Source organism: Streptomyces sp. NPDC001339 (assembly GCF_042895955.1).
Lineage (GTDB): Bacteria > Actinomycetota > Actinomycetes > Streptomycetales > Streptomycetaceae > Streptomyces.
Map to the genome: position 1 here is coordinate 462643 of NZ_JBIAWT010000001.1, position 55945 is coordinate 518587.

The 55945-nt window shown below is 71.5% G+C and carries 53 protein-coding genes (2 of these 53 running past the window's edge); 32 read left to right on the forward strand and 21 right to left on the reverse strand.

All coding sequences use genetic code 11. The features are described 5' to 3' along the window. The 3 genes from ACFY12_RS01945 to ACFY12_RS01955 form a co-directional block, all read right to left on the reverse strand. Nucleotides 1–265 carry the 5' end (the start) of an MAB_1171c family putative transporter gene (locus ACFY12_RS01945; RefSeq protein ID WP_390713734.1) on the reverse strand. 941 nt of this gene lie to the left of the window's left edge, so 265 of the gene's 1206 nt are visible here — the first part of the coding sequence; its start codon is at nucleotides 263–265; its stop codon lies off the left edge, out of view. After that, the gene (locus ACFY12_RS01950) at nucleotides 262–771 is read right to left on the reverse strand and encodes a hypothetical protein (RefSeq protein WP_390713735.1); all 510 of its coding nucleotides are present in this window, start codon (nucleotides 769–771) and stop codon (nucleotides 262–264) included. Before ACFY12_RS01950 ends, ACFY12_RS01945 begins: the two co-directional genes overlap by 4 nt. A 339-nt stretch (nucleotides 772–1110) precedes the next feature. Then, entirely contained in the window at nucleotides 1111–1629 is a 519-nt protein-coding gene (locus tag ACFY12_RS01955; protein ID WP_390713736.1) for a hypothetical protein, read from the reverse strand. Between the two features lie 346 nt (nucleotides 1630–1975). Here ACFY12_RS01955 and ACFY12_RS01960 point away from each other — a divergent pair, with 346 nt between their 5' ends. The 13 genes from ACFY12_RS01960 (at nucleotide 1976) to ACFY12_RS02020 (ending at nucleotide 15325) form a co-directional block, all read left to right on the forward strand. Then, nucleotides 1976–3430 carry an alkaline phosphatase gene (locus ACFY12_RS01960; RefSeq protein ID WP_390713737.1) on the forward strand — a complete coding sequence of 485 codons (1455 nt, stop codon included), beginning with the start codon at nucleotides 1976–1978 and terminating at the stop codon, nucleotides 3428–3430. 124 nt (nucleotides 3431–3554) lie between these two features. Continuing rightward, nucleotides 3555–4799, forward strand: coding sequence for a DegT/DnrJ/EryC1/StrS family aminotransferase (locus tag ACFY12_RS01965; protein ID WP_390713738.1), 1245 nt, complete (start codon nucleotides 3555–3557; stop codon nucleotides 4797–4799). Nucleotides 4800–4886: 87 nt separating this feature from the next. Then, on the forward strand, nucleotides 4887–5705 hold the full coding sequence (locus tag ACFY12_RS01970; RefSeq protein ID WP_390713739.1) for a DNA-methyltransferase: 819 nt from the start codon (nucleotides 4887–4889) through the stop codon (nucleotides 5703–5705). A gap of 5 nt (nucleotides 5706–5710) precedes the next feature. After that, nucleotides 5711–6955, forward strand: coding sequence for an iron-containing alcohol dehydrogenase (locus ACFY12_RS01975; protein ID WP_390713740.1), 1245 nt, complete (start codon nucleotides 5711–5713; stop codon nucleotides 6953–6955). Beyond that, nucleotides 6948–7943, forward strand: coding sequence for a hypothetical protein (locus ACFY12_RS01980; RefSeq protein WP_390713741.1), 996 nt, complete (start codon nucleotides 6948–6950; stop codon nucleotides 7941–7943). The genes ACFY12_RS01975 and ACFY12_RS01980 overlap by 8 nt, the downstream gene beginning before the upstream one ends. After that, the gene (locus ACFY12_RS01985) at nucleotides 7940–8824 is read left to right on the forward strand and encodes a glycosyltransferase family 2 protein (protein ID WP_390713742.1); all 885 of its coding nucleotides are present in this window, start codon (nucleotides 7940–7942) and stop codon (nucleotides 8822–8824) included. The genes ACFY12_RS01980 and ACFY12_RS01985 overlap by 4 nt, the downstream gene beginning before the upstream one ends. Next, nucleotides 8821–9795, forward strand: coding sequence for a radical SAM protein (locus ACFY12_RS01990; protein ID WP_390713743.1), 975 nt, complete (start codon nucleotides 8821–8823; stop codon nucleotides 9793–9795). Before ACFY12_RS01985 ends, ACFY12_RS01990 begins: the two co-directional genes overlap by 4 nt. Continuing rightward, nucleotides 9795–10736, forward strand: coding sequence for an NAD-dependent epimerase/dehydratase family protein (locus ACFY12_RS01995; protein ID WP_390713744.1), 942 nt, complete (start codon nucleotides 9795–9797; stop codon nucleotides 10734–10736). Before ACFY12_RS01990 ends, ACFY12_RS01995 begins: the two co-directional genes overlap by 1 nt. Further along, nucleotides 10733–11863 (forward strand): DegT/DnrJ/EryC1/StrS family aminotransferase, encoded by a 1131-nt coding sequence (locus tag ACFY12_RS02000; protein WP_390713745.1) that lies wholly within the window; start codon nucleotides 10733–10735, stop codon nucleotides 11861–11863. Before ACFY12_RS01995 ends, ACFY12_RS02000 begins: the two co-directional genes overlap by 4 nt. Before the next feature lie 45 nt (nucleotides 11864–11908). After that, nucleotides 11909–12688: a phytanoyl-CoA dioxygenase family protein gene (locus ACFY12_RS02005; protein WP_390713746.1), complete on the forward strand. Its 780-nt coding sequence runs from the start codon at nucleotides 11909–11911 to the stop codon at nucleotides 12686–12688. 79 nt (nucleotides 12689–12767) lie between these two features. Then, nucleotides 12768–13418 (forward strand): SIS domain-containing protein, encoded by a 651-nt coding sequence (locus ACFY12_RS02010; protein ID WP_390713747.1) that lies wholly within the window; start codon nucleotides 12768–12770, stop codon nucleotides 13416–13418. Between the two features lie 10 nt (nucleotides 13419–13428). Then, nucleotides 13429–14445, forward strand: a complete 1017-nt coding sequence (locus ACFY12_RS02015; RefSeq protein WP_390713748.1) for a zinc-binding dehydrogenase — start codon at nucleotides 13429–13431, stop codon at nucleotides 14443–14445. After that, the gene (locus ACFY12_RS02020; protein WP_390713749.1) at nucleotides 14432–15325 is read left to right on the forward strand and encodes a hypothetical protein; all 894 of its coding nucleotides are present in this window, start codon (nucleotides 14432–14434) and stop codon (nucleotides 15323–15325) included. The genes ACFY12_RS02015 and ACFY12_RS02020 overlap by 14 nt, the downstream gene beginning before the upstream one ends. Nucleotides 15326–15396: 71 nt before the next feature. On the opposite strand, the gene ACFY12_RS02025 is transcribed toward ACFY12_RS02020, so the two are convergent. Beyond that, the gene (locus ACFY12_RS02025) at nucleotides 15397–16533 is read right to left on the reverse strand and encodes a glycosyltransferase family 4 protein (RefSeq protein ID WP_390713750.1); all 1137 of its coding nucleotides are present in this window, start codon (nucleotides 16531–16533) and stop codon (nucleotides 15397–15399) included. Between the two features lie 72 nt (nucleotides 16534–16605). Between ACFY12_RS02025 and ACFY12_RS02030 the strand changes: the two genes are divergently transcribed. Together ACFY12_RS02030 and galE are read left to right on the forward strand one after the other, a co-directional pair. Continuing rightward, on the forward strand, nucleotides 16606–17313 hold the full coding sequence (locus ACFY12_RS02030; RefSeq protein ID WP_390713751.1) for a D-glycero-alpha-D-manno-heptose-1,7-bisphosphate 7-phosphatase: 708 nt from the start codon (nucleotides 16606–16608) through the stop codon (nucleotides 17311–17313). Continuing rightward, nucleotides 17310–18272, forward strand: coding sequence for a UDP-glucose 4-epimerase GalE (gene galE / locus ACFY12_RS02035; RefSeq protein ID WP_390713752.1), 963 nt, complete (start codon nucleotides 17310–17312; stop codon nucleotides 18270–18272). The genes ACFY12_RS02030 and galE overlap by 4 nt, the downstream gene beginning before the upstream one ends. A gap of 32 nt (nucleotides 18273–18304) precedes the next feature. On the opposite strand, the gene ACFY12_RS02040 is transcribed toward galE, so the two are convergent. Further along, complete coding sequence (locus ACFY12_RS02040) at nucleotides 18305–19387, reverse strand: phosphotransferase family protein (protein WP_390713753.1); 1083 nt, start codon at nucleotides 19385–19387, stop codon at nucleotides 18305–18307. Nucleotide 19388: 1 nt separating this feature from the next. On the opposite strand from ACFY12_RS02040, the gene ACFY12_RS02045 reads away from it, so the two are divergent. Beyond that, on the forward strand, nucleotides 19389–21191 hold the full coding sequence (locus tag ACFY12_RS02045; RefSeq protein ID WP_390713754.1) for an ABC transporter ATP-binding protein: 1803 nt from the start codon (nucleotides 19389–19391) through the stop codon (nucleotides 21189–21191). Further along, on the forward strand, nucleotides 21188–23005 hold the full coding sequence (locus ACFY12_RS02050; protein ID WP_390713755.1) for an ABC transporter ATP-binding protein: 1818 nt from the start codon (nucleotides 21188–21190) through the stop codon (nucleotides 23003–23005). The genes ACFY12_RS02045 and ACFY12_RS02050 overlap by 4 nt, the downstream gene beginning before the upstream one ends. A gap of 70 nt (nucleotides 23006–23075) precedes the next feature. Here ACFY12_RS02050 and ACFY12_RS02055 read toward each other — a convergent pair whose 3' ends face one another. The 3 genes from ACFY12_RS02055 to ACFY12_RS02065 all read right to left on the reverse strand — a co-directional run bounded on the left by ACFY12_RS02055 (nucleotide 23076) and on the right by ACFY12_RS02065 (nucleotide 26055). Next, nucleotides 23076–24299, reverse strand: coding sequence for a beta-ketoacyl-[acyl-carrier-protein] synthase family protein (locus tag ACFY12_RS02055; protein WP_390713756.1), 1224 nt, complete (start codon nucleotides 24297–24299; stop codon nucleotides 23076–23078). Nucleotides 24300–24449: 150 nt separating this feature from the next. Further along, nucleotides 24450–25646, reverse strand: a complete 1197-nt coding sequence (locus ACFY12_RS02060; RefSeq protein WP_390713757.1) for an aminotransferase class I/II-fold pyridoxal phosphate-dependent enzyme — start codon at nucleotides 25644–25646, stop codon at nucleotides 24450–24452. Between the two features lie 166 nt (nucleotides 25647–25812). Beyond that, nucleotides 25813–26055, reverse strand: coding sequence for an acyl carrier protein (locus ACFY12_RS02065; protein WP_390713758.1), 243 nt, complete (start codon nucleotides 26053–26055; stop codon nucleotides 25813–25815). Between the two features lie 514 nt (nucleotides 26056–26569). Here ACFY12_RS02065 and ACFY12_RS02070 point away from each other — a divergent pair. Continuing rightward, nucleotides 26570–26998, forward strand: a complete 429-nt coding sequence (locus ACFY12_RS02070; protein ID WP_390713759.1) for a DUF4440 domain-containing protein — start codon at nucleotides 26570–26572, stop codon at nucleotides 26996–26998. 56 nt (nucleotides 26999–27054) lie between these two features. Here the strand turns inward: ACFY12_RS02070 and ACFY12_RS02075 are convergent, their stop codons facing one another. Next, entirely contained in the window at nucleotides 27055–27984 is a 930-nt protein-coding gene (locus ACFY12_RS02075; RefSeq protein ID WP_390714346.1) for a LysR family transcriptional regulator, read from the reverse strand. Between the two features lie 249 nt (nucleotides 27985–28233). On the opposite strand from ACFY12_RS02075, the gene snpA reads away from it, so the two are divergent. Then, nucleotides 28234–28899: a snapalysin gene (snpA, locus tag ACFY12_RS02080; RefSeq protein WP_390713760.1), complete on the forward strand. Its 666-nt coding sequence runs from the start codon at nucleotides 28234–28236 to the stop codon at nucleotides 28897–28899. Nucleotides 28900–29218: 319 nt separating this feature from the next. Here the strand turns inward: snpA and ACFY12_RS02085 are convergent, their stop codons facing one another. Further along, complete coding sequence (locus ACFY12_RS02085) at nucleotides 29219–29656, reverse strand: fluoride efflux transporter FluC (protein ID WP_390713761.1); 438 nt, start codon at nucleotides 29654–29656, stop codon at nucleotides 29219–29221. A gap of 212 nt (nucleotides 29657–29868) precedes the next feature. Between ACFY12_RS02085 and ACFY12_RS02090 the strand changes: the two genes are divergently transcribed. Next, nucleotides 29869–30612, forward strand: coding sequence for a FadR/GntR family transcriptional regulator (locus ACFY12_RS02090; protein WP_390713762.1), 744 nt, complete (start codon nucleotides 29869–29871; stop codon nucleotides 30610–30612). Further along, nucleotides 30609–31901 (forward strand): CynX/NimT family MFS transporter, encoded by a 1293-nt coding sequence (locus ACFY12_RS02095; protein ID WP_390713763.1) that lies wholly within the window; start codon nucleotides 30609–30611, stop codon nucleotides 31899–31901. Before ACFY12_RS02090 ends, ACFY12_RS02095 begins: the two co-directional genes overlap by 4 nt. Before the next feature lie 48 nt (nucleotides 31902–31949). On the opposite strand, the gene ACFY12_RS02100 is transcribed toward ACFY12_RS02095, so the two are convergent. Next, nucleotides 31950–33041 (reverse strand): magnesium and cobalt transport protein CorA, encoded by a 1092-nt coding sequence (locus ACFY12_RS02100; protein WP_390713764.1) that lies wholly within the window; start codon nucleotides 33039–33041, stop codon nucleotides 31950–31952. A gap of 123 nt (nucleotides 33042–33164) precedes the next feature. Beyond that, nucleotides 33165–34718, reverse strand: coding sequence for an MFS transporter (locus ACFY12_RS02105; protein ID WP_390713765.1), 1554 nt, complete (start codon nucleotides 34716–34718; stop codon nucleotides 33165–33167). 105 nt (nucleotides 34719–34823) lie between these two features. Here ACFY12_RS02105 and ACFY12_RS02110 point away from each other — a divergent pair, with 105 nt between their 5' ends. The 3 genes from ACFY12_RS02110 to ACFY12_RS02120 all read left to right on the forward strand — a co-directional run bounded on the left by ACFY12_RS02110 (nucleotide 34824) and on the right by ACFY12_RS02120 (nucleotide 39512). Continuing rightward, nucleotides 34824–35789: a helix-turn-helix transcriptional regulator gene (locus ACFY12_RS02110; protein WP_390713766.1), complete on the forward strand. Its 966-nt coding sequence runs from the start codon at nucleotides 34824–34826 to the stop codon at nucleotides 35787–35789. A 172-nt stretch (nucleotides 35790–35961) separates the two neighbouring features. Next, nucleotides 35962–38331, forward strand: a complete 2370-nt coding sequence (locus ACFY12_RS02115; RefSeq protein ID WP_390713767.1) for a heavy metal translocating P-type ATPase — start codon at nucleotides 35962–35964, stop codon at nucleotides 38329–38331. Nucleotides 38332–38564: 233 nt separating this feature from the next. Beyond that, entirely contained in the window at nucleotides 38565–39512 is a 948-nt protein-coding gene (locus tag ACFY12_RS02120) for a beta-ketoacyl-ACP synthase III (RefSeq protein ID WP_390713768.1), read from the forward strand. 145 nt (nucleotides 39513–39657) lie between these two features. Here the strand turns inward: ACFY12_RS02120 and ACFY12_RS02125 are convergent, their stop codons facing one another. After that, nucleotides 39658–39891, reverse strand: coding sequence for a hypothetical protein (locus ACFY12_RS02125; protein ID WP_390713769.1), 234 nt, complete (start codon nucleotides 39889–39891; stop codon nucleotides 39658–39660). 190 nt (nucleotides 39892–40081) lie between these two features. Continuing rightward, nucleotides 40082–41017 carry a glutaminase gene (locus ACFY12_RS02130; RefSeq protein ID WP_390713770.1) on the reverse strand — a complete coding sequence of 312 codons (936 nt, stop codon included), beginning with the start codon at nucleotides 41015–41017 and terminating at the stop codon, nucleotides 40082–40084. 278 nt (nucleotides 41018–41295) lie between these two features. Between ACFY12_RS02130 and ACFY12_RS02135 the strand changes: the two genes are divergently transcribed. From ACFY12_RS02135 to ACFY12_RS02150, 4 genes are all read left to right on the forward strand, one after another. Beyond that, entirely contained in the window at nucleotides 41296–41529 is a 234-nt protein-coding gene (locus ACFY12_RS02135; RefSeq protein ID WP_390713771.1) for a hypothetical protein, read from the forward strand. A 93-nt stretch (nucleotides 41530–41622) separates the two neighbouring features. Beyond that, on the forward strand, nucleotides 41623–42534 hold the full coding sequence (locus ACFY12_RS02140) for a 1-aminocyclopropane-1-carboxylate deaminase/D-cysteine desulfhydrase (RefSeq protein ID WP_390713772.1): 912 nt from the start codon (nucleotides 41623–41625) through the stop codon (nucleotides 42532–42534). A 644-nt stretch (nucleotides 42535–43178) separates the two neighbouring features. After that, nucleotides 43179–43592 carry an anti-sigma regulatory factor gene (locus ACFY12_RS02145; protein ID WP_030413515.1) on the forward strand — a complete coding sequence of 138 codons (414 nt, stop codon included), beginning with the start codon at nucleotides 43179–43181 and terminating at the stop codon, nucleotides 43590–43592. Between the two features lie 43 nt (nucleotides 43593–43635). Then, the gene (locus tag ACFY12_RS02150; RefSeq protein ID WP_390714347.1) at nucleotides 43636–44595 is read left to right on the forward strand and encodes an RNA polymerase sigma factor SigF; all 960 of its coding nucleotides are present in this window, start codon (nucleotides 43636–43638) and stop codon (nucleotides 44593–44595) included. 357 nt (nucleotides 44596–44952) lie between these two features. Here ACFY12_RS02150 and ACFY12_RS02155 read toward each other — a convergent pair whose 3' ends face one another. Continuing rightward, nucleotides 44953–45423, reverse strand: coding sequence for a hypothetical protein (locus ACFY12_RS02155; RefSeq protein ID WP_390713773.1), 471 nt, complete (start codon nucleotides 45421–45423; stop codon nucleotides 44953–44955). 97 nt (nucleotides 45424–45520) lie between these two features. Here ACFY12_RS02155 and ACFY12_RS02160 point away from each other — a divergent pair, with 97 nt between their 5' ends. Beyond that, on the forward strand, nucleotides 45521–46504 hold the full coding sequence (locus ACFY12_RS02160) for a diacylglycerol/lipid kinase family protein (protein ID WP_390713774.1): 984 nt from the start codon (nucleotides 45521–45523) through the stop codon (nucleotides 46502–46504). A 322-nt stretch (nucleotides 46505–46826) separates the two neighbouring features. Then, nucleotides 46827–47084, forward strand: coding sequence for a WhiB family transcriptional regulator (locus ACFY12_RS02165; RefSeq protein ID WP_003983230.1), 258 nt, complete (start codon nucleotides 46827–46829; stop codon nucleotides 47082–47084). 246 nt (nucleotides 47085–47330) lie between these two features. Here the strand turns inward: ACFY12_RS02165 and ACFY12_RS02170 are convergent, their stop codons facing one another. Together ACFY12_RS02170 and ACFY12_RS02175 are read right to left on the reverse strand one after the other, a co-directional pair. Next, nucleotides 47331–48803, reverse strand: coding sequence for a sensor histidine kinase (locus ACFY12_RS02170; protein WP_390713775.1), 1473 nt, complete (start codon nucleotides 48801–48803; stop codon nucleotides 47331–47333). A 404-nt stretch (nucleotides 48804–49207) separates the two neighbouring features. Further along, nucleotides 49208–49864: a TetR/AcrR family transcriptional regulator gene (locus tag ACFY12_RS02175; protein ID WP_390713776.1), complete on the reverse strand. Its 657-nt coding sequence runs from the start codon at nucleotides 49862–49864 to the stop codon at nucleotides 49208–49210. 138 nt (nucleotides 49865–50002) lie between these two features. Here ACFY12_RS02175 and ACFY12_RS02180 point away from each other — a divergent pair, with 138 nt between their 5' ends. Then, a complete protein-coding gene (locus ACFY12_RS02180) occupies nucleotides 50003–50776 on the forward strand; it encodes an SDR family oxidoreductase (protein ID WP_390713777.1) in 774 nt (257 codons plus the stop codon). A gap of 118 nt (nucleotides 50777–50894) precedes the next feature. Next, a complete protein-coding gene (nagB, locus tag ACFY12_RS02185; RefSeq protein WP_390713778.1) occupies nucleotides 50895–51677 on the forward strand; it encodes a glucosamine-6-phosphate deaminase in 783 nt (260 codons plus the stop codon). A 90-nt stretch (nucleotides 51678–51767) separates the two neighbouring features. Here the strand turns inward: nagB and ACFY12_RS02190 are convergent, their stop codons facing one another. The 4 genes in view from ACFY12_RS02190 to ACFY12_RS02205 are tightly spaced (at most 47 nt apart) and all read right to left on the reverse strand, a layout consistent with a single transcriptional unit that may run on beyond the window. Then, a complete protein-coding gene (locus ACFY12_RS02190; RefSeq protein WP_390713779.1) occupies nucleotides 51768–53324 on the reverse strand; it encodes a glycoside hydrolase family 3 protein in 1557 nt (518 codons plus the stop codon). Between the two features lie 8 nt (nucleotides 53325–53332). Further along, the gene (locus ACFY12_RS02195; protein ID WP_390713780.1) at nucleotides 53333–54163 is read right to left on the reverse strand and encodes a carbohydrate ABC transporter permease; all 831 of its coding nucleotides are present in this window, start codon (nucleotides 54161–54163) and stop codon (nucleotides 53333–53335) included. Continuing rightward, nucleotides 54160–55161 carry a carbohydrate ABC transporter permease gene (locus tag ACFY12_RS02200; RefSeq protein ID WP_390713781.1) on the reverse strand — a complete coding sequence of 334 codons (1002 nt, stop codon included), beginning with the start codon at nucleotides 55159–55161 and terminating at the stop codon, nucleotides 54160–54162. Before ACFY12_RS02200 ends, ACFY12_RS02195 begins: the two co-directional genes overlap by 4 nt. 47 nt (nucleotides 55162–55208) lie before the next feature. After that, on the reverse strand, nucleotides 55209–55945 hold the 3' portion of the coding sequence (locus tag ACFY12_RS02205; RefSeq protein WP_390713782.1) for an extracellular solute-binding protein. 532 nt of this gene lie beyond the right edge of the window; the window shows 737 of its 1269 coding nt (coding positions 533–1269); its start codon lies off the right edge, out of view; the stop codon is at nucleotides 55209–55211.

Sequence of the window (55945 nt, forward strand, 5' to 3'; positions counted from 1 at the left end):
GGAGCACCGCCCCGGCGGACAGCACTCCGAACAGGTCCTGGGCGAGCGGGGCGAGATGAGGGGTGTGGGTGAGCGCGACCACGAGCCGTACGGCGTAGGGATGGCCCATGGTCGTGGCCGCCGCGGCGGAGGTGACCGCGAGCCACAGCCCCCGCTGGTGGGGTGAGCGGATGACCGCGGGCAGCCGCACCAGGATGGTCGCCCACAGGGCGAGGGTGCCGACGGTGTGGGTGACGTTGCCGAAGGCGGTGAGGGCGGAGGTCATACGGGCCGTACCCCCAGCGCGGCCCGTATCCGGTCCAGCGCGTCGCGCGGCTGCTGTGCGTCGGCGTGGTGCTCGCCGGTGCGGATCATGCTCGCGAGCAGCTCGGCCTCCCGCTCCTGGCGGGAGGTGTAGTTGGTACGGGCCAGCAGCTGCCGGACGACACGGGGGTCCAGGTCGGGCAGGAGCGCGGCCGGTACCCCGCTGTCGGGGGCCAGCGCGTAGTGGTCGAAGAGCATATGGCCGATCTCGTGCAGCACGATGTGCTCCTGGTGCACGCGCGTGGTGCGCTGCTCGAAGAAGATGTGGTCGCCGGCGTCGGTGGCCAGCCACAGACCGCAGGCCCCGGCGACGGCGGCGGGCTGCGGAAGCGGGTGCAGGTGCAGTGGTCGCCCACGCCGCTCGGCCACTTGACGGCAGAACGAACTGAGCGAGAAGGGGTAGGGCGGGCTGATGTGCTCCAGTGCCTTGTGGCAGCGGCGTCGCAGGCTGGCGTTCCCTAACGGCATACGGCTCTCCCCCTCTGCCCGCGTACGGGCAGGCGGCGATGGGCGGTCTGGGTGCTGACCCCGGTCCTTCCCGGTGCGCGGACAGCGGTGGTCGGACGCGGTCCGCGGGAGCGATGGCCGGTCGCCGGCGCCGAGTGGTACGGGAATCCGGAGCGGGGCCGGCCGAGCTTCCTCAGCTACCGGAAGGGAGAACGGAGGGCGCGACGAGGCGGGGCGGACGGGGTGCGCCGGATGCCGGACGACGCCGCGAAGTGCCCTGTCCGGCTGGGGTGAATCGCATGAACGTACATCTCCTCTGGGTGGGTGTTGCCGTTCGTCCCCCGTGGTGGATGTGTGGTCCTAGGTTCCGTCCGCGATCCGGTCGTCGGCCGGGCCGGTGCCGGGCCCGGTGGCACCTCCCGGGTCGTCCGCGATTCCCGCCGGCGGCCGGCCGGAGACCTTGCGGGCTTCGTTGACCATCATGAGCAGGGCGTCCAGAGTCGCCGGGGAGAGCCCTTCGGCGCGCAGCGCGAGGTTGCGGACGCGGGTGTCGCGCAGCGCGCTCGCCAGGGCCAGCTGGGTGTTGACCCGGTCGGCCACCTCGTCGTTGAGGAAGTATTCGGCGGCGACCCCGAAGAACTCGGCGAGGACGTCGAGCTGTTCCAGGGTCACATTGCGTTTCTTTCCCGTGGCCAGCTCCCACAGATACGTGCCGGAGATGGCTCCGCCGGTCTTCTCCCGGATCTCCTTGGCGAGCCGGGCGTATCCGGGGCGCTTGCGCTCGTCGGGATACAGGGCGGCGATGAGGTCCCTCAGCCGCTGGTCGAACTTGCGCACCAACGGCCGCTCGGGACGGGGTGCTTGACTGCCGCTGGACATCCGCCATCCCCCGGTGCAGATCACCGTCGCGGGCGGGCACCCGCCGTTGTGTACGGAACTTTTGTCTATCTATACCGCCGTCCGCCCACGTTGACAAGGGAATCGGAAGGCGGGGACGGCCCGATGGTCTTGCATCCGCTGAAGCGGATGACCGAACCTGGGCCCAGGCCCACCGAACGCCCGGTCCGGACCCCGTCCGGGCCGCTGCCCGGCCCCTGCCCGGCTTCCCCTCGACTCCCCTCACCTCCCCCTCAACTCCCCATCAACTCCCCTTCGAATCCCTCCGATTCACCTTGTTTCCCCTCGATTCCCCAGCACGCTATGCACGATATGGAGGTACGGCGCAATGCGCCTCATACGCCCGGAAGAACCTTCCAGCCATCAGCAAACCCCCCGCAGGAAGGGCGCGTTGAGCCGACGCGGCCTCGCGGCAGGAGCCGCGGCGCTGCTGGCCGCCGGTCTCGTGGTCCCCGCCGCGGCGTCCGCTCCCACGGCGCCCGGGAACGCCGCGAAGGCGGCACCGCACAACGTCATCCTGCTCATCGGCGACGGCATGGGGGACTCGGAGATCACTCTGGCCCGCGACTACACCGTCGGCGCGGGCGGCCGCCTCGCCCTGGACGGACTGCCGAGCACCGGCACGTACACCACGTACTCCGTACGCCCCGACGGCTCCCCCGAGTACGTCACCGACTCGGCCGCGGCCGCCAGTTCCTGGGCCACCGGGGAGAAGACGGCGAACGGCCGGATATCCACGTCCCCCCGCACCCACGAAACGCTGCCCACCATCCTGGAACTGGCACACGCGCACGGCTACGCCACCGGCAGCGTCACCACCGCCGAGCTGACGGACGCCACTCCGGCGGCCCTGGTCGCCCATGTCGCGGACCGCGAGTGCCAGGGCCCGGCCGACATGGCCAAGTGCCCGGGTGACGCGGCCGAGCACGGCGGCGCGGGCTCGATCGCCGAACAGGCCCTGACCGCCGGGGCCGATGTGCTGCTGGGCGGCGGCCGGCAGCGCTTCGAGCAGCGGGCACTCGGCGGCCCGTACAAGGGCAGAACCGTCCTCGAGCGCTCCCGTGAGCTGGGCCATCAGGTGGTGACCGACGCGGCGGGGCTGCGCCGGGCCACGCCGGGCAGGCCGGTGCTCGGCCTGTTCGCGCCCGGCGCCGTCCCGGTGGAGTGGACCGGCGAGCGGGCCGCCGTCGGCGGCACCGCGCCGCAGCGCTGCGTCACCGCCAACCCGGCCCGCCCGGCCGGTACGCCGACGCTGGCCGAGCAGACCCGCAAGGCGCTGGGACTCCTCCAGGGCTCCTCGGACCGGGGCTTCTTCCTCCAGGTGGAGGGCGCTTCCATCGACGAGCAGGACCATGCCGCCGACCCCTGCGGCCAGATCGGCGAGACGGCCGCCTTCGACCGTGCCGTCAAGGTGGCCCGCGACTACGCCGCCGCACACCCGGGCACCCTGGTCATCGCCACCGCCGACCACGGCCACGCCAGCCAGATCGTGCCCCTGGACGCCGAGCCTCCGGGGCGCACCACCACGCTCGTCACCGACGAGGGCGCGCACCTGAAGGTCAACTACGGGACCGGCGCGGCCGACGACACCCAGGAGCACACCGGCACACAGGTGCGCATCGCCGCCCAAGGCCCGCTCGCCGAGCGCGTGTCGGGGGTGACGGACCAGACCGGGCTGTTCACCACGTTGCGTAAGTCGCTCCAACTGCCCAAGCCGACCAGGGCAGTTGGTCCGGGGAATATTCACCTGGCCAAATCCTCCGCTGTTGTTGACAATGAATGAGTCCCCTGGCGTACTCTCTCGGCATGTTCCATCCGCTATAGCGGACGTTATGCGCGACACCCTTGGCACTCCCCCACGACCACCCTCCACACAGGTGGTCCCGTGAACCCGGAGGTCCGGCAGGTTGAAGACGCACACGCACGCATGGCCCACGTGGCCGACGTACACCGCACAGACCGAGGAACGCCTGCTCACGGCGCTGCGGTCCGGCCGCTGGGCGGTCAGCGGCTCCTACACCGGCGAGCGGTCCTTCGAGGAGTCCTTCGCCCAGGCCTTCGCCGGCTATCTCGGAGCCGCCCACGCGGTTCCCACCTGCAACGGCTCGGCAGCCCTCACCATCGCGCTGGAGGCCCTGGGCGTCGGCGCCGGGGACGAGGTCCTCGTCCCCGGCCTCACCTGGGTCGCCTGCGCCTCGTCCGTCCTGCGCGTCGGCGCGACCCCCGTACTCGTCGACGTCGAACCCGAAACCTTGTGCATGTCGGTCGCGGCCGCCGAGGCCGCGCTCACCGAGCGCACCAAGGTCGTGATGGCGGTGCACCTGTACGGCTCGGCCGTCGACCTCGACGCCATGACCGAGCTCACCCGGCGCCACGGCCTGGCCCTGCTGGAGGACTGCTCGCATGTGCACGGCGCCATGTGGCGGGACCGCCGGCTCGGTACGTTCGGCTCCGCCGCGGCGTTCAGCCTCCAGCAGACCAAGCTCCTCACCTGCGGCGAGGGCGGTGTGGCAGTGACCTCCGACCCCGAGGTCCACGCCCGTCTCTACCGCAAGCGGGCGGACGGCCGCCGTCATCGCGAGGGCGCCCCGCTCGGTGAACTGGAGCTGGAGGAACTGCCCGGCGTCCAGGGCTACAACTACTGCATGAGCGAATTCAACGCGGCCGTCGCGCTGGACGGGCTCGGCAGGCTGGACGAGGAGAACGCACGCCGGCGGGAGTCCATGCGGCACCTGGAGCGGCTGCTCGACGGTGTCGAGGGTGCCCGGCCGCTCGCCCGCCCCGCGGCGGTGTCCGCCGAGGCCGCCTACCAGTTCTGCATCCGGCTGGATCCGGAGGTGTTCGGCCCCGGGGCCAAGCACAAGGTCGCCGCCCTGCTCACCCAGCAGCTCGGGGCGCATATCGAACCCATCGACGCGGCACTCCACCGCAACGACCTCTACCAGCCGCTCACCTCCGGCTGGGTCCGGCCCGCCGCCGACCCCGAGCGGGCCCGTGCGCTGGACCCCGCGCGCTTCGCACTCCCCGTCGCCGAGACCGCGGGGGAGAACGCCGTCGTGCTGCCGCACCGGATGTTCCTCGCCGAGCCCGGGCGCATGGAGCTCATCGCCACGGCACTGGACGCGGCCAGGGCCCGGCTCGCGGCGGCCTGACGCCACTCGGGCGCGCGGGGCGGGCCGTACCGGCACCGCACACACCACCGCGCCCTCTCCTGGCTCCTCTCTCGCGAAAGGCATGCCATGCCAACCCGTACCCTCACGGACACCGCGGTGCGCACGGTGGCGGCCACCGACGGCGGGACCCTCACCCAGGGCGACGCGGTCGCCTTCCTGCGCACCCTGCCCGATGCCGCCGCCCGCCTGGTGGTCACCTCCCCGTGGTTCACCGGCCCCGCCGAGGCCAGTTCGGCCGACCCGGCCGGCGCCGGATTCACCGCCTGGCTCGACCCGTTCCTGACCGAGATCGCCAGGGTCCTCAAACCGGACGGCAGCCTGGTCATGGAGCTGGGCTGCACCTGGGCCGAGGACCGCCCGGTGCGCACGGTGCAGAACTTCGCCGCCATCAGCGGCCTGCTCGCCCGTGGCGACTGGCACCTCCTCCAGGAGTTCTACTGGTACAACCCCGACCTCCTGACGTCCCGGGACGAATGGGTCCACCAGCGCCGGGTCCGCTTCGACGAATGCGTCACCATGTGGTTCTGGCTGGCCAGGACGCCCGAGGTACCGGTGGACACCCGGCGGGTGCGCGGCTTCCAGAACAACCTCACCCGGCCGTTCGGCAACTTCCTGGCCATCGGCGACTCCCACGCCGACTACCCCTACCTCGACGAGGTGGCCGGTGAGCGCACCCGGGCACACGCCGACCGCTTCCCCGTCGCCGTGCCGGAGTACTTCATCCGCCTGCTGACCGAGGAGGGCGAGCTCGTCGTCGACCCCTTCGCCGGGATCGGCTCCACCGCGCTGGCCGCCGTGTCCCACGGCCGCGCCTGGGCGTGCAACGACTTCTCCGAAGAAGCCACCTCAATCGCCAAGCGGCGCATCGACGCAGTACGAAGGTGATGGTGATGGACCTCCAGTTCCCCTCCACGGCCGCGGCCGGCACCGACGGCGGGCCTCTCCCGTTACACGAGCGGCACTTCGACCTCGGCGACAGAAGGGTCCGGGTGCTGCTGGGGCACGACTGCCTCGACGAGGTGGCCGGGATGCTCACCGGCCTCGACGCCGACCGCTTCGTGTTCGTCACCGACGACACCGTCCAGGGCGTGGTCGCGAGCAAGCTCGCCGGGGCCGTCGAACAGTCCGCCCCCGTGCTCCTGCTCTCCCACCCGCCCGGCGAGGAGCACAAGAACCTCGCCACGCTCTCCCGGTTCATCGATCTCGCCCTGGACTTCAAGGTCAGCCGGCGCTCGGTGGTGGTCGCCGTGGGCGGCGGCATCCCCGGCAATGTCGCCGGGCTGCTGGCCGGGCTGCTCTTCCGCGGCGTCCGGCTCGTCCACGTCCCCACCACCGTCATCGCCGCCTGCGACTCGGTGATCTCCGCGAAGCAGGCGGTCAACACCCCGCACGCCAAGAACACCGTCGGCCTCTACCACCCGCCCGAGATGATCCTCGTGGACCTCGGCGTGGTAGCCATGGGCTCCCCGCGCGATCTGCGCTCGGGCACCTGCGAAACCGTCAAGAACGCGCTGGCCATCGACCCGGAGCAGATCCCCGCACTGCGCCGGCTGCTGCGCCCTCAGGCCGACTACACGGCGGCGGAGCTGGGCGAGATCTTCGACCTCAGCCTCGCGGTCAAGAGCCGGCTGCTGCTCCAGGACCCGCACGAGAAGGACTCCGGTGTGCTTCTGGAGTACGGCCATACCGTCGGCCACGCCCTCGAACTCGCCAGTGCCGCGGGCAACTCGGGGGTCCGGCCGGTCAAGCACGGCGAGGCGGTCGCCCTCGGCATGGCCGCGGCGGCGGACGTGGCCCACCGGCTCGGCCTGCTCGACGCGGACGCCGTCGCCGTACACGAGGAGCTCATCGGACGCGCCGGGGTGTGCCGGTGCCTGACCGCCGGACTGGATCCGGACACGGTCATGCACCACATCGGGTTCGACAACAAGCGCGGCTACCAGCCGCACCCCTCCTCCGAGGTGTCGATGGTGCTGCTGAGCGCGCTGGGCGTGCCGCTCAACCCCGACCGGCGCTACCTCACCCCGGTACCCCGCGCCGAGGTCCGCGCCGTCGTCGAGGACCTGCTGCGGCGCGGTGCGGAGTGCGGCGCGCCGGCCGGGGGATGGAGCGAGGAGAGCGGGATCCATGGCTGAGACCGTCACGGCCCGCGCCCCGCTGCGGATCTCGCTGGCGGGCGGCGGCACGGACATCCCCAGTTACTCCTCGCGCCACGGCGGGCTGGTGATCGGCTGTGCCATCGACCGGTACGTCGGCGTGACCGTCCACCCCCGGGAGTTCCAGGGGAAGTTGCGCGCCGCCACGGACACCTGCGCACTCGTCGACCGGGCCGATCAGCACCCCGATCCCATGGTGCGCGCATGCCTGCTGAGCGCCGGGTTGAGGCGCGACTGCCAGGTCGCCACGTTCAGCGATGTGCCCAGCGGCAGCGGACTGGGGGGCTCGGCGGCACTCGCCGTCTCCCTGCTGCACGCCGCCGCCCACGCCCGCACTCCCCCGGCCCGCGAACTCGCCGAATCGGCGAGCCGGATCGAGATCGCCGACCTGGGCCGCGCGGTCGGCAAGCAGGACCACTACATGGCGGCGTACGGCGGCATCCGGATGCTGCGCATCGACCGCTCCGGCCATGTCGAGCCCGAACCGCTCGACCTCGACCCCGGTGTCCGGGACGCACTCCAGTCCCGGCTGATGCTCTTCTACACGGGCATCAGCCGGGACGCGGGCGACATCCTCTCCGAGCAGAACCGCCGCACCCTGGAGGGCCACAGCGACGCCCTGGAGCGGCTCCACGGAATCCGGCGGATCGCCGACGACATGGCCGACTGCCTGCGCAAGGGCGATATCGACGGCGTCGGCGGACTCGTCGAGGAGCACTGGCGGCTCAAGTCCCGCCTCGGCTCCCGCGTCAGCAGCCCCTGGCTTCAGGAGCAGCACGACCGGGCCCTCGCAGCCGGTGCCGTCGGCGGCAAGCTCCTCGGCTCCGGCGGCGGCGGTTTCCTCCTGCTGGTCGCGGGCGCCGGCCGCCAGGACGCGGTGCGCCACGCGATGACCGGGGCGGGCCTGACGGAACTGCCGTTCCGCTTCACCGGGAGCGGCTCCGCCTCCGCCGCACTGCCCCTGTGAACCCCCTGCCGCCCTCCGCACTGACCCCGCACCCGACCCCGCACCGAGTGAAGGGCGGTCCAGCCGTGCTGGTCACTGTCGTCACCCTCACCCGAACCCGGCCGCGCCTGCTGGCCCGCGCTCTGCGCAGCGTCCAGCAGCAGGACCTGAGCGCACCGTTCCAGCATCTCGTCGTCGTCGACGACTGCCACGACACCTACCTGTCGCTGCGGGAGCGGGAGCCGCTGCCCGGCAACGTCCGCTGGCTGCTCGCCGGGCGCGGGCCCGACGACGTGTCCGGGCCGGGGCGCTCGGCACGGCTGCGGAACATGGCCGCACACCTCGTCCGCTCCCGCTGGATCTGCTTCCTCGACGACGACAACGAGTGGGAGCCGGACCACCTCGACAGCCTGCTGGAGTGCGCCGAACGGACCGGCTGCCGCGCCGTCCACTCCGAGCTGCGCATGCTCAACTCCGACGGCACCCCCTACCTGGAACCGCGGGAGCCCTGGGCCCGCGATGCGGCGGAAGGAGGCGCCGAGTACGCACGGATGCGCGACAAGGGCGTGGTCACCCCCGGCACTTGCGTACGGCACGACCGGCTCGACCCGCTCGGCGTCGCGGACCCGGTGGTCTCCGTGGACACCGGCGAATGGCTGCTCGCCCGCGAACTCCTCCTCCAGGTGCCGTTCCGGGACGACTACGACGCCCGGGACGAGGCCGAGTCCATCGGCGAGGACGACAAACTCGCCAGGGACCTGCGCGAGCGCGGCGAACCGGTCGCCTGCACCGGGAAACCCACCCTGCGCTATTACCTCGGCGGCTATTCCAACAACTTCTCCCTGCCCTTCGACTCCACCTTCTCCTGGCGAGCCCCCGGAGAGAATGAGGCGGTCCTATGACCTATCACATCGAAAACGGAAAGGTAGTCACGCCGGAGGGGTGCGAACTCAATGTGGCGCACCACTGCAATCTCGGCTGTGCCTCGTGCAGCCACCTCTCCCCGGTCTTCAAAAGGTCCTTCATCGAACCGGATACCGCACAGCGCGATCTGCACCTGTTGGCCCGGTCCTTCCGGGCACAGTTCGTGAAGGTGCTCGGCGGCGAGCCGCTGCTGCACCGCGAACTCGTACCGATCCTGCGCTCCGTGCGCACCAGCGGCATCGCCCCGCGCATCATCGTCTGCACCAACGGCGTGCTGCTGCCGCGCATGGGTGAGGAGTTCTGGGCGGCGGTGGACGAGGTGGAGATCTCCGTCTATCCCGGCCGGGAACTGCCCGCGGAGAAGATGGCCCGGGTCCGGCAGTTCGCCGAGGAACACGGCGTCACCCTCACCCTCCTGCACTACACCCATTTCCGCTATTCCTACTCGGAGTTCGGCACTCGCGACGACCGCCTGGTCCAGCGGATCTACGACACCTGCCAGATCGCGCACATATGGCGCTGCCACACCCTCTTCGAGGGGTACTTCTTCAAATGCCCCCAGTCGGTGTTCATCCCGCAAGTCCTCGAAGGCGGGCCGGACATGTGGCGCGACGGACTGCGGATCACCGATGATCCGGGATTCGCGGAGCGGCTGCTGGCCTACCTCCAAGACCCCACGCCGCTGGGCGCCTGCCGCAACTGCCTGGGCAGCGCGGGGCTGCGCATGCCTCATGAGCAGCGCACCCGCCGGGACTTCCGGACACCTCAGCGGCACACCACCGAGGAACTCGCCGACCGCGACTTCCTCGCCCTGCTGGACGGCACACCGGACGCCGACGACGGCTGTGCCGTGGACACCCCCGAGGAATGGCGCGCCCGGCTGCGGGAGACCGCCGGTGCCACCGCCGCCCGTGCCGACACCACTGCGAACACCGTGAAGGGGTCCTGATGCGTTGCCTTGTGACGGGCGGTTCCGGCTTCATCGGCCGCCATGTAGCCCGCCGGTTCCACGAGGAAGGCCATGACGTCCTCGTCGTCGACACCCAGTGGACGCCCGACGACCCGCTGCCCGGCGTGGCGCTGAGCGTGACCGCCAGGAAGGAGATGGCCGCGCTCTTCGCTTCCTGGCGGCCCGACGCGGTGATGCACCTGGCCGGGGTCGCCGACGCCCGGGCGGTGCTGGCCGACCCGGTGACCGCGATGGACAGCAATGTGACCGGTACCGCCGTCGTCCTCGACGCCGCGGCGGCCGCCGGCACCTCGCGCGTGGTGATCGCGGGCAGCTGCTGGGTCTACAACGCCATGCGCGTCGAGGCCATCGACGAGGACGAGCCCTTCCTGCCGACCGGCGCGGGCCACTTCTACACCACCACGATGATCACCAAGGAGCTGCTGGCCCGGGACTACGCCCGGCTGCACGGCCTGGAGTCCACCGTGCTGCGCTACAGCCCCGTCTACGGCCCCGGCATGTGGCCCGGGCTCGTCGTCTCCGCCTTCCTGCGCGCCGCGGCCGAGGGCCGGGAGCTGACCGTCTTCGGCGACGGCTCCGAGCGCCGGGCCTTCCTGCACGTCCACGACCTCGCCGACGCCTTCTACCGCGCCACCGCTCCGGTCGCCGCCCACCAGGTCTACAACCTGGAGGGCCCGGAGATCGTCACCACCCGGGAACTCGCCCAGCGGGTCTCCGACCTGTTCGGCGGGGTGCCCATCGCCCACCGCGAAGAACCCACCCGCCGCGGCGAACTCGCCTACTCCCAGCGCTTCGTGTCCACCGCCAAGGCCCGGGAACAGCTCGGCTGGCGTCCGCGGATCACCCTCGACGAAGGGCTGCGCAGGGAACTGGACGCCCTCACCGGCCAGGGCCGGGCGACGGAGGTGAGCGGACGATGACCGGGCCGCGAGTGGTTCCCGTACGACCCGACTTCCCGGCCGAGGACATCGACACCGTGCTCGGCGCCGTACGCACCTGTCTGGAGACCGGACAGCTGGCCCAGGGAGCCCAGGTCGAGGCGTTCGAGCGGGAGATGGCCCAGTACACCGGGGCCCGGCACGCCATCGCCGTCGCCTCCGGCACCGCCGCCCTGGTGTGCGGGCTGCGGGCCCTCGGGGACCGGGCGGGCGGCGAGGTGCTCGTACCCGCCAACGCCTTCTACTCCTCGGCCGCCGCACCGCTGCTGGCCGGACTGCGCGTCCGGCTCGCGGACATCGACGCCGGCACACTCGCGCCCAGCGTACGGACCCTGGAGCAGGCCGTCACCGAGGACACCACCGGGGTCCTGCTGGTCCACATGGGCGGCCTGATCACCCCGGACATCGAGGCCATCGCCGACTGGTGCGCCCAGCGCGGACTGTGGCTGTTCGAGGACTGCGCGCACGCCCACGGCAGCCGCCTGGGCGGGCGGCACGCCGGCACCTTCGGCGTCGCCGGGGCCTTCTCCTTCTTCGCCACCAAGGTCATCACCTGCGGCGAGGGCGGCATGGTCACCACCGACGACGACGAACTCGCCCACCAGGTCCGGCTGCACCGCAACCTGGGCAAGCCCGAGGCCTGGCGCAGCTACCACACCGCCCTCGGCGAGAACGCGCGGATGAGCGAGCTGCACGCCGCCGTCGGACGCACCCAGCTCCGCCGCCTCGACGGGTTCCTCAAGACGCGCGACGCGCTCGCCCAGCGCTACACCGCGGGGCTCGAAGGGCTGCCCGGTGTACGCCCCGTCCTGCCTCCGCACTCCCCCGTGAGCTGGTACAAGTACGTCGTCATGCTGGACCCCTCGGTGGACCGGCAGCGGCTGCGCGCCCGTATGAAGGACGCCGGGGTACAGCTCGGCGGTGAGATCTACGAGCTGCCGCTGGACGCCCAGCCGGTCTTCACCGGCCGTATTCCGGCCGGGGACCACCCCGTCGCCGCGGATGTCTGCGCCCGGCACATCTGCCTTCCCCTGCACACCCGTATGAGCGAGGCCGACGCCGACGCCGTGCTGCGCGCCCTCGCATCCGCCCTGGAGTCCCAGGACTGACCACCGCTACCGGAAACTCCCAGGTTCTGACGGAAGGTGACCGCAATGCCCGCTCTGTCGCCGGAGGAGCTCTACCTTTTCGACACCACGGGGTTCCTGGTGGTGCGCGAGGTCTTCTCCCCCGCCGAGGTCGACCGGTTCCGCAAGGAACTCGACGCGCTCCACCCCGTGGACCCCGGCTTCGCGAACACCCGGCGCTACCACGACCTGCCCGCCACCAGTGAACTCTTCGCACAGCTGGGCCGGGACGACCGGATCGTGCACCGCGTGCGCGAGGTGGTCAACCAGCCGCTGCGCATGCTGGAGGGGTACGGGCTGCGGCGCGGCCCGGACAGCGTGCTGTATCTGCACGGCGGCAACTCCGAACTGCTCGACCTCGGTAACGGCACGGTCGGCCGCGATATGTCGATCACCCACACCTACCACGACGGCAGGCTGTTCTGCCCGTACGTGAAATCCCTGGTCTACCTCAGCGACATCGCCTCGCCCGACGACGGCTCGTTCTGCTACGTCCAGGGCTCCCACAAGGCCAACTTCCCCCTGTTGCGGCCCCGCGCCGAACGCGGCGCCCGCACCTCCCTGATCGACGAGGGCTTCCCCACGCTCACCGATGTCTTCGTGGGCGCGGGCGATCTGCTGCTGCTCAACGAGGCGCTGATGCACGGCACCCGGCGCAAGCGCACCCCCGGCGACCGCCTGCTGGTGGCTTACGGCTACGGGCCGACGTACATGGCCGACTGGCGCGAACTGGACGGTGAGACCGGCGATCTGCGCGGCACCGGATACGTCGACCACGACGTGGAAGAGGACTTCGTCCACCCCTAGGACCTGTCTCCGCAATCTCCCCGCCGATCTCCTCGCGATCTCCCCGCGATCTCCTCGACACGATTGCAGGTACGCAGTGATGACGCAGAACTCCCTCTCCCCCGGCCGCCCGGTCCGAAGTCAGTGGCACGAGTACCTCGGCGCCGCGGGCCCCTTGCTGGAAGCCATGGACGACCAGGTGCGGCGGCTGATCGCCGAACTCGACGAGGTGCGGCACAGCGGCACCACGGTCTACCTCGCCGGCAACGGCGGCAGTGCCTCGGCCGCCTCCCATCTGGCGCAGGACCTCCTCAAGGGCACGTCGGCGGAGCACAACCCGCCGCTGCGGGCCGTCTCTCTGGCCGACAACCTGTCCATGCTGACCGCGTACGCCAACGACTGCGGCTACGAGAAGGTGTTCGTCGAGCCGCTCCGGCTGATGGCGCGCCCGGGCGACCGGCTGCTGGTGATCAGCTGCTCCGGCACCAGCCCCAACGCGGTGGCCGCCGCCCGCTATGCCAGGGAAGCCGGACTACGGGTGATCGCGGTGACCGCGGGCAGCGGCGGCACCCTGCACGACCTGGCGGACCTGGAGGTCAATGCCCCCACCAAGGACGTCGGGTTGGCCGAGGCGATGCACAGCATGATCTTCCATTTCGTCACCCAGTCGCTGCGGGACGGCTACGACAGCCGCACCGGCCGCGACAGCCGGGACGGCCTGGCCCCCTCTCCCCTGACCCACCAGCGCTGAAAGGCCCCGCATGCGAGCAGCAGTTCTGAACGGTCCCCGGGACATCCGCCTGGAGGACGTGCCCGATCCCCGGCTCACCGAGGGCTGGGCCCTGGTCCGCGTCGCCTACAACGCGATCTGCGGCAGCGATGTCTCCCTGTACAACGACGCCTGGCACGGCACCGCCTTCCCCGCCGTACCGGGCCACGAGTGGAGCGGTGTGGTCGCCGAGACCCGCAGCCCGCTGGTGGCCGTGGGGGACAAGGTGGTCGGCGATATCGCGCTGTCCTGCGGGCACTGCCTGTGGTGCCGTGGCGCGCAGCGGGTGATGTGCCCGGAGCTGCGGGAGTTCGGCTTCACCGACCCGGGCGGCTGTGCCGAGTTCATCGCGGTGCCCGCGCAGAACCTGGTGCGGCTGCCCGCCGACGTCGATCTGCTGACCGCCACCCAGGCGGAGCCGCTCGCGGTGGCACTGCACGCCCTGGAGCGGGTGCGGCTGGAGGCGGGCGACCGGGTGGCGGTGCTGGGGTGCGGCGGCATCGGACTCAACGTCCTGCAGGCGGTTCAGGCGTCCGGGGCCGATGTCGTCCTGGCCGTGGACCCGGTCGCAGGGCGCGCCGAGGTGGCGTCCTCGCTGGGCGCGCGGACGGCGCTGTCCGATACGGCGGAGGTCGCGCGATGGGCCGAGGAGGCGGGCCCGGCGGGGCTGCCCGATGTGGTCCTGGACGCCAGCGGAGAGCCGGACGCGATACGGCAGGCCGGTGAACTGGTCCGTCCCGGCGGCCGGGTCGGGCTGATCGGCTACCGGGTGGGCAAGCGGGTGGAGGTGCCGTCCGCGCAGTGGCCGCTACGGCTGACGGAGACGATCGGCGTGATGGGGCCGGGCCGCTTCATGCACCGGGCGGCGGACCTCGTGGCGCGCGGCGCGCTGCGTACGGACCGGGTCATCACCCACGTCCTGGGGCTGCCGGAGGCGGCCAAGGCCTTCCGGCTGGCCGAGCAGTGCACCGGGGATGTGATCCGGGTGGCGATCCGTGCCGAGGTCTGAGCCCGGGGAGGCGGCGCCGGCGGGCGGGCTGCGCTTCGATCCGCTCACCGGCACCGGCGTCGTGGTCAACGGGCGCCGGCAGTCCCGGCCCCGTACCCGGAGTACGGACTGCCCCTTCTGCCCGGGCGGTGCCGAGGCGCCGGCGCCGTACCGGGTACGGCGCTTCCCCAACCGCTGGCCCGCGCTGGGCGACGGCCGCTGCGAGGTGCTGCTGTACTCGCCCGAGCACGACGCGGCGTGGGCCACGATGGGCAGCGAACAGGCCCTGAGCGCGGTGGAGTTGTGGAGCGATACCACCACCGCGCTCGGCTCCCGCCGGGATGTGGGTTATGTGCTGCTCTTCGAGAACCGGGGCGCCGACGCGGGCGCCACCGTGGACCATCCGCACGGCCAGGCGTTCGCCCTGGCGGACGTCCCCGGCGCACCCGCGGCGCAGCTGGCGCGCAGCTGTGCGCTCGGCCGCTGCCCGTTGTGCGAGGGGCCGCCGGCGGAACTGGTGGTCGCGGAGGAGGGCGACTGGCGGGCCTGGGTCCCCGAGGCGCCGATGTTCCCGTACGCGCTCCGCCTGGCGCCGCGCACCCATGTGCCGGACCTGCCGGGCGCTAGCGCGGCCGGACGGCGCGCGCTGGCCGGGCTGCTGGGCACCGTCTTCGCCCGGATCGACGCGCTGTTCGGGCGGCCCGCCCCGTACTTCCTGTGGATCCACCAGCGCCCCACCGACGGCGACGGCTGGCCGTACGCGCATCTGTACCTGGAGATCAACGTGGTCTGGCGGTCCCCCGGCGTACCGCGCTACATCGCGGCGGGCGAGCTGGGCAGCGGACTGTACTTCACTCCGCTGGAGCCCGAACTCGCCGCCGAGCGGCTGCGGGAGGCATGATGCGCACACCGTGCCACACCCCCCGCGGCCGGGCGTCGCGTCCGGGCGGCGGCCGCCCGGACGCGACGCCGTCAGGCCGCCAGCTCCTTGAGCTGGTCCACCAGGAGGGCGATCGGGTCCGGCGGGATCTGACGGCGCACCGCCTCGGCCGCCCGGCGGCCGATCTCGCGCCACTCACCACGGCGCTGCCAGGCCCGCTCCAGAGCCTCGTCGAGGCAGGCCGCCACCGGCCCGGCCGCCACGAAGCCGGTCACCCCGTCCTCGATCAGCTCGGCGTTGCCGGCCACATCGCTGACGATCGCCGGCCGGCCGCAGAGCATCGCCTCGATGATCACGGTCGGCAGGCCCTCGGCACGCGAGCACAGCACCAGGCCGTGGTGCTCCCGCCACACCGCCTCGATGTCCGTGACGTACCCGGCGAACTCCACGCTGTGCAGGTCGAGCCGGTCCCGCAGCGCCCTCAGCACCCGCTCGTGCGAGCCGGAGCCGAAGAGCGAGACGGTCAGCGGCCGGTTGCGCCACTTCGGCCGGGAGAGTACGTCGAACAGCACGTCATGGCCCTTGTTGACCGGGTCCAGCCGGGCCGGGCAGGCCAGCCGGAGGGGCTCGTCGGCCTCGGGCCAGGGCGGTGCGGCGGCGTAGTCCACCTTGAAGTGGCAGCGCACCACACGGGCGTTGGGGAGCGGGCCGCCCACCTGGCGCTCGGTCAGCTCCCGGTTGCCCTCGGAGACGAAGAGGGATGCACGGGCGGCGAGGTAGCCCTTGGCCAGCCGCTCGGCCACGTCGTCCACCGGCCACTCGAAGTCCGCGGCAGAGTTGGAGTACGCCACGTACGGGACGCCGTGCGCCTGGCACTCCTCCATCCAGCCCAGTCCCTCGTAGTTGTCGCCCTGGGAGACCAGGACGAAGTCCGGCCGGACCTTCTCCAGGGTGCTCGACTGCCGCTCGGACCAGGGCAGTTCATGGACCGGGCGGAGATCGTGGGGCGGTTCGTCCCAGCGGCGGTGCACCACGCACCCGGCCTCCTCCAGGGCGGCGAGCTCGCCGGGGACCTCCTTCCAGCCCTTGACGCAGGCGTGGATCTCGGCCCCCTGGTCCAGCCAGTGGCGCGCGGCCAGCGCCCAGTTCGTTTCGCTGGGTCCCCACGGAGCCGTTTCATTCGCCGAGACAAAAAGAATTCGGGGTCGTGCTCGATTGGCGGTGCCCATTCTCGCATTACCTCCATTCCGGCTCCCGGAAGGAGCCGGAAAGACCATAACAGGGAAAGCCGGTGCACGGAAGTGCGACAGAGAAAAAGAAAGCCAAGGAAATATCCGGGAACTTTCTTCCTGGATCGCGATGGCACCCTGAACAGAAAACCGCGGCCCGGCGAATATGTGACGGATCCCGGGGAACTGATACTCCTGCCCGGCGCGGCCGCGGCGGTGCGCCGGCTCAACGACCACGGGCGGCGGGTGGTGCTGGTCACCAACCAGCGCGGGGTGGCCCGGGGCATCATGTCCGGCGCCGACCTGGCCGCGGTGCACCGGCGGCTCGTAGACCTGCTGCGGGACCATGGAGCGCATCTGGACGGGTACTACGTCTGCCCGCACGAGGAGGGCGCGTGCGGCTGCCGGAAACCCCGGCCCGGGCTGCTGCAAGCGGCCGCGAGGGACTTCGGGGGCATCGATCCGGCGGATTCCGTCATGATCGGAGACACCGAATCCGATGTGCTCGCCGGAAAGGCCGCGGGATGCGCCACCGTCCTCCTGTCCGGTACCGGCCCCCCGCTCCTCGGACCGACTGAATACACCCCGGAAACCACTCCGGAAACCATCCGGGAAACCACCCGGGAAAACGCCTCGGAAATCGGCCCGGACCACACCCCGGAAAACCCCCTGGCGCACGGCCCCGCGAAAACCGCGGCGGACCTCGTGGTGCCCGACCTGAGGTCGGCCGTCGACCTTCTGCTGAAATTCGGCCTTCTGCTGAAAGGTGAGAGCGCATGAAGATTCTGGTGACCGGCGGCGCCGGATTCATCGGCAGCGTCGTCGCACACCGGCTCGTCGAGGAAGGGCACGACGTCGTCGTTCTCGACGACCTGTCCACCGGCTTCGCCGACGCCGTACCACCGGGCGCCGAGTTCGTCCGCGCCACGACGGACACGGCGGCCGGGCTCCTCGAGGGGCGCGGCCCGTTCGACGCGGTGCTGCACCTCGCCGCGCACGCCCTCATCGACGACTCGGTCCGCCGCCCCGAGCGCTACTGGCGCAACAACACGGTGGCGAGCCTGACCCTGCTGGACGCGGTGCTGCGCGCGGGCGTCGGCCGCGTCGTCTTCTCCTCCACGGCCGCGGTCTACGGCCAGCCGGAGCGGACCCCGATCGACGAGACCGCGCCCACGGTGCCCACCAACCCCTACGGCGCCTCCAAGCTCGCCGTCGACCTGGCGCTGGACGCCTACGCCCGCGCCCACGGCCTGGCCTCGGTCAGCCTGCGCTACTTCAACGCGGCCGGCGCGGCAGGGGAGTTCGGCGAACGGCACGAGCCGGAGACCCACCTCATCCCGCTCGCCCTGGACGCGGCGCTGGGGCACCGCCCGGAGTTCGCCGTGTTCGGCGACGACTACCCCACCCGCGACGGCACCTGCGTACGGGACTTCATCCACGTCGCCGATATCGCCGAGGCGCATCTGGCCGCGCTCGCCGGCGCGGTCCCCGGTGAGCACCGCAACTACAACCTGGGCAACGGCACCGGCTTCTCGGTACGGGAGGTGCTCGATGCCGTGGCCCGGGTCACCGGCCGGCCGGTCCCCTCCCGGGCGGCGGCCCGGCGCCCGGGCGACCCGGCGGTCCTGGTCGCGGACGGCGAGCGGATCCGCCGCGAGCTGGGCTGGGAGCCGGGCCGCCCCGCCCTCGACGGGATGATCGAGGACGCCTGGCGGTTCCACCGGACCCGGCGCTCATGACGGCCCCGGGCCCGGCGGGAGCGCGTGCCCCGCTACCGCACGCCCCACAGCCGCTGCGCCAGCTCGCCGAGGTCGTCGATGCCGGACAGGTCCAGCGGGACCTCCTCCAGGACCTCGAAGTCATGCAGGAAGGTGAACTGCAGCATTTCCGCTGCGAAGTTTTCGGACACTTCCCATTCCGCCCCTTCGAGCAGCGCGGCGAGCATGTCCCGATCCGCCCGGAAGGCATTGAGATGCAATTGGACCAGGCTGTACCGCGGGTCACCCGCGTAGACGTCGGTGAAATCGATCAGACCGGTGATCTGCTCGCTTTCCGCATCGACGAAAAGATTGGTGCCATGCAGGTCGCCATGGACGAAGACCGGCTCCCGGCCCTTGAGCAGCGTGGCGATATCCGGCAGGAAGTCCGGTACGTCATCGAGCAGCCGGGGCGAGAGATAACCCCATTCCCGGTGATCCGCCACGGTGTTCTCCCGGCGTTCCTGGAGCAGCTCGGCGAACACCGTCGCATCCCGCCGCAGGGTGGCCGTGCCGGACAGCGGGACGGCGTGCAGCCGGCGCAGCACGGCGCCGAAGCGGCGGGCCAGCCGCAGTTGCGCCGGGCGGTCCACCACCGCCGTCACCTGCCGCCAGGTCTCCCCGGGTGCCTGCGCCATCACCAGGAACGGCCAGGGCCAGGCGCCCTGCCCCGGACACAGCTCACCGCGCGCCAGCAGCGGCGGTACCGGCAGGTCCTGCCCGGCCAGCACGGTGTACGCCTCCGTCTCGGCCGCATGGCTCTCCGGGCCGCACCAGTGCTCGCCGTAGAGCTTGACCGCCACGCCGGTGTCGCCGAGCAGCACCGGGTTGGTGCTCTCGCCGGGTACCCGTAACGTCCCCGGCGACGGCAGGCCCGCCACGTCCAGTGCGCGGCGCGCCCACGGCTCCCAGAATTCCAGGTCATTCCGGAGTTTGGCGTAGATTTCGTCCGAATTGATTTCACTCAGCTCGGCAGGGTAATTTTCCGGCACCGTAGATCCCCGATTTCTCTTCGGTGGTGGCGTCCTTCGAATTTGATTCAGGCTAGCACGATCGGTCGTCCGGGCAACATTGAAGTCCGGCCATTGATCAACCATTGTGAGGAGTACGCAATTGAGCGTCAACGGCGCCCCGGCCCGAAAGGCCGGATCCTCTCTCGCTACTCTTCGCCGGCTCGGCCCTTATTTACGGCCGGTATGGCTTCCCGTCTCGGGCGCGGCCGGTGCGACTCTCGGAGCCCTGCTGTGCGGGCTCACCATTCCCCTGGTGGTGCAGCGCATCATCGACGGCCCGTTCAGCAGCGGTGATTTCGGACCGCTGCCCTGGCTGATTCTGCTCGTCGCCGGGCTCGGTGCGGCGGAGGCGGCGCTGTTCTGGGCCCGCCGCAAGCTCATCGCCCGCCCCACCGCCCTGGTCGAATCCCGTATGCGGGCCGACCTCTTCACCCATCTCCTGCGGCTGCCGGTCGCCTTCCACGACCGCTGGCAGTCCGGGCAGCTGATGTCCCGCGCGGTCAACGACCTGGTGACGCTGCGCAAATACCTGGCGTTCGCCGCGCTCTTCCTCGTCGTCAACGCCCTGACGCTGGTGGCCGGCCTCGCCGTCCTCTTCACCATCGCGCCCGCGCTCGCCCTGGTCGGCCTGGTGAGCGCGGCACCGCTGCTGCTGGTGTCGTACTTCTACGAGACGCGCTACAAGGTGGTCGCCCGCCGGGCACAGGACCAGTCCGGCGATCTGACCACGCTCATCGAGGAGTCGACGCTGGGGATGCGCGTCATCAGGTCGTTCGGCCGGTCCGCGGAGCGCATGCGGCAGTTCACCGAGCAGGCGCGGCGGCTGCGCACCACCGAACTGCACATCGTCCGCATCATGGCGGCACTGTCCACCGCCCTGCTCATCCTGCCCGAGCTCGGCATCGCCGGACAGCTCGCGGTGGGCGGCTGGGGCATCGCCGACGGCCAGCTCACCCTGGGCCAGCTGGTCGCCGCCCTCACCATCAGCACGTATCTGCGCTGGCCCACGGAGTGCATCGGCTGGGCCCTGTCGGAGACCAGTACCGCGGCCGCGGCCTGCGACCGCTACTGGGAGATCAGGGACTGCCCGACGGCCGTCGCCGACCCCGCCCGGCCCGCCGCACCCGCCCGGCCCGCCCGGGGGCATCTGCGCTTCGAGAACGTCCACTTCCGGTACCCGGGCGCCCCCGCCCCCCTGCTGCGCGGCATCGATCTGGAGGTCCGCCCCGGCGAGACCATGGCCCTGGTCGGCGCCACCGGATCGGGCAAGACCACCCTGGCTGGGCTGGTCCCCCGGCTCGCGGACGTGACCGGGGGCCGGATCACCGTCGACGGCGTGGACGTCCGGGACCTGCCGCTGGCCGAGCTGCGCGCCATGATGGGCTGCGCCTTCCAGGACGCGATGCTCTCGTCCGCGTCCGTCCACGACAACGTCGCCCTCGGCGCCCCGGCCGCTCCCGAGACCGCGGTCCGCACGGCCCTGCGGGTGGCCGCCGCCGAGGACTTCGTCGACGCGCTGCGCCCGGACGGGGCGGCGACCCGCATCGGCGAACAGGGCAGATCCCTGTCGGGCGGCCAGCGGCAGCGGCTCGCCCTGGCCCGGGCGGTGCTGCCCCGGCCCGCCCTGCTGGTGCTGGACGACCCGCTCTCCGCCCTCGACCTGCACACCGAGGCGGAGGTGGAACGGGCGCTGCGCGGCGTACTGCGCGATGCCACCGCGCTGGTGGTCGCGCACCGCCCGAACACCGCGCGCCTGGCCGACCGGGTCGCGGTACTGGCCGACGGCCGCGTCCTGGCCGTCGGCACCCACCGCCAGCTGCTCGGCTCCTGCCCGCAGTACCGCGCGCTGATGGCGACCGGGACCGAGCGAAGCGAGGTGGCGACATGACCGACACCGTCCTGACGTCCGAGGACGCCCCGGTCCTCGACAGGGCCACCCAGGTCCGCGTCCGGGCCCGCTCCCGTACCCTGCTGGCCTCCCTGCTCCGCCCCTGGCTGCTGCGGTCGCTGCTGGCGCTGGCCGCCCTGGTGATCGAGAACGCCGCGCAGCTGACCGGCCCGCTGCTGATCGCCCAGGCCATCGACCACGGAGTGCCCCAGGCGGCCACCGGACGGCCGGGCGCGCTCGTGTGGTGCGTGGCCGGGTTCGCCACCTGCGGGCTGGCCGCCGCCGGCGCACGCTACGGCTTCTTCCGGCTGTCCGGCAGCGTCGGCCAGGCCGTACTGCTCGACCTGCGCACCCGGATCTTCCGGCACGCCCAGCAGCTGCCGGTCGCCTTCCACGACGCCTACACCTCCGGCCGGGTCATCTCCCGGCTGACCTCGGACGTCGACGCGGTGCGCGACCTGGTCGAGACGAGCCTGGACGGTCTGCTGACCTCGCTGCTGTCGGTGGCGGGCATCTCCGTGCTGCTGCTGTGGCTGGACCTGCCGCTGGCCCTGATCGTCCTCGCCTCGTTCGTCCCCCTCGTCCTGCTGACGCGGTGGTTCCAGGAGCGGTCGCGGCAGGCGTACCGCCGGGCCCGCAACACCGTCGCGGAGATCCTCGTGGAGCTGGGCGAGACCCTCAACGGCATCCGGGCCGTGCAGGCGTTCCGCGCCGAGTCCCGTGCCGCGGCCCGGATGAACCGGCTCAACGACGACTTCCGTGACGCCCACACCGACGCGCTGCACGTGGTGGCCCGCTATACCGCGGGGGTGCGCCTGGTGGGCAACGTCTCGCTGGCCCTGGTCCTCGCGATCGGCAGCCGGCTGCTCGCGGACGGCTCACTCCAGCTGGGCGTCCTGACCGCCTTCGTGCTGTATCTGCGCAAGTTCTACGATCCGCTGGACGAGCTGGCCACCTTCACCAACAAGTACGCGGCGGCGAGCGCGGCACTGGAGAAGATCTCCGGCTTCCTGGACGTGCGCTCCTCAGTGCCCGAACCCCGCACCCCGGCGGCCCTCCCGGCCGCCCGCCCCGGCCGCGGCGAACTCCGCTTCCACGCCGTGGAGTTCCGTTACGCACCGGGCGGCCCGCTCGTCCTTCCGCGCCTGGACCTGGCCGTCCCCGCCGGACAGACGGTGGCCCTGGTCGGTGAGACCGGCGCCGGGAAGTCCACCCTCGCCAAGCTCGCCGCCCGCTTCTACGACCCCTCGGCCGGGGCGGTGCGGCTGGACGGTGTGGACCTGCGCGATCTCACCGACGCCGACCTGCGCCGCGAGGTGACCCTGCTGACCCAGGAGAACTTCCTGTTCAGCGGCACGGTCGCGGAGAACGTCGGGCTGGCCCGCCCGGACGCGACCCGCGCCGGCATCCAGGCCGCCGCGACGGCGGTCGGCGCGCACGACTTCATCACGGCCCTGCCCGAGGGCTACGACACCGAGGTCGGCAAGCACGGCAGCCGGCTGTCCGCGGGCCAGCGGCAGATGGTCGCCCTGACCCGCGCCTTCCTGGCCGATCCCACCGTGCTGCTGCTGGACGAGGCCACCTCCAGCCTGGACATCCCGACCGAGCGCGCCGTGCAGGCCGCGATGGCCAAGGTGCTCGCGGACCGCACCGCCGTGATCATCGCGCACCGTCTGTCGACCGTCCTGGCCGCCGACCGCATCCTGGTCATGGCGGCGGGCCGCATCGTGGAGGACGGCCCGCCCGGCCAACTCATCGACGCCTCGGGCCCGTTCGCCGGTCTGTACCGCAGATGGGTGGCGTCGACCGGGTAGCGGAGGGGCGGCGCCCGCGGAGTGACACCCCGGAGCCCACGGAGGAACGCCCCGGAGCCCGCTCGCCCGCTCAGTCCGCGGTGAACACCAGGACGGTGTTCTGGCCGCCGAAGCCGAAGGAGTTGCTGATGGCGGCGCCGAACGCGGCCGCGCGGGGGGCCTGGGTGACGATGTCCAGTTCGCAGTCGGGGTCCTGGTGGAGGAGGTTGGCGGTGGGCGGGATGAGCTGGTGCTGCTGGGTGAGGACGGTCAGGGCCGCCTCGATGGCACCGGCCGCGCCGAGCGCGTGGCCCAGGATGCTCTTCGGGGCGGTGACGGGGGGCGGCTCCGGCCCGAAGACGCGCTGCAGGGCGCGTGCCTCGGCCACGTCGCCGGTGGGGGTCGAGGTGCCGTGGGCATTGATGTGCCCGATGTCGCCCGGTTCGAGGCCGGCCCCCTCCAGCGCGGTACGGAGGGCGTGTTCGACGCCGGTGCCCTCGGGGTGCGGGGCGACCGGATGGTAGGCGTCGCTGGTGCAGGCGTGTCCGCACAGCCGTGCCCGCGGGTCGGCACCACGGCGCAGGGCGTGCTGCGGGCGTTCGAGGACGAGGACCGCGGCGCCTTCCGAGAGGACGAAGCCGTCACGGTCGACGTCGAACGGCCGTGAGGCGAGGTGCGGAGCGTCGGTGCGCTGGGAGAGGGCGTGCATCTGGTGGAAGCCGGTCACGGTCATCCGGGAGCGGCCGGATTCGGCGCCGCCGGCGAGCGCGATATCGCAGGCGCCCGAGGTGACCAGGTCGGCGGCGACCGCCAGGGCGGTGGCGCCGGAGGCACACGCGCTGGCCACGGTGAAGTTCGGGCCGCGGGCGTCCAGGGCGATGGCGACCTCGGCGGCGGCCATGTTCGGGACGCTCCGCGGCAGCGCGAGCGGGGAGACCAGCTCCGGGCGGCCCTGGTTCAGGACTTCGAACTCATGGAAGTAGGAGTGCAGGCTGTTGCTGCCGACGCCGAGGACGACGGCCACCCGGGGGGCGTTCCAGGCGGCCGGGTCGAGCTCGGCGTCCCGGACCGCCTGGTGGGCGGCGGCGAGCGCGAGCTGGGTGAAGCGGTCCAGACGCCGCGCCAGCCGCCGGCCGTGCACGGCGTCGGCGTCGAACCCGTCGACCCGGCAGGAGATGTCGACGGGGAGCCCCTCCAGGTCGGGGTCCGTACGCACCGTGCTCTGCCCCCGGCACACCGCGGCCCAGGTGGATTCCGTGGTGAGTCCGGCCGGGGTGATCATCCCTATGCCCGTGACAGCAGCCTCGCAGCGCATGTCGGTCTCCTTCGTAGGGTGTGGCGACGGGACGACGGAGCGAGCCGGCTCCGCCTTCCGGGGACCGCGCCGGCACCACGTACCAGGGCCGACAGCTCATGCGGGGGCGCGCGGGGCGCGGAGGGGGTGGGTCCGGTGGCTGACGCGCCCTCAGTTGGCGGCCGCCTCCGCCGCGTCGGGCCGGGGCGGAAGGAACCGTCCGACGGCCTCCAGGATCCGGTCCACCTGGTCCGCCGTGTGCATGGCCGTGACCGAGATGCGGAGGGCGACCTGGTCCCCCGCCACGCTCGGAGGCAGGAACGCCCCCGTGAAGACACCCGCGTCGAGCAGCGCACGCCATGCCTTCAGGCCTTGTTCGGGCTCTCCCGCCGCAAGCGAGATCGAGGGGCCCGGCCAGGCCGGTGTGCGGTGCCCTTGCTGCGCCAGGCCGCGGTGCAGCCGCTGGGCCGATTCCCACAGTGCGGCGCGGAGTTCGGGCCGGGCGCGTGCCGTCCGTACGGCCACCAGCGCGGCGGCCGCGGACGGTGGCGCCACCGACGCCGAGTACATCGCGGCATCTCCGTAGTGGCGAAGGTTACGGATGGCCTTCTCCGAGCCCGCGACGAATCCGCCGACCGAGCCGAACGCCTTGCAGAGGGTCCCGGTGACGAGGTCGATCTCCTCTTCGGCGTCGAAGTGCTCACCCACGCCACGCCCGTTGGCCCCGACCACGCCGATGTCGTGCGCACCGTCGATGATCAGGGCGCCGCCGTAGCGCTTGGTGAGTGCGGCGAACTCCGGAACCGGGCAGAGGTCTCCACCCAGTGAGAACGAGCCCTCCGTGAGGATCACGGGGATCTTGCCCTTGTCGGTGGCGGCGCGCATGAGCCGTTCGGCGTGGGAGACGTCGTTGTGCCCGAACCGGCGGTGCTCGGCCCGTCCGAGACGGGTGGTTTCCAGGAGGGAGGCGTGGATGTGCTGGTCCGCGATCACCGTGTGGCCGCTGCCGAAGAGCGCGGACAGCGTCAGGTTGGCCTGGAATCCCGTCATGGTCAGCATGGCCGCGGGGCGGCGGAGGAAGTCGGCCAGCTCCGCCTCCAGTTCATGGTGGACTGCCATGGTGCCCAGCATCGGCGACCCGGTGCACGAGGTACCGAACTCGGCGGCGGCGCGCGAAGCCGCGGCGCGCACACCGGGGTCGGCCGAGAGCCCCAGGTAGTCCGTCGAGGCCGCGTTGACCGCGCGCACGCCCTGGACGACGACCTCCGCCGGCGTCGGCCGGTCCTCGATGACGAGGTAGTAGGGGTAGATATCCCGACGGGTGACGAAGTAGTCGAGAATGGGAACATCAGTGATCCAGCCAGTCATGGTCATCCTGTCGATACGGTTCCCCACCTCTTCATGGCGCGGGTGGTGTCCCGGCCCATGAGCACGGTGAAGAAAGTTTCTGCTGCGACTTCCGCTGTGTGCCGCACAGCTGAGACTCAGGTGACACGGACTCAGGTGGCCTCGGTCCGAGGCCGCAGGCGTGGGCTCACGGCGCTGGAGAAGCGGCTTCCTCGGCCTTCACGAAGTGCGTCGCGATCTCTTCGAGGGTGCTGTCGAGGTCCACGGCGGCCTCGTCGAACTGCAGCCCCGTCTTTTCCGTGATCATCACTGCTAGTTCCGACAAGGACAACGAGTCCAATTCGAGGTCCCGGGCCGTTGCCTGGGGACTGACCAAGTCGGCTTCTATCCCGAACTCCTGGACCAACAGCCGAGCCAGTGTCTCGTACATTAAGGAACACCCTTCTCGTACTGGCGATTTCCCTGCGGCCCGGACCACGAACTCCGGAACTTCTGTGGAGTGTGTGTCACCGCAGACCGTGCGCCGCGCGTAGTGGCGGAGACTCAGCTGACACGTCGCCCTCCGGTGAACTCCGCCGGATTTCCGCTGAATTCCGCTGAACTCCACTGAACTCCGCTGAACTCCGCAGAGGAAGTGAGGCGATCGCGCACGCTGACAATGCCTGTCCGCGACCGGTCCGGCCGGCCGCCTGAGACCGATCCTGCACCCGGGGGACGGAGGCTGCCCGCCCGACCAGCCAAACGGGTTACCTCCCGGACCGGAAGCCCCTCCCCCGCCCGCCCTCGACCGGCCTGCCGGCACCCGCAGTCGCCCCGCGACCGGAGGGCAACTAATCAAACTTGACTAATGCCGCCGCAGAACCTAACCTCCTCCCCCTCGTAGTCAAACTCGATCAGTGCAGGGCCGAAGGTCTCGGAGCCGACAGCCCTGGAGAGGAGCCCGCGTGACCTTTCTCCCCGACACCGGTTATGTGCCGACCGACGAGGACCGCGCGAGCCTGGACGCCTGGTTCGCGGAGTACGACGCCCGGAGCGCGCGGCGCGAGGTCGCGCGCATGGCGGACATGGCGGCGTTCCCGCTCAACCTCGTGAGTGACGACTCGGCGGGCAACGGCCGTTCGGCACAGTGGGACCGCGAGCAGTTCATCGCGACGATGACCCAGGTGATGGGCGAAGGGAGCGAGGACATCACCTTCGAGTCCACCCGGACACCCGTCTTCCTCTCGCCCGCCATGGCCGTGGTCTTCTCGGACGCGGTCATGACGGCCGAGGGCCGGACCCAGCGGCTGCGCTACGCCGACATCCTGGTCAGGCGGGACGGGGCATGGGCCTTCCAGACCATGATCCAGAGCGGCTGGGGCGACAACCTGTAGCGGCCAGGGTCAGGAGCCAGGGGCCTGGGACCCGAGGCCTGGGCGGGCCGGCCGGATCACGTCGGAACCGGGAGCGGGGGGTCGTGCCGGATGAGCCACTCCCGGTAGGCCTCGCTCGCCCAGGCGATCTCCATATAGGAAGCCGTCAGGTCGGCGAAGAGGTCCTCGGGCGAGGCGGCCAGGGTGCCGTCCTGACGGCAGGCCATGAAGAGACGGACGGCCAGCGGGTCGCCGTACAGCGGGCGGACGGCCATACCGGGCCGGGTGCGGGCGGTCGGCTGGCAGGGGGTGACCACCTCACCGGCCGTGACCAGGTCGACGGTGGTGAGGTAGTCGCCGTGTACGACGCGGGGGTTGACACCGGCCGCGGTCCAGATGCGGCGGAGGCCCGCCCATTCGCCGTCCACCGTCGGATCGACCATCCAGTGGTCGTCGGCGAGGTCCGCGACCCGGACGATCTCCTGCGCGGCCGCCGGGTGAGTGTCCGCCAGGGCGATGAACTGCGGCTCCCTGGCGATGAGTTCCCGCTCGACGAGACCGTCGGGGACGCGGAGCGGCGAGCCCTCCACCTCGTGCACGAACGCGACGTCGAGCTGCCCCGACGCGACCATGTGCAGCAGCGCGTTGGCGGACACATCGGTCCGTATCGTGGTGTCCGTCTCGGGCAGCCGTACCCGCAGCCGGCGCAGCCAGCCCGCCACCGCCGGGCTGTTGGTGCTGCCGATGCGGAGCCGGGCGCCCTGCTCGCGGTACGAAGCCGCGGCGATCTCGTCGACAAGGGCCTGCATCTCGGCCACTATCGGCCTGGCCCGGCACAGCAGGGAATGCCCCAGCGGAGTCGGCCGGGTGCCGGTCGGTTCCCGGAAGAAGAGCTGGCCGCCCAGGGCCTTTTCGATACGGCGGAGCTGGGTCGTCAGGGAGGGCTGGGTCATACCGAGCTGCCGTGCCGCCTTGCGTACGCTGCCGGAATCAGCGATGGCGCACAGCGCGCGAAGATGCCTTACCTCAAGCTCCACGTCGGGAGCATAACGACGCCGGTGCCCCTCACACCAGCCTCTCAAACCGGCCATAACTTGCCTTTTTCCCCAGGGTATTGGCTCGTGCTATCGCCACTTGGCATCTCCGTCTTCCGGGTGAATTCCCTCCACACTCAACGGCACCAAGAAATCCGCAGGGCCCCGGTCGCCGCCCCACACGGCGACCGTACGGCCCTCGGAAATTAAGGAGCCCCCCACATGAGATCTCCCAAGACGGCGCTGTCGGCGGCGCTCGGTCTGGGCCTCGCCGCCGCGCTCACCGCCGCGGCGCCGGTTTCGGCCGCTTCCCCCTCGTCCGCCAACCCCGGCCGGAGCACCCCCGCTTCGATCGCCGCGTACACCGGCTCGGCGGCCGAGAAGGCGGACACCAAGGCCTTCTTCGAGGCCGTGGTGAAGTCGGCCCGGGCCAAGATGAAGGCGAACCCGGGCGCGGCCTCGGTCACCGTGACCTACGACGCCAGTGCGGCGCCCACGTTCAAGAGCCAGATATCCGAGAGCGCGTCGATCTGGAACAGCGCCGTCAAGAACGTACAGCTGAAGGAGGGCAGCGGCGGCGACTTCCAGTACCGCGAGGGCGATGACCCGCGCGGTTCGTACGCCAGCACCGACGGCCACGGCAAGGGCTTCGTCTTCCTGGACTACAAGCAGAACCAGGAGTACAACTCGACCCGCGTGACCGCGCACGAGACCGGCCATGTGCTCGGCCTGCCGGACCACTACGAGGGTCCGTGCAGCGAGCTGATGTCCGGCGGCGGCCCCGGCCCGTCCTGCACGAACACCCAGCCGGACGAGAACGAGCGCGGCCAGGTGGAGCAGCTCTGGGCCAACGGCCTCAAGGGCATCCGCACCGGCGCCACGTCCTGACGGACGGCGCCGCGCCCGCACGGTGAAGCGGCTTCTCGCTTCCCGAGTTCGGCGGTGGCCCACGGTCCGGACCGAGCCGACGGTGCGCGGTCCGCGGCAGGCCTGGGGCTGACGGGTGCCGGAACCTGACGGCCGGCCCCGTATCCCCACCAGCCCTCGCATCTCTTGCGCCGCCCACAGCGGTGGGGCTCTTCCCGAGCCCCACCGCTTCCGCGTGTTCTGGTCGCTTTCGTGCGGTCCAGTCGCTTTCGTTAGGTCCGATCGCTTCCGCGCGTTCCGATCGCGTTCGTGCGGCCCGATCGCTTCCGCGCGTTCCGGTTCAGCCCGTCCGCCGGCCCGGTACGAGCAGGGCGCGGGCGCCGGCCACCCCGGCCCATACGGCCGCTAGCGCGGCGAGCACGGTGCCGGCGAGGCAGGCCAGGGCGGGCAGTGGCTGCCGGTCGCCGACCAGCCGCTGGACGTCGACCGCGTACGTGGAGAACGTGGTGAAGCCGCCGAGCACGCCGGTGCCGAGGAACGGCCGCAGCAGCCGGTGGGCCGGCCGGACCTCGGTGATCAGCACCATCAGCACACCCATCAGCGCACAGCCGACGGCGTTGACCGCCAGGGTCGTCCAGGGGAAGGCGCCGGGCCCCGTGGGCCAGAGCAGCGAGGCGCCGTAACGAGCCGCGGCCCCGACCGCGCCGCCCGCGGACACCGCGCCGATCACCGGCCACTGTCCCTGCCAGGGCCTGGCCCGGCGGGCTCGCTCGTCCATAGGTCTCCCGAGATCATCGGCGCGCCCTCAGGCTAACCCGCCCGTTGCCCGGGCTTGTCCGCCTGCCCCCGCCTGCCCCGCCGTCTTCCTCCGCCCGCCCGTCCTCTCCCCAGCCTGTCCTCCCCAGCCCGCCCTCCCCGGTCCGTTTGACAGCGTCAAACATGGGATGTTCCCATCACCGGTGAAATGAGAGCGAAGGAGGGCCCGGACCCATGCCGCTGCGCAGTACCGCCCGTACCAATCTGGTGGACCTGGTCATCGAACAGATGGAGAGCCTGATCGCCGGTGGCGAGTGGCAGGTCGGGACGAAGATCCCGGCCGAACCGGTGCTCGTGGAACAGCTCGACGTCGGCCGCAACACCGTCCGCGAGGCGGTCCGCGCCCTGGTGCACACCGGGATGCTGGAGCCACGCCAGGGCGACGGCACCTACGTCCGCGCCAGCAGCGGCTTCGGCGCCGCCGTCCAGCGCAGACTGCGGCGGGCCGGCGACCTGGAGGCGTTCGAGGTGCGCGCCTCGCTGGAGCGCGACGCCGCGCGCTACGCCGCCCAGCGCCGTACGGACGAGGACCTCACCACGCTGCGCACCGCCCTCTCCGTCCGTGATCAGGCCTGGAAGAGCGGCGATCTGGCCGCCTTCATCGACGCGGACATGGACTTCCACCGGGCCGTCGCCGCCGCGGCCCACAACAGCGTCCTCGCCGAGCTGTACGACCACCTCAGCGACGCGCTGCGCTCGACGCTGCAGTCCGTCGTCGGCGCCCCCGTCCCCGAGTCCGTACGCAATCAGTACGCCTCGCACGAGGCCATCGTCGACGCCATCGAGGCGCAGGACCCCGAGGCCGCCGAACGCGCGGCGCTGGCGCATCTCTCCGAAGGCATGGCGGCACTGCGCGACACCCCCGACAGCACCGACAGCACCACGCATACCGACCGCGCGAAGGGAGCACAGGAGTGATCCAGGACCGGACCGCCACACGTACGGCCCCCGATACAGCTCCCGATACAGCCCACGATGCGGGCGCCGGCTCCACAGAAGCGCCGCTTTCCGCGGCAGCCCCGGGCGTCGCCGGGCGGCGCGCCCTCTACATCGGTGCCGGCGTCGTCCTGCTGGCCCTGAATCTGCGTCCCGCGCTGGTCGCGGTCTCGCCGCTGGCCGGCACCATCCGCACCGACAGCGGAATGTCGGCCGCCGCCACGAGCCTGCTCACCGCGCTGCCGCTGCTCTGCTTCGGCCTGCTGTCACCGGTCGCGCCACGGCTGGGGCGGCGGTTCGGCATGGAACGCTCGCTGCTCGGCACGATGGCACTGATCTGCGCGGGCACCGCGCTGCGGCTGCTGGACTCGGTCCTGGCGTTGTTCGCCGGGACGATCGTGATCGGCGCCGGGATAGCCGTGGCCAATGTCCTGCTGCCCGGCCTGATCAAGCGGGACTTCCCGGCCAGGGCCGGGCTGATGACCGGCCTGTACTCGATGTCGCTGTTCGGCGGCGCCGCGCTGGCGGCCGGTGTCACGGTGCCCGTCCAGCAGGCCGCCGGCCTCAGCTGGCAGGCCACCCTTGCCTGTTGGGGCGCGCCGGCGCTCCTGGCGCTGATGTTCTGGCTGCCGCAGACCGGCGCCCGTACGCGGGTACCGGCGGGCGCGGCCCGCGAGGCGGCACGCCCGGTGCGCGGGCTGTGGCGCGACCCGCTCGCCTGGCAGGTCACCGCCTACATGGGCCTGCAGTCGCTGAGCTACTACGCGGCGGCCGCCTGGCTGCCGACGATGCTCACGGACGCCGGAATGAGCGCCGGTGACGCCGGCTGGATGCTGTCCTTCTCCTCGCTGCTGGGCATCGCGGGCTCGTTCCTCGCCCCGGTGATCGTCGGCCGACGGCTGCGGGCCGGCACGCTGGCCGTCCTGGCCGCGGTGCTGTGCGCGGCGGGATTCGCCGGCGTCCTGGTCGCGCCGGTGGGCGGCGCGTACGTCTGGATGGTGCTGCTCGGCCTGGGCCAGGGCGCGGCGATCAGCCTGGCGCTGCTCTTCATCGTCCAGCGCGCCCCGGACATCCGGCACACCGCCCAGCTCTCCAGCATGGCCCAGTGCTTCGGCTACATCCTCGCCGCGACCGGCCCGTCCGTCCTGGGCGCCGTACGGGACGCCTCCGGCAGCTGGACGGTACCGCTGGCCGTCCTGCTGGCACTGCTGGTCCCGCAGATCGCGGCGGGCTGGGGCGCGGCCCGTCCCCGGCATGTGGCGGGCCGGTGACCACCTACGACGGCGACCAGCCGATCCGTTACGGCCAGGCCGTTCCGCCTACAGCCAGCCGTTCCGTTTGAAACCGCGGTGGATGGCCCAGCAGAGGGTGGCGATCACCGCCAGCACCAGCGGATAGCCGAAGGTCCAGTGCAGCTCCGGCATGTAGTCGAAGTTCATGCCGTACACACCGCACACCATGGTCGGTACGGCGATGATCGCGACCCAGGCGCTGATCTTGCGCATGTCCTCGTTCTGGGCGACGGTGACCTGGGCGAGGTGGGCCTGGAGTATGGAGTTGAGCAGCTCGTCGAAGGCGGTGATCTGCTCGGTGACCCGGTCGAGGTGGTCGGCGACGTTCCGGAAGTACGTCTGGATCCGGGGGTCGACCTGCCGCATCGGCCGGGTCGCCAGTTCCTGCATCGGCCGGTCCAGCGGGGCCACCGCGCGTTTGAGTTCCAGCAGTTCGCGCTTGAGCTGGTAGATCCGGCCGGCCCCGCGGCTGCCGCGTACGGAGAAGACCTCGCTCTCGACGTCGTCGATGTCGTCCTGGACGGCGGCGGTGACGTCGAGGTAGTCGTCCACGACCAGGTCGGCGACGGCGTGCAGCACGGCGGACGGGCCGAGCGCCAACTGCTCGGGGTCACACTCCAGTTGTTCGCGCAGCGGGCCCAGCGAGCCGTGCCCGCCGTGCCGCACTGTGATCACGAAGTCGGTGCCGGTGAAGACCATGATCTCGCCGGTGTCCACCACTTCGCTGGTGTCGGTGAGCTGGTCGTGCTCGACGTAGCGGACCGTCTTGAAGACCGTGAACAGCGAGTCGTCGTAGTGCTCCAGCTTCGGCCGCTGATGGGCGTGGACGGCGTCCTCGACGGCGAGCGGATGCAGCCCGAACAGCTCGACGATGCCGGAGAATTCCCGCTCGGACGGCTCGTGCAGCCCGATCCAGACGAACCCCCGGCCGGTGTCCCGGACCCGCCGTATCGCCGCCTCGGCCGGGTGGTCGCCGTCCTGCCGTACGCCGTCCACGTAGACCGCGCAGTTCACCACGGCGGTGCCGAGCGGCGAGCGCGCCGGGTGGCTCAGGTCGACACCCCGGCTGCGCGGCTGCGGAAGCCGGACGGCCTTGCGGAGGTTGCTGATCACCGACATCCGGACAGTATGGCCCGCGACGGGCGGCGGGGCCTACGGTCCGGGGGCAGGTTTTGCCCTGGCCCCGGACCGTGGGCCCCGGACCGTGGGCCCCGGCCCTCCGGACCCCGGACCCCCGGCACTTCAGGACGTCAGAGCCGGCGCCGCTTCCCGCTCCGCGGCGGTCTCGTCCGCCGTGGCGTCCTCCGTGGTGTCCGGGGTGGTGTCCGCCGCCGCGGGATGCTGCGCATGGCCCCGTCGCGGGAGCAGGAACAGCAGGCCGAAGACGAGGACCAGACCGCCGGAGATCCACCACAGGGAGTGGGTGGTGGCGTTGATGAACGCGGTGCGGGCCGCGGCGCCGGCCACCGCCCCGCCGCTCTCCCCCGTATCGCCGACGACCCCGAAGAACGCCACCGAGGACAGCCCGAGGCCGAGCGCCATGCCCAACTGGCCGGTGGTGTTGAAGATGCCGGACGCCGAACCGGAGTGCTCGGCCGGCACCTCGGAGATCGCCACATCGGTGATCGGCGCGACGATCAGGCCCATACCGGCGCCCATCAGCAGCATCGCCGGTGCCATCTGCCAGGACTGCATGGCGGTGCCGTAATGCCCGGCCTGCCAGATGTAGAGGAGCGCCCCGGCCAGCATGATCAGCGCGCCGGCCTGCAGCACCTTGCGGCCGAAGCGCGGCACCAGCTTCTGGACGGACATCCCGGCCGCGACCGAGCAGGCGAGCGAGAACGGCACTCCGGTCAGCCCGGCGCGGAGCGGGCTCCAGCCCAGGCCCAGCTGCATGTAGAGCGTCCAGATCAGGAAGAACAGTCCGCTGACGACACCGAAGGTCAACTGCACACCGGCACCGGCCGCAAACGTGCGGACCCTGAAGAGGGAGAGCTCGACGAGCGGCGAACCGTCCTTGCGGGACTTGGCGCGCTCGTACCGTACGAACGCGGCCAGCACGAGCGGGCTCGCGGCCATCGACACAAAGCCCCACAGCGGCCAGCCGGACTCGCGGCCCTGGGTGAGCGGGTAGAGCAGCATCAGCAGACCGGCCGTGGCCAGCGCGGTGCCGATGAGGTCGAGGCGGAGCGCGTTCGGGGAGCGGGACTCGGTGATGAAGCGGCGGCCGAGCAGCATGCCGACCACGCCGACCGGCAGGTTGATCAGGAAGATCGGGCGCCACTCCAGGCCGAAGAGGTTGCCCTCGGTGAGCAGCGCGCCGATCAGCGGTCCGCAGACCGCGCCGAGGCCGATCACCGCGCCGAACATCCCGAAGACCTTGCCGCGCTCGTTCGCCGGGAAGCTGACGTGGATGATCGCCAGCACCTGCGGCACCATCAGCGCGGCCATCGCGCCCTGGAGTACCCGCGCGCCGACCAGCATCCCCGGGGTCGCGGCGAGCCCGCACAGCGCGGAGGCGGCGGTGAATCCGGCCATCCCCAGCAGGAACAGCCGCTTGCGGCCGAAGATGTCACCGAGCCGGCCGCCGGTGATCAGGCCGAGCGCGAAGGCGAGGGCGTATCCGGCGGTGACCCACTGGAGAGCGCTGAAGGTGGCGCCGGTGTCCCGCTGGATGCTCGGAATGGCGATGTTGACGATCGTGGCGTCGACCAGGTCCATGAAGCTGGCGGTGAGGACGACGGCGAGCGCTATCCAGCGTCTGCGGTCGGCCGGCGCGGGGGCGGTCGTGGTCATGGGGTGGTGTTCTCCAGGGGTGGTGGCTCCGGTATGTCGTTCGGCCCCGACACTAAGGGCCATGTAGGACAGCTCCCGTCCTACTGGAGCAGGCATCATCGACCCATGAGTGAGACGTCGGCGCGACTGCTGAATCTGCTGTCCCTGCTCCAGACCCCGCGCGAATGGCCCGGCAGCGAGCTGGCCGAGCGGCTGGGGGTCACCTCCCGGACCATCCGCCGCGATATCGAGCGGCTGCGGGAGCTGGGGTATCCGGTGCACGCCACGATGGGTGCGGAGGGCGGCTACCGGCTGGCCGCGGGCACCGCGATGCCGCCGCTGCTGCTGGACGACGAGGAGGCGGTGGCCATCGCGGTCGGCCTGCGCTCGACGGCCGGCCACACCATCGCGGGTATCGAGGAGGCGTCCGTACGGGCGCTGGCCAAGCTCGAACAGGTGCTGCCGGCCCGGCTGCGGCGGCGCGTGGGCACGCTCGGCACGGCCACCGTCCCGATGCCCGCCGACGGCGGGCCGACCGTCGACCCGGAGCATCTGACGGTGCTCGCCGCGGCCATCACCAACCACGAGCGGCTGCGCTTCCGGTACCGGGCGGGCGCCGGGGCCGTCAGCAGGCGCCTGGTGGAGCCGCACCGACTGGTCGCGGCGGGACGGCGCTGGTACCTGGTCGCGTACGACAACGACCGTGAGGACTGGCGGATCTTCCGGGTGGACCGGCTGAGCGAGCCGTTCCCGACCGGCGTCCGGACCACACCCCGGGAGCTGCCGGCCGCCGACGCGGGGGCGTACGTCCGCGCGCGGATGCAGGCGAGGACGCGGACGCACCGGGCGGTGGCGACGGTGTACGCACCCGCCGCGGAGGTGGCCGCCCGGCTGGGCGGGCCGGCGGCGGGCGAGGTCGAGGCGCTCGACGAGGCGTCCTGCCGCTGGCACAGCGCCTCGGAGTCGCTGGAGTGGCTGGCGATGCGATTGGCGCTGCTGGGGCGCGAGTTCACGGTGCAGGATCCGCCGGAGCTGGTGGCGTATCTGCGGGAGATGGGCGGGCGGGTGAGCCGGGCGGCGGAGGGCGGGTGAGCGGGAGCGGCGGACCGGAGGTGCGGAAGAGACCACCCGGCGGGCGGAAGAGACCACCCGGCGACCACCCGGAGGGGTAGAGCAACCGCCCTGCCGAAATACCCCCGAGGGGTATATGGTTGTGCGTGATGACGCACCGTGGCCCGCAGCCGCCGCACACCGAGGAGCCCGCATGACCACCGCGATCGGAGAGCACCGCGTCGAGCTGGAGATCGGCGGGATGACCTGCGCCTCGTGCGCCGCCCGCATCGAGAAGAAGCTCAACCGCATGGACGGGGTCACCGCCACCGTCAACTACGCCACCGAGAAGGCGCAGGTGGCGGTGGCGGAGGGCAGCGCGGTCCGGGCCGCGGATCTGATCGCCACCGTGGAGAGGACCGGGTACACGGCCACGGTCCCCGAGCCGCCGGCCCCCGCGCCGGCCGCGGGCCCGGCGGGCGAGCCCTCCGCCGGCGAGGGCCGCGGCGGTCCGGACGAGCAGGCCGCCGCCGGGCTCGCCGCGCTCCGGCAGCGGCTGCTGGTGTCCCTCGCCCTGACCGTCCCGGTGGTGCTCATGGCGATGGTCCCGCCCCTCCAGTTCACGTACTGGCAGTGGCTCTCCCTCTCCCTGGCCGCCCCGGTGGTGGTGTACGGCGCCTGGCCGTTCCACCGGGCGGCCGCGACCAACCTGCGGCACGGCGCCGCCACGATGGACACCCTGATCTCGATGGGAACCCTCGCGGCATTCGGCTGGTCGCTGTGGGCGCTGTTCTTCGGGCACGCCGGTATGCCCGGAATGACCCACCCGTTCACGCTCACCATCGCCCGTACCGACGGCAGCAGCGCCGTCTACCTCGAAGCCGCGGCCGGCGTGACCACGTTCATCCTGGCCGGGCGCTACTTCGAGGCGCGCTCGAAGCGGAAGGCGGGCTCCGCGCTGCGGGCCCTGCTGGAGCTGGGCGCCAAGGACGTCGCCGTCCTGAGATACGAAGGGGGCGAGGGCGAAGCGCTCTCCAACCGGGGCGGTGGCGGGCGACGGGCGGGCGGCAGGGAGATCCGCGTCCCCACGGCCGAACTGAGCGTCGGCGACCACTTCGTCGTACGCCCCGGGGAGAAGATCGCCACCGACGGAACGGTGCTGGAGGGCTCCTCCGCGATCGACGCCTCGATGCTCACCGGTGAGTCCGTCCCGGTGGAGGTCTCCCCCGGGGACACCGTCACCGGGGCCACCGTCAACGCGGGCGGCCGGCTGGTCGTCGAGGCCACCCGGGTCGGCGCGGACACCCAGCTCGCCCGGATGGCGCGGCTGGTGGAGGACGCGCAGAACGGGAAGGCCGCGGCGCAGCGGCTGGCGGACCGGATCTCCGCGGTCTTCGTCCCGGTCGTGATCGTGCTCGCCCTCGGCACCCTGGCCTACTGGCTCGTCACCGGTGCCGGCGCGGTGGCCGCCTTCACCGCGGCCGTCGCCGTCCTGATCATCGCCTGCCCGTGCGCGCTGGGTCTGGCCACGCCGACCGCGCTGATGGTCGGTACCGGCCGCGGCGCCCAGCTCGGCATCCTGCTGAAGGGGCCCGAGGTGCTGGAGTCGACCCGTAAGGCCGACACCATCGTGCTCGACAAGACGGGCACGGTCACCACCGGCGTGATGACGCTGACGGAGGTACACCTCGCCGAGGGCGCCGACGAACCGGAGGTGCTGCGGCTGGCCGGCGCGCTGGAGCACGCCTCCGAGCACCCCGTGGCCCGCGCCATCGCCACCGGCGCCGAGTCCCGTACCGGCGCCGCGCTGCCCGCCCCCGAGGACTTCGCGAACGTCCCCGGCCTGGGCGTCCAGGGCGTCGTCGAGGGGCACGCCGTCCTCGTCGGCCGCGAGCGGCTGCTGGCCGAGCGGTCGCAGCCCCTGCCGCCCGCGCTGGCCGAGGCCAAGGCCGCGGCCGAGGCCGAGGGCCGCACCGCGGTGGCCGTCGGCTGGGACGGCGCGGCGCGGGCGGTGCTGGTCGTCTCCGACGCGGTGAAGCCGACCAGCGCCGAGGCGGTCCGCGGCCTGCGCGCGCTGGGCCTGACGCCGGTGCTGCTGACCGGGGACAACAAGGCCGTCGCCGAGGCGGTGGCCGCCGAGGTGGGCATCGACGAGGTGATCGCCGAGGTCCTGCCGGAGGACAAGGTGGCCGTGGTCGAACGGCTCCAGGCGGAGGGCCGCTCGGTGGCGATGGTCGGGGACGGCGTCAACGACGCGGCCGCGCTCGCCCGCGCCGACCTGGGCCTGGCGATGGGAACCGGCACCGATGCCGCCATCGAGGCCGGTGACCTCACCCTCGTACGGGGCGACCTGCGGGTGGCCGTGGACGCCATCCGGCTGGCCCGGGCCACCCTCGGCACCATCCGGGGCAACCTGTTCTGGGCGTTCGGCTACAACGTGGCGGCGCTCCCGCTGGCCGCCGCCGGACTGCTCAACCCGATGATCGCCGGCGCCGCGATGGCCTTCTCCTCGGTCTTCGTCGTCGGCAACAGCCTGCGCCTGCGCCGCTTCAGGGCACTGGTCCAGGAGGAGGCACGGGGCTGAGCCCGGACATACGGGGCCGAGCCCGGCGGGGACGTACGCAGCTGTTCCCCCGTTCCCAGAGGACGTACACGGCTGAGCCGCACCACCGGGACCTCGGGTTCTGGCACCTGTCTCCAGATCTGGCGCCGGAACGTTGGCGGATCTCCCACCCGTCGGCCCGGACCGGCGGGTGAGACTGGTGAGGCAGCAGCCACCGTCCACGTACAGGCCCACGTACAGGGGGAACTGAACTCATGACCGGGTCACGCATCCTGGCCCTCGGCCATCACCAGCCCTCCGGCGTGCTCACCAACGACGATCTCGCCGGGATCGTCGAGACCGACGACGCCTGGATCCGCAGCCGGGTCGGTATCCGTACCCGCCATATCGCGGCGCCCGACGAGACCGTCGACGCGATGGCGGCCGCCGCCGCGGCCAAGGCCCTGGCCGCGGCCGGCCTCGCCCCCCAGGACATCGACCTGGTCCTGGTCGCCACCTGCACGGCCACCGACCGCAGCCCCAACACCGCGGCCCGGGTCGCCGCCCGCCTCGGGATGGCCGCCCCCGCCACCATGGACCTCAACGTGGTCTGCGCCGGCTTCACCCACGCCCTGGCCACCGCCGACCACGCCCTACGGGCCGGCGCCGCGACCCGTGCGCTGGTCATCGGGGCGGAGAAGTTCACCGATGTCGTCGACTGGACGGACCGTACGACCTGTGTGCTGGTCGGCGACGGCGCCGGAGCCGCGGTGGTCACCGCCTGCGACGACGAGGCGGGGCCCGGGATCGGTCCGGTCCTGTGGGGGTCGGTTCCGGAGATGGGCGACGCGGTACGGATCCAGGGCGAGCCCGCCCGGTTCGCCCAGGAGGGCCAGACCGTCTACCGCTGGGCGACGACCCAGCTGCCGGGCATCGCCCGGGAAGTCTGCGCACGCTCCGGGATCCGGCCCGAGGACCTCGCGGGTGTGGTGCTCCACCAGGCCAATCTGCGGATCATCGAGCCGTTCGCGGAGCGGCTCGGCGCGGTCAACGCGGTGATCGCCAAGGATGTCGTCGACTCCGGGAACACCTCCGCGGCATCCGTGCCGCTGGCACTGTCCAAGCTGGTCGAACGCCGTGAGATCGCCCCCGGTGCCCCGGTCCTGCTGTTCGCCTTCGGCGGCAACCTCTCGTACGCGGGCCAGGTCGTCCGCTGCCCGTGAGGCGGTGAGGGCACGGGGGCCGTGGGGCCGTAGGGCCGGGGCCGTGGGGCCGTAGGGCCGGGGCCGTGGGGCCGTAGGGCCGGGGCCGTGGGGCCGTAGGGCCGGGGCCGTGGGGCCGTAGGGGCACCGGGCGGGGTCCGGCGCGCTACGCCGGGTCGGCGGGGTGCTCACCCATGTACAGCACGCCGCAGAGCCGGCAGAACGGCTTGGCGCTGTTGCCGCCCCAGGCGTCGGCCGGCTGGGTGGCGGCGGCCGGGGCGAGGTCCCGCCCGCACATGGCCGTGGTGGTCCCGACCCGCGTCATGTGCCAGAGCTTGACCGGGGTGTCCTCGTGCGGCAGGACACCTTCCTCGTACTCGGCGCGAATCTCGTGCTCCATGGCGGTGCACCTCCTCACGCCAACGATGCGCCAGCTGATCGACGGCCACAACGCCAGCCCCCCGACCGGGGCAACCGTCCACACCCCGCGCCACGGGCTCGGAATCCGCTCAGAACACCGACTCCCCGGTCAGCGTCGTACCCCATCCCCCGGGGGCAACCCCCGAACCCCCGGCCGCCCCCCGAGCACGTCAGAACACCGACCACCCGGTCAACGTCGTGAAGTGGTCCAGGGCAGCCGCCCCCGCGACGGAGTTGCCGCGGGCGTCGAGGCCGGGGCTCCACACGCACAGGGTGCAGCGGCCGGGGATGACGGCGACGATGCCCCCGCCGACGCCGCTCTTCGCGGGCAGCCCCACCCGGTAGGCGAACTCCCCGGCCGCGTCGTACGTCCCGCAGGTCAGCATCACCGCGTTGATCCGCTTGGCCTCACGCGCCTCCAGCAGCCGGCTGCCGTCGGCGCGCAGCCCGTGGCGGGCCAGAAAGCCGCCCGCGACGGCCAGATCGCGGCAGCTCATCTCGATCGAACACTGCCAGAAGTAGTGCTCGATGACGCTGGAGACAGGGTTCTCCAGGTTGCCGAAGGACGCCATGAAGTGCGCCAGCGCGGCGTTGCGGTCACCGTGCGCAGCCTCGGAGTCGGCCACCGCCTGGTCAAAGGCGACGTCCGGGTTGCCGCTCTCCTCGCGCAGGAAGTGCAGCATCGACGTACTGGCGTCGCCGGTCAGGGTCTGCAGCCGGTCGGTGACGACCAGGGCGCCAGCGTTGATGAACGGGTTGCGCGGAATGCCGTTCTCCGCCTCCAGCTGGACCAGCGAGTTGAACGGCGTGCCGGACGGCTCCCGGCCGACCCGCTTCCAGATGTCGTCGTCGTCCTGGCTCCCGTGGCTGCTGTGGCTCTGCGCCATCACCAGCGCCAGGGAGAACGCCTTGGAGATGGACTGGACGGAGAACGGCACCTCCCAGTCACCCACTCCGTACACCGCACCGTGTATGTCGGCGATCGCGATCCCGAAGCGGTCCGCCGACACCCGCTCCAGCGCGGGTATGTAGTCGGCGACCTTTCCGTGCCGTACGAACGGCCTGGCGTAGGCCGCTACCTCCTCGAGAACGCCCTGGTAGTCCATATCGGACACGCTAACCCGAGGGGATCGGCGCCCCCATCGGAGCCCCCCACCAGCGGCATCACCCCGCCGCCCCGCTTTCCTGTGCCGACCCGCCGTACCCGTCGTAACCGCCGTACTCGCCGCACCCATCGGAGCCGCCCGGCACTCGGAACCTTCCCGTACACCGAATGACCCCTCCGGGTCGCACACTTCGCCGAAATCGCCCAGCCTGGCACGGGAACCCCACGGCCGCCCGCGCCGTTGATCCCTTACAAGACGGACCACACGGAGGTGGCTCTATGGCCGGGTTTCTGGATCGCGCCAAGGAACAGGCCCGTCACGGGCTGGAGCAGGGCAAGCAGAAGGTCGAAGAGGTGCAGGCGATGCGGGCCGGCAACGACCTGCTGAGAAAGCTGGGCGCGGCGTACTACGCCGAGAAGCGTGGCAGCGGCTCGGACGAGGTGACACAGCAGGCACTGAGCGCCCTGGAGGCCCATATCGCCACCCACGGGGACGGTTTCCTGCGCGGATGACCGACCCTGCCGGACGGACGCGGGCGCCCCGGCACCGGTCCGGGTATTGATCTCGCCGTTCGTCAGGTAGGCGTCAGCCCGCACAATGGAGGGATGACCGCCCCCGTCGACCTCGCCGCCGTGCTGCGCCCGCAGCTGCCCTCTCCCCTCCAGGAGATCGAGGACGAGGCCTTCGCGCGGCGCGGCGTACGGCTGCTGCTCAAGCGGGACGATCTGATCCACCCGGATCTTCCGGGCAACAAGTGGCGCAAGCTGGAGCCGAATCTGCGGGCCGCGGCCGCCGCGGGTGAGCACGCGCTGCTGACGTTCGGCGGCGCGTACTCCAACCATCTGCGGGCCACGGCGGCAGCCGGCCGCCTCCTCGGCATCGCCACCATCGGCGTGGTCCGCGGTGACGAACTGGCCGGTGCGCCGCTCAACCCTTCCCTGGCGCGCTGTGCCGCCGACGGTATGCGGCTGCACTTCATCGACCGGGCCCGGTACCGCCGCAAGGACGATCCGGAGGTGCTCGCCGCTCTGCACGACCGGTTCGGCGCGTTCCGGCTGATACCGGAGGGCGGCAGCAACTCCCTCGCCGCCCGGGGCTGTGCGGAGCTGGGCCGGGAGCTCCGCGAGGCCGCCGACACGGTCGCGGTGGCCTGCGGCACCGGCGGCACCCTGGCGGGCCTCGCCGCCGGCCTGGGACCTGGCGGACACGCGATCGGCTTTCCGGTCCTCAAGGGAGGCCGGCCGCACTTCCTCCAGGCGGCGGTCGAGCGGCTGCAGCACGCGGCGTTCGGCGGCCCGCGCGGCAGCTGGCGACTGGACGACCGCTTCCACTGCGGCGGATACGCCCGCCGCACCCCCGAGCTGGAAGCCTTCGCGGACGCCTTCGAACAGCGCCACTGCCTCCCCGTGGAGCGGAGCTACGTCGCCAAGCTGCTGTACGGGCTCACCGTCCTGGCCGAGGAGGGCGCGTTCGCGCGCGGGAGCACGGTCGCCGCGGTCATCACCGGCGCGCCCTGACCCCGCGCGGGCCCCTTCAGGACCCCGCGCGGGCCCCTTCCGGCGCATGGTGTGACGATCGGTACGTGGTGGGAGAGATGGGCACGCAGGGTGTTCCGTCCGAAGGCCCGTAGCCGAGCCTCGTGACGTACGGCGGCAGCCGGGACAGGGCGCCACGCACAGCCCCACGAAGATCCACATGGGCCGCGGATACGAGCGTTTCGCGTGGTCAGTCCTGGAATGAAAGGAACCGTCCATCGGTTTTTACCGATCGACCGGTGCACGGCCCATGGACGAACGGGCGGTCTTCCGGCTCACTGGAAGTGCGCTGCACAACCTCGCGGGCGCCTGGCGCGTCAACGGAGCGTAATCAGCCTCGAATTGGCGGCGCACACCCCTAGCCACTGTACGTACCCATAGTTTTACAATGAGTGACAGCGGTGGTGTCCGGCGACCGGAGGGCGAAGCGCCCCCCGGAGGAGGGTCGTGCTCTGTCCGGGCGACACCGGCCCACGGATCGCGATAGCGTCACAGCCGAACCATGTGCAGCGCCGAATCGTTCTCCTTTCACCCCGACAGGAGAAGGGACCGGCGTGAAACATCCCCCATAACGCGAATATCGCGCAATTACAGCTCAACCAGCTTGTGCCACCTTGGAGGTGAGGGTGTCCCAGATCGCAGGCGAGCCCGGGACTCAGGACTTCGTGGAAGTCCGTCTGCCCGCTGCGGGTGCCTACCTGTCTGTGCTGCGTACGGCCACGGCCGGGCTCGCAGCCCGCTTGGACTTCACCCTCGATGAGATCGAGGATCTGCGCATCGCGGTCGACGAGGCCTGCGCGATCCTGCTGCAACAGGCCGTCTCCGGCAGTGTGCTGAGCTGCGTCTTCCGCCTCATCGACGACGCACTGCAGGTGACCGTGTCCGCCCCGACGACCGACGGCCGCGCCCCGGAGCGGGACACCTTCGCCTGGACGGTGCTCTCCGCACTGGCCGGCAAGGTCGATTCCACTGTCGCCGAGGACCGGACGGTCACCATCAGTCTGTACAAGGAGCGCGGCGCCGGTCCCGGACCGTCATGACCGAACAGGGGGCCCCGTGAAAGATCTCGAACGCGGCGGGCGGATGGCGCCCAGTGCGACCATCCCCGAGCAGCACGCCCGGCGGCATCCGGTGGGCGTGGACGACCACGGCGGCCATTTGGACACGGCGGAGCAGGCAGAGCGGGCGGACCACATGGACCAGAGCGAGCAGCAGGGCCGGCCGGCGCAGCAGCACGACGCACCGGCTCCGGACAAGAGGCTGCAGGACCCACAGCACTCCCAGGAGCCGCCGGACCGCGGCGGCGCCCGGGCGATGTTCCACGAGCTGCGCAAGCTGCCCGAGGGCTCCCCGGAACGGGCCGAGCTGCGCAACACCCTCGTCCGTATGCACCTCCCGCTGGTCGAACATCTGGCCCGCCGCTTCCGCAACCGCGGCGAGCCCCTCGACGATCTGACCCAGGTCGCCACCATCGGACTGATCAAGTCGGTGGACCGCTTCGACCCGGAGCGCGGCGTGGAGTTCTCCACGTACGCCACCCCCACCGTCGTCGGCGAGATCAAGCGGCACTTCCGCGACAAGGGCTGGGCGGTCCGCGTACCGCGTCGTCTCCAGGAGCTGCGGCTGTCGCTGACGACGGCGACCGCGGAGCTCTCCCAGCGGCACGGCCGGGCGCCCACGGTCCATGAGCTGGCCGAGCATCTGTCGATCTCCGAGGAGGAGGTCCTGGAGGGCCTGGAGTCGGCCAACGCGTACAGCACGCTCTCCCTGGACGTCCCGGACACGGACGACGAGTCCCCGGCGGTCGCGGACACCCTCGGCGCCGAGGACGAGGCACTGGAGGGCGTGGAGTACCGCGAATCCCTCAAGCCCCTGCTGGAGGACCTCCCCCCACGCGAGAAGAAGATCCTGCTCCTGCGCTTCTTCGGCAACATGACCCAGTCGCAGATCGCCCAGGAGGTCGGCATCTCCCAGATGCACGTCTCCCGTCTCCTGGCCCGCACCCTGGCCCAACTACGCGACAAACTCCTCGTGGAGGAGTGACCCCAGGTCTCACGAACCCGCACCCCTCGGGCCTCACGAACCCGCACGGGCCTCACGAACCCGCACCCCTCGGGCCTCACGAACCCGCACGGGCCTCACGAACCCGCACCCCTCGGGCCTCACAGACGCGTGACCCACGGGCCTCACGAACGCATACCCCCAGGGCCTCGCGGACGCGTGAGGCCCGCGCTCGACCAGGCGGGAATATCCCCCCGCCCCACCCCGTTGTGGCCCCGCAGGGGGCCCTCGTGCCCCTTAGGGGATCTGTTCGACCCACCCTTACGGGACGTGTGCGCCTGCGCGACGTGCGCGTCCCGCTCCCACGGTGTCCACTCCCACGGTGTCCACCGTCCGCTCCTACGGGGTCTCCCGTGGCCCGATGCCCAGGGCTTCGGTGGCCGTCGGATTGACCAGCAGAACGAGCACGGTCAGTGCGGCCACCGCCAGTCCGGCGCCGGCGGCGATCAGCGCGCCGCCGCCCTTGACCAGCGTCCAGGCCACCGGCAGCGCCACGATCTGGGTGATCAGCGAGGGGCCCCGGCTCCAGCGGCGGCGCAGCCACAGCCCGCGCGCGGCCACCAAGGGCAGCACCGCGAGCGCCAGCACGGTCAGCCCGCCCGTCTCCGCCTGCTGCGGGCTGTCCGGTGAACCGACCAGCCCCATGATCAGCATGTACGCGCCGAGGGCGGCCAGCGCGAGCCCCTCGGCTCCGGTGACCGCCGCGGCGGCGCTCAGCCGGGCGGGGCGCGGCCCGATCGGCGCGGCCGGCGCGGCCGCGGCGGAGGTGGCCGCGGCGCTCTTGGCGGACTTCTTCTGCTGACTGCTCACCCCAGCAGGGTAGCGGTGGCGCCCCGGGGAGCGGGGGTGTGCCCCATAGGCGCACGGGGCGTGAAGGGCGGTACCAGCAAGTAGGTACGCTCTGCACATGCGCGCACTTCTCGTGGTCAATCCCGCAGCTACCACCACCAGTGCCCGCACCCGTGAAGTCCTGGCCCACGCCCTCGCCAGCGATCTCAAGCTGGAGGTCGCCGAGACCCGGTACCGCGGGCACGCCCGGGATCTGGCCCGGCAGGCCACCGAGGGCGGGGAGACCGAGCTGGTCGTGGCGCTCGGCGGTGACGGCACGGTCAACGAGATCGTCAACGGGCTGCTCGCCAACGGCCCCGATCCGGACTCGCACCCCCGGCTGGCGGTCGTCCCCGGCGGCTCCACCAATGTCTTCGCCCGCGCGCTGGGGCTGCCCAACGACGTCGTGGAGGCGACCGGTGCGCTCCTGGACGCGCTGCGGGACGGGAGTGAGCGGACCATCGGTCTGGGCCTGGCCGCGGGAACACCGGGCACCGAGGACGAGGGCGTACCGGAGCGCTGGTTCACCTTCTGCGCGGGCTTCGGCTTCGACGCCGGTGTCGTCGGCCGGGTCGAGCAGCAGCGGGAACGCGGCAAGCGTTCGACCCATGCCCTCTACATGCGACAGGTCGTACGGCAGTTCCTGGGCGAGGCGAACCGCCGGCGCGGGGTGATCACCCTCGAACGTCCGGGCGGTGACGACGGCGCTCCGGAGAGCGTCGAGAACCTCGCGATGGCCATAATCTGCAACACCGCACCCTGGTCCTACCTGGGCAATCGTCCGATCTACCCGTCACCGGAGGCCTCGTTCGACACCGGCCTCGACTTGTTCGCACTGAGCAAGCTCTCGCCGTCCGCGGTGGCCCGCTACGCCACCCAGCTGCTGACGTCGACGCCCGATCGCGGCCCCCACGGCAAGCACGCGCTGTCGCTTCACGACCTCACAAACTTCACCTTGCATTCGCAGGTTCCACTGCCCTTTCAGATGGACGGTGACCACCTGGGAGTGCGGACGAGTGTGACGTTCACAGGCGTTCGCCGTGCACTGCGTGTGATTGTGTGAGCAGTAGGGCCTAAAGTCCTTTCACTCGAACGTTTAGGCTGGTTCCCACCCCCTGGAATGACGGCTGTGACCGAGGCGACACCAAGGAATCAAAAAAAACTTTCCGGAAGGGGTTGTATCCGCAGCCGAGGTTTGCGAGTCTCTTCATGGCGATCGGGACGGCCGCTCTGACGGCCCTTCCTTGAGAGCCCGAATCCTCCTCCTCATTCCACGGGACCGCACCAGTTCGCAACTGGCGTTTGGGCCTTCCCTTGTGGAGGGATTCGTGAAAGCGTTCACATTCACAAGCAACGATCCCGTCACACGAGGAGATGGAGCAGCCATGGACTGGCGTCACCGCGCCGTTTGCCGCGAGGAAGACCCCGAGCTCTTCTTCCCTATCGGCAACACCGGTCCTGCGCTCCTGCAGATCGAGGAAGCCAAGGCCGTCTGCCGCCGCTGCCCCGTCATGGAGCAGTGCCTGCAGTGGGCGCTCGAGTCCGGCCAGGACTCCGGCGTCTGGGGTGGTCTGAGCGAGGACGAGCGCCGCGCCATGAAGCGCCGTGCAGCTCGCAACCGGGCGCGCAACGCCAGCGCCTGAGCCAGTCGCCGCCCCGTGGCCCCCGAGCCGCAGCGCGCAGTACCCCCGATGCACCATCGGCGCTGAGAAGCCCGGTCGTGATCGCATCGCGAGAGCTTTGAGCCCCGGACCGTACGGTCCGGGGCTTGTTGCTGTGCGCCGGGGCATGCGGTAGCCGTACGCCGGCCGGACGCGGCGCCCCGGATACCGGACGCTCCCGCCTCCGCCCCGGTACCGATGCTGTCTCGATGCCGCCTCGGGACGGTCTCAGTGCTGCTTCTCGGGCCGTACGGGCACGTCGAGCAGGACCTTGGTGCCGCGCCCGGGTGCCCGCACCATGTCGAACTGTCCGCCCAACTCCCCCTCCACCAGGGTGCGTACGATCTGTAGTCCCAGGTTTCCGGCGCGGTGCGGATCGAACCCCTCGGGCAGCCCCCGGCCGTTGTCCTGGACGGTGACCAGCAGCCGCGGTTCCTTACGGCTGCCGCCGCGCACCGCACCGACCTCGACGATGCCCTGCTCGGCCTGGTCGAAGGCGTGCTCCAGGGCGTTCTGCAGTACTTCGGTGAGGACCATCGACAGCGGTGTGGCCACCTCGGCGTCCAGGATGCCGAAGCGTCCGGTGCGGCGGGTGATCACCTTGCCGGGTGAGATCTCCGCGACCATGGCCAGCACCCGGTCGGCGATGTCGTCGAACTCGACCCGTTCGTCGAGGTTCTGGGACAGCGTCTCGTGCACGATGGCGATCGAACCGACCCTGCGTACCGCCTCGTTGAGAGCTTCGCGGCCCTGTTCGGAATCCATCCGGCGGGACTGCAGCCGCAGCAGCGCGGCAACCGTCTGCAGATTGTTCTTCACCCGGTGGTGGATCTCCCGGATGGTGGCGTCCTTGGTGATCAGTTCCCGCTCGCGGCGGCGCAGTTCGGTCACATCGCGCAGCAGCACCAGCGAACCGATGTGCGTGCCCTTCGGTTTGAGCGGAATGGCGCGCAGCTGGATCACGCCGTCGTTGCCCTCGACCTCGAACTCCCGGGGAGCCCAGCCACTGGCGAGCTTGACCAGGGCCTCGTCCACCGGGCCGCGGGCGGGGGCCAGTTCGGCGGTGGTCTGGCCCAGGTGGTGGCCCACCAGGTCGGCGGCGAGGCCGAGCCGGTGGTAGGCGGAGAGCGCGTTGGGGCTGGCGTACTGGACGACGCCGTCCGCGTCGAGCCGGATCAGTCCGTCGCCGGCGCGCGGTGAGGCATCCATGTCGACCTGTTGACCGGGGAACGGAAACGTTCCGGCAGCGATCATCTGGGCGAGGTCGGAGGCGCTCTGGAGGTAGGTGAGCTCCAGCCGGCTGGGGGTGCGCACGGTCAGCAGATTGGTGTTGCGGGCGATCACCCCGAGCACCCGGCCGTCCCGGCGTACCGGGATGGACTCGACGCGTACCGGTACTTCCTCTCGCCACTCGGGGTCGCCCTCGCGTACGATGCGGCCCTCATCCAAGGCGGAGTCCAGCATCGGACGGCGCCCCCGGGGGACGAGATGGCCCACCATGTCGTCCTGGTAGGAGGTGGGGCCCGTATTGGGCCGCATCTGGGCGACCGAGACGTAACGGGTGCCATCGAGGGTGGGGACCCACAGCACGAGATCGGCGAAGGACAGGTCGGAGAGCAGCTGCCACTCCGAGACCAGCAGGTGGAGCCACTCGAGGTCGGAGTCGCTCAGAGCGGTGTGCTGGCGTACGAGATCGTTCATGGAGGGCACATCTTGGAGCCTACCGGCGTACGGTGTCCGTGGTGCGGGTCCGCCTTGTGCCCGCATAACCATGGACAACCACAAATGGTCTAGTCCACAATTCAGCAAAGGCCTCCGCTCTCCCCGCACAGGAGAGTGGAACGAGGCCCGAGGCGCTCTCTGCCCTGACTGCGCCGAGGCCTCCGATCGACCGGCCCCAGGACGGGGCGGCGGGCCCCTGCCGCACAGGGGGACGCTCTCCCGCCCGTACGGCGGGGCCGGCCGATGTCAGCTCCGGGCTGCGGTGCCGGACGGGTTGAGGGTCCCGTCCCGGCGCCGCGGCCCGCGGGTGTTTCCGGCCCGGTTCCAGGAGTTCGTGGGATTCACGGGGGTTCACGGGGCGGGGGCGCGCGACGGCGGCCCTGCTACGGAGCCGGGCGCGCGGCGGCGGGGGCCTCCGGCCGGACCGCCGGCCGCTCGGGCCAGGCCTTCAGCGCCAGTTCGGCGATGGCCTCCAAGGACGACCGCTCGGCGCCGTCCCGTGCCTGCTGGGACATCCCCTGGATGACCGCGCCCACGTAGTCGGCCAGCGCGGTGGCGTCCGCATCGGCGGGGAGTTCACCGGCGGCGATATCCGCGCGGACGGCGCTCTCGATCTCGCCGATGTTCGATCGCCTCATCTCCCGCAGGGATGCGGCGACTTCGGCGGATCCGGGTGAGATGTTCAGGGCAGCGCTGATCACGAGGCAGCCGCGCGGGCGGCCGGGGATCGTGTACTCGACCGCGGCCTCGCGCAGCGCCCGTTCGACACCGCGGCGGGCGGTCGGCTCCTCGGCCACGGCGCGCGAGATGAACCCGCCATAGTGCCGCCCGTACTCGGCCACGACCTCGTCGAACAGTGCCCGCTTGTCGCCGAAGGCGGCGTAGAGGCTGGGGGCGCTGATGCCCATGGCCCGGGTGAGGTCGGCGATCGAGGTGGATTCGTAGCCCTGCTCCCAGAAGGACCGGACCGCCTGTTCCAGCGCCGTCTCCCGGTCGAAGGACCGGGGCCGGCCGCGCTGCTTCGTTTCCTTGGACGCCATGGGAGGAATTTTATAGCGGTCGGTACGGAAGGCGTGCTACGGTTTTTCTGTAGCGAGCACTAAAGAAATGGCTCGCCGAGTGAGGGCTGCGCTCCCGCGGAAGCGCGCGGGCGTACGAACAAGGGGAGGGGCATCGCCATGGGTGCACTCAGCGGCAGGACGGCACTGGTGACGGGCGGCGGCCGGGGTATCGGCCGGGCGATCTCGGAGCGACTCGGGAGGGACGGCGCACGGGTCGCCGTGCATTACGGCCGGGACGAGACCGCGGCCAAGGAGACGGTCGACACGATCGAGGCCGCGGGCGGCCAGGCCTTCGCGATCAAGGCCGAGCTGGGGGTGCCGGGGGACGCCGAGGCCCTGTGGGCGGCGTTCGACGAGCAGGCCGAGGGGCTGGACATCCTGGTCAACAACGCCGGGATCAATACGGCGCTGGACGGGACGCTCAAGGGCATCGGCGAGGTGACGGCGGAGGATTTCGACCGCCTCTTCGCGGTCAACACCAAGGCGCCGTTCTTCATCGTCCAGCAGGGGCTGACCCGGCTGCGGGACGGCGGGCGGATCATCAATGTCTCGACGGGGCTGACGCGTGGCGGCGCCAGGCCCGATCTGATCGCCTATGCCATGACCAAGGGCGCGGTCGACGTCTTCACCTCGACCCTGGCCAAGGACCTGGGCCCACGGGGGATAACGGTGAACGCGGTGGCACCGGGCGTGGTGGACACCGATATGAACGCCGACCGGCTGCGGGGTGCGGCCAATGCCGAGGGGCGGCGGGCGGCCGGTGCGATGTCACCGCTGGGGCGGTTGGCGGACGCGACGGACGTGGGTGACGTCGTCGGCTTCCTGGCGTCGGACGACAGCCGGTGGGTGACGGGCCAGTGGATCGATACGACGGGAGGTGCCCTGCTCTGACGCCCTGCCCGCGCCGCCGGGACCGCCCACACCACCGGGACCGGGGGTCCGCCCTCTGATAGATTGGTCTATACCACATGACCGCATAGGACCACTCTCCAGAACGGCAGGCCAAAGCGTGGAAGTTGTCATCGTTCCGGACGCCACGGCAGGCGGCGAGCTGATCGCGGAGGCAATCGCCACCCTGGTGCGCCGCAAGCCCGACGCGCTGCTCGGTGTGGCCACCGGATCGACCCCGTTGCCCATCTACAAGGCGCTGGCGGCGAAAGTCCGGGACGGTGCGGTGGACGCCTCGCGGGCCCGTATCTGTCAGCTCGACGAGTATGTCGGCCTGCCGGCCGGGCACCCCGAGTCCTACCGTTCGGTGGTGCTGCGCGAGGTGGTCGAGCCGCTCGGTCTCGACGAGGACGCGTTCATGGGTCCCGACGGCACGGCGGAGGACGTCCAGGCCGCCTGCGAGGCGTACGACCGTGCGCTGAGCGAGGCCGGCGGGGTGGACCTCCAGCTGCTCGGTATCGGCACCGACGGGCACATCGGGTTCAACGAGCCCTGCTCGTCGCTGGCTTCCCGTACCCGTATCAAGACGCTGACCCGGCAGACCCGGGAGGACAACGCCCGGTTCTTCGACAGCCTCGACGAGGTTCCGCACCACGTCATCACCCAGGGCATCGGCACCATCCTGGAGGCCCGCCACCTGGTGCTGCTCGCCACCGGTGAGGGCAAGGGGGACGCCGTGGCCCAAGCCGTCGAGGGCCCGGTGGCCGCGCTGGTCCCGGCGTCGGCGCTCCAGCTCCACCCGCACGCCACGGTGGTCGTCGACGCGGCCGCGGCCTCCAAGCTGAAGCTCGCCGACTACTTCCGCGCCACCTACGCCGCGAAGCCGGACTGGCAGGGTCTCTGAGCCCCGCGGGGCGCCCCGGCCACGGCGTATCCGGGACCGGTGCATCCCGGACTGGTGTATCCGGGACTGGTGCATCCGGGATCGGCGGGCTCACCCCGCGCGGGACGGGGTCCGGGTGGTGAGGGCCTCGGCTGCGGCCTGGCCGCAGACGCGGGCGGCGCCGTGGGTGGCGATGTGGAGGGCGCCCTGGGGCGGGGACTGGGGGACGCCCATCTCGACGACGGCGGTGCCCGGGCGGGCGGCGAGCAGGGTGCGCAGGGCGTCGGCCATCCAGGGGTGGCGGTGGACGTCACGGACGACGGCGACGATCCGGCGGTCGCCGGCCGCGGTGAGCAGGCCGTCGACCAGGGAGCCGGTACCGGTGGCGGAGGCGGCCGGGTAGGTGGCGGTCGCTGTGCCGGGGACGAGGCGGGAGAGTTCGGCGGCGACGCCCCAGGGGGTCTCGTCACCGACCGCGATGTTGGCGAGGGGGGTGAAGGCGGCGACGTACGCGGGGGTGGTGAGCGGCTCGTAAGGACGGTCGCCGACGGTGACGCGGAGGGCGCGCCGGGCGGCGGTGAGGCCGATACCGGGGACGGGCGCGGCCCCCTCCCCCGCGCCCGCGCCCCGGGTCCAGCGGGCCAGGGCACGTACCCGTGCCGCGGCGTCGGCGAGCCGCTCCTCGGGCAGTTCGCCGGTGCGCACCGCCCGTACCAGGGCGTCGCGGAGGCGCAGGACGGTGGTCTCGTCGGCGAGTCCGCCGCCCACGCAGATGGCGTCGGCGCCGGCCGCGATGGCCAGGACGCTGCCGTGCTCGATGCCGTAGGCGGCGGAGATGGCCCGCATCTCCATTCCGTCGGTGACGATCAGCCCGTCGAAGCCGAGCCCGCCCTCGGTGGCGGGGGTGCGCAGCAGACCGTGCAGCGCGGCGGGGCTGAGAGTGGCCGGGTGGTCGCCGTCCAGGGCGGGCAGCAGGATGTGCGCGCTCATCACGGCCCGGGTGCCGGCCGCGACGGCGGCGCGGAACGGCACCAGTTCGCGCTCCTGGAGGGTGGCCAGGTCGGCGGTGATCCGGGGCAGGTCGTGGTGGGAGTCGACGGCGGTGTCGCCGTGCCCGGGGAAGTGCTTGGTGCAGGCGGCGACGCCGGCGGACTGCAGGCCCTCGACATAGGCGGCGGTGTGCCGGGCGACCAGGTGCGGGTCGGCGCCGAAGGAGCGGACGCCGATGACCGGGTTGGCGGGGTTGGAGTTGACATCGGCGGAGGGCGCCCAGTTGAGGTTGATCCCGCAGTCGGCCAGCCGGCGGCCGAGTTCCCGGGCGACCTGGCGGGTGAGCGTGGTGTCGTCGACGGCGCCCAGGGCGTGGTTGCCGGGGAAGGAGGAGCCACCGCGTACTTCGAGGCGGGTCACGTCACCGCCCTCCTCGTCGATGGCGACCAGGACGTCCTCGCGTTCCCTCCGCAACTGCCCGGTGAGTGCGGCGAGTTGTTCCGGGTCGTGGACATTGCGGCCGAAGAGGCCGACGGCGGACAGGCCCTCCCCGAGCCGGCGGCGCAGCCAGTCCGGGGCGGTGGTGCCGGTGAAACCGGGCTGCAGGACGGCGAGCGCGTCGCGGGTGAGGGTGTCGGCGGGGCGTACCGAGTGGGCGGAGCCTGTGAGAGGAGTCATGGACTGCGTTATCCCTTCACTGCGCCGGAGGTGAGACCGCCGACCGCCTTGCGTTGCAGGAACAGGAAGAGGACCAGGATCGGGACGGCGAAGATCGAGGCGGCGGCCATGGTGGCGCCCCAGTCGTCGCCGAACTGGCTCTGGAATTTCGAGAGCCACAGCGGCAGGGTGCCCATGGCGGGTTCCTTGTTGAGGACCAGTACCAGCGGGAATTCGTTCCAGGCGGTGATGAAGCCGAAGAGGGAGGTGGCCATCAGGCCGGGTGCCAGCAGCGGGAAGACCACCTTGAGGAAGGCCTGGCGGCGCGAGCAGCCGTCGACCATCGCGGACTCCTCCAGCTCCTTGGGCACCGCGGCGACATAGCCCCGGAGTGTCAGCAGCGTGAAGGGCAGCACCATCACGGTGTAGAAGGCGGTGAGCGGCAGCAGGCTGTTGAGCAGGTCGGCGTCCCGGACGATCAGGTAGACCGAGATCACCATCACCTCCCAGGGCGCCATCTGGGCGACCATGAAGGTCAGCAGGATGCCCCGGCGCCCCTTGAACCGCATCCGGGTGACGGCGAACGCCCCGCAGAGCGCGATGACCAGCGACAGGCCGACGGCGACCACGGTCACGACGACCGAGTTGCCGGCCAGGGTCCAGAAGTCGGGAGCCCGTACCGCCGTCACGAAGTGCTCGACGGTGCCGTGGAAGGGGAACCACACCGGGTCTTCGCTGATGATCTCCCGGGTCGGCTTGAAGGCCGTGTTGAACATCCAGTAGACGGGGAAGACGAAGCCGAGGGCGAGTACGGCCGCCGCGGCGTTGGGCCAGATGCGGCCGGCGAGCGAGCGCTTCACAGCGCGTCCTCCTGTTCCTCCCGCGCTTCCTGCCGGAGCGTCAGGCGCAGGTAGTACGCGGTCATGGCCAGCAGCACCAGGATCGTCAGCAGCGAGATCGCGGCGCCCATCCCGAAGTGCAGGTTGCCGACGCCCTCGGTGAAGGCGTAGATCGGCAGCGTCTCGGTGAGCCGGTCCGGGCCGCCCTCGTTGATCGCGAAGATCTGCGGGAACGCCTTGAAGACCCAGATGACTTCCAGGAACGTCGTGGCGAGGAAGAACGGCTTGAGGAACGGGAAGGTGACGGCGGTGAAGATCTTCCAGGTGCCGGCACCGTCCATCCGGGCCGCCTCGTAGAGCTCCTGGGGGATGGTCGTGGTGGCCGCGTAGAGGTTGAGCGCCACGAACGGCAGGGACTGCCAGACGATCAGTACGGTGATGACGAAGAAGGTCGACAGCTGGGTGCCGACCCAGTCGTAGTGGGCCATGGCGTGCCAGCCGAGCCGGTCCAGCACCCAGTTGACGACGCCGTAGCGGGAGTCGAAGAGCCACTGGAAGACGGTGGTGGCGGCGATATGCGGCATGGCCCAGGCCAGCACCAGCGCGAGGGACAGCGTGAGGCGCATCTTGCTGCCGAGCCGGGCCAGCAGCAGCCCGATCAGCACGCCGAGGACCATGATCAGGGTGACGTTGACCGCGGTGAAGACGAGGGTGCGGAGGGTGACCCGCCAGAACTGCTCACTGCCCAGGATCTCCTGGTAGTTGCCGAGCCCGCGCCAGTCGGTGAGGCGCTGGATCAGCTCCTTCATATTGAGGTTCTGGAAGGAGAGCACCACGTTGCGGACCATGGGCCAGCCCAGGAAGGCCGCGGTGGCGAGCAGGGCCGGCAGCAGCAGGAGGTAGGGCACGCCACTGGCGCCCGGCCGGGCGCGCCTGCCGCCGCGGGCGGGCGGTGCGCCTCCTCCCCCGTCGTGATGCGGCGCGGTCCGCTCCGCCGCGCCGTCGAGCTGCACTGCCATGGGCCCTGCTCCCCCTCGTTGCCGTCCGGTTTCCCCGCATCCGGGAATTACTGCTTGGCGAGCCGCGCGTTGATCTCGGATTCGATGTCCTTGGCGGCGTCGGCCGGGGACATACCGTTCAGCACGGCGGTCATGTAGTTCTTGATGGGGTTCGGTACGTTCTCCACCGCGGCCCACTGCGGAATCAGCGGAGTGGTGCCACCGGACTTCAGTGCCGCGGGGGCGGCGGCCGCGGCGGCCGGATTCTCCTTGGCGGCATCGGCCAGAGCCGGGGACTTCGGGGTCCAGCCGGCCTCCTTGACCATCTGCGCGTCGTTCTCCTTGGACAGGGCGATCTTCAGGAATTCCTTGGCGAGTTCCTGCTTCTTGCCCATACCGGCGACGGCGAAGTTGGACCCGCCGAGGAATACGCCCTCGGGCTTGTCCGCGGTCTCCCCCGGAATGGTGAAGAAGCCGATGTCGTCCTTGATATCCGGGTTGGCCTTGACGGCGGTGACCGCCTCGTAGCCCATGCCGATAATGGCGCCGGTCTTCCCCTTGGCGAAGATGTCGGCCTGCTGCGGGGTGGCCTCGTCCTTGTTCTTCGGGGCGGTGCTGAAGGCCTGGTACTGCCGGTAGACGTCCATGGCCCGGGAGACCTTGGGGTCGCCGAGGTTGGAGACCCACTTACCGCCCTGTTTCTTCACCAGGTCGGCGCCGGTGCCGATGGTCAGGCCGTCGAGGAAGTACCAGTTCTGGCCGGGGAGGTACAGCGGCTCGGCGTCGGTCTTCTGCTTGATGGCGT

Excerpts from the sequence above, each read along its gene's own strand:
- ACFY12_RS01950 (WP_390713735.1), bottom strand. The coding sequence starts at position 771 with ATGCCGTTAGGGAACGCCAGCCTGCGACGCCGCTGCCACAAGGCACTG.
- ACFY12_RS01955 (WP_390713736.1), bottom strand. The coding sequence starts at position 1,629 with ATGTCCAGCGGCAGTCAAGCACCCCGTCCCGAGCGGCCGTTGGTGCGC.
- ACFY12_RS01960 (WP_390713737.1), top strand. The coding sequence starts at position 1,976 with ATGCGCCTCATACGCCCGGAAGAACCTTCCAGCCATCAGCAAACCCCC.
- ACFY12_RS01970 (WP_390713739.1), top strand. The coding sequence starts at position 4,887 with ATGCCAACCCGTACCCTCACGGACACCGCGGTGCGCACGGTGGCGGCC.
- ACFY12_RS01975 (WP_390713740.1), top strand. The coding sequence starts at position 5,711 with ATGGACCTCCAGTTCCCCTCCACGGCCGCGGCCGGCACCGACGGCGGG.
- ACFY12_RS01980 (WP_390713741.1), top strand. The coding sequence starts at position 6,948 with ATGGCTGAGACCGTCACGGCCCGCGCCCCGCTGCGGATCTCGCTGGCG.
- ACFY12_RS01990 (WP_390713743.1), top strand. The coding sequence starts at position 8,821 with ATGACCTATCACATCGAAAACGGAAAGGTAGTCACGCCGGAGGGGTGC.
- ACFY12_RS01995 (WP_390713744.1), top strand. The coding sequence starts at position 9,795 with ATGCGTTGCCTTGTGACGGGCGGTTCCGGCTTCATCGGCCGCCATGTA.
- ACFY12_RS02000 (WP_390713745.1), top strand. The coding sequence starts at position 10,733 with ATGACCGGGCCGCGAGTGGTTCCCGTACGACCCGACTTCCCGGCCGAG.
- ACFY12_RS02005 (WP_390713746.1), top strand. The coding sequence starts at position 11,909 with ATGCCCGCTCTGTCGCCGGAGGAGCTCTACCTTTTCGACACCACGGGG.
- ACFY12_RS02010 (WP_390713747.1), top strand. The coding sequence starts at position 12,768 with ATGACGCAGAACTCCCTCTCCCCCGGCCGCCCGGTCCGAAGTCAGTGG.
- ACFY12_RS02015 (WP_390713748.1), top strand. The coding sequence starts at position 13,429 with ATGCGAGCAGCAGTTCTGAACGGTCCCCGGGACATCCGCCTGGAGGAC.
- ACFY12_RS02025 (WP_390713750.1), bottom strand. The coding sequence starts at position 16,533 with ATGGGCACCGCCAATCGAGCACGACCCCGAATTCTTTTTGTCTCGGCG.
- galE (WP_390713752.1), top strand. The coding sequence starts at position 17,310 with ATGAAGATTCTGGTGACCGGCGGCGCCGGATTCATCGGCAGCGTCGTC.
- ACFY12_RS02040 (WP_390713753.1), bottom strand. The coding sequence starts at position 19,387 with ATGGTTGATCAATGGCCGGACTTCAATGTTGCCCGGACGACCGATCGT.
- ACFY12_RS02050 (WP_390713755.1), top strand. The coding sequence starts at position 21,188 with ATGACCGACACCGTCCTGACGTCCGAGGACGCCCCGGTCCTCGACAGG.
- ACFY12_RS02055 (WP_390713756.1), bottom strand. The coding sequence starts at position 24,299 with ATGCGCTGCGAGGCTGCTGTCACGGGCATAGGGATGATCACCCCGGCC.
- ACFY12_RS02060 (WP_390713757.1), bottom strand. The coding sequence starts at position 25,646 with ATGACTGGCTGGATCACTGATGTTCCCATTCTCGACTACTTCGTCACC.
- ACFY12_RS02065 (WP_390713758.1), bottom strand. The coding sequence starts at position 26,055 with ATGTACGAGACACTGGCTCGGCTGTTGGTCCAGGAGTTCGGGATAGAA.
- snpA (WP_390713760.1), top strand. The coding sequence starts at position 28,234 with ATGAGATCTCCCAAGACGGCGCTGTCGGCGGCGCTCGGTCTGGGCCTC.
- ACFY12_RS02085 (WP_390713761.1), bottom strand. The coding sequence starts at position 29,656 with ATGGACGAGCGAGCCCGCCGGGCCAGGCCCTGGCAGGGACAGTGGCCG.
- ACFY12_RS02090 (WP_390713762.1), top strand. The coding sequence starts at position 29,869 with ATGCCGCTGCGCAGTACCGCCCGTACCAATCTGGTGGACCTGGTCATC.
- ACFY12_RS02100 (WP_390713764.1), bottom strand. The coding sequence starts at position 33,041 with ATGTCGGTGATCAGCAACCTCCGCAAGGCCGTCCGGCTTCCGCAGCCG.
- ACFY12_RS02105 (WP_390713765.1), bottom strand. The coding sequence starts at position 34,718 with ATGACCACGACCGCCCCCGCGCCGGCCGACCGCAGACGCTGGATAGCG.
- ACFY12_RS02110 (WP_390713766.1), top strand. The coding sequence starts at position 34,824 with ATGAGTGAGACGTCGGCGCGACTGCTGAATCTGCTGTCCCTGCTCCAG.
- ACFY12_RS02115 (WP_390713767.1), top strand. The coding sequence starts at position 35,962 with ATGACCACCGCGATCGGAGAGCACCGCGTCGAGCTGGAGATCGGCGGG.
- ACFY12_RS02120 (WP_390713768.1), top strand. The coding sequence starts at position 38,565 with ATGACCGGGTCACGCATCCTGGCCCTCGGCCATCACCAGCCCTCCGGC.
- ACFY12_RS02125 (WP_390713769.1), bottom strand. The coding sequence starts at position 39,891 with ATGGAGCACGAGATTCGCGCCGAGTACGAGGAAGGTGTCCTGCCGCAC.
- ACFY12_RS02130 (WP_390713770.1), bottom strand. The coding sequence starts at position 41,017 with ATGGACTACCAGGGCGTTCTCGAGGAGGTAGCGGCCTACGCCAGGCCG.
- ACFY12_RS02135 (WP_390713771.1), top strand. The coding sequence starts at position 41,296 with ATGGCCGGGTTTCTGGATCGCGCCAAGGAACAGGCCCGTCACGGGCTG.
- ACFY12_RS02140 (WP_390713772.1), top strand. The coding sequence starts at position 41,623 with ATGACCGCCCCCGTCGACCTCGCCGCCGTGCTGCGCCCGCAGCTGCCC.
- ACFY12_RS02150 (WP_390714347.1), top strand. The coding sequence starts at position 43,636 with ATGGCGCCCAGTGCGACCATCCCCGAGCAGCACGCCCGGCGGCATCCG.
- ACFY12_RS02160 (WP_390713774.1), top strand. The coding sequence starts at position 45,521 with ATGCGCGCACTTCTCGTGGTCAATCCCGCAGCTACCACCACCAGTGCC.
- ACFY12_RS02165 (WP_003983230.1), top strand. The coding sequence starts at position 46,827 with ATGGACTGGCGTCACCGCGCCGTTTGCCGCGAGGAAGACCCCGAGCTC.
- ACFY12_RS02170 (WP_390713775.1), bottom strand. The coding sequence starts at position 48,803 with ATGAACGATCTCGTACGCCAGCACACCGCTCTGAGCGACTCCGACCTC.
- ACFY12_RS02175 (WP_390713776.1), bottom strand. The coding sequence starts at position 49,864 with ATGGCGTCCAAGGAAACGAAGCAGCGCGGCCGGCCCCGGTCCTTCGAC.
- ACFY12_RS02180 (WP_390713777.1), top strand. The coding sequence starts at position 50,003 with ATGGGTGCACTCAGCGGCAGGACGGCACTGGTGACGGGCGGCGGCCGG.
- ACFY12_RS02190 (WP_390713779.1), bottom strand. The coding sequence starts at position 53,324 with ATGACTCCTCTCACAGGCTCCGCCCACTCGGTACGCCCCGCCGACACC.
- ACFY12_RS02200 (WP_390713781.1), bottom strand. The coding sequence starts at position 55,161 with ATGGCAGTGCAGCTCGACGGCGCGGCGGAGCGGACCGCGCCGCATCAC.